The 45,062-nt window shown below is 55.7% G+C and carries 42 protein-coding genes and 1 riboswitch; of the genes, 36 read left to right on the top strand and 6 right to left on the bottom strand.

Features of this window, described 5'->3' with window-relative positions; genetic code table 11:
* Positions 1–159: 159 nt before the first annotated feature.
* The 14 genes from KXG62_RS29315 (at position 160) to tatA (ending at position 17,480) form a co-directional block, all read left to right on the top strand.
* On the top strand, positions 160–1,599 hold the full coding sequence (locus KXG62_RS29315; RefSeq protein ID WP_218095564.1) for a putative amidoligase domain-containing protein: 1,440 nt from the start codon (positions 160–162) through the stop codon (positions 1,597–1,599).
* Between the two features lie 345 nt (positions 1,600–1,944).
* Positions 1,945–4,752 carry a DNA mismatch repair protein MutS gene (gene mutS / locus KXG62_RS29320; RefSeq protein ID WP_218095565.1) on the top strand — a complete coding sequence of 936 codons (2,808 nt, stop codon included), beginning with the start codon at positions 1,945–1,947 and terminating at the stop codon, positions 4,750–4,752.
* Positions 4,753–4,807: 55 nt separating this feature from the next.
* Complete coding sequence (locus tag KXG62_RS29325; RefSeq protein WP_218095566.1) at positions 4,808–6,271, top strand: S41 family peptidase; 1,464 nt, start codon at positions 4,808–4,810, stop codon at positions 6,269–6,271.
* A 20-nt stretch (positions 6,272–6,291) separates the two neighbouring features.
* On the top strand, positions 6,292–8,370 hold the full coding sequence (gene mutL, locus KXG62_RS29330) for a DNA mismatch repair endonuclease MutL (RefSeq protein WP_218095567.1): 2,079 nt from the start codon (positions 6,292–6,294) through the stop codon (positions 8,368–8,370).
* Positions 8,371–9,144 carry a class I SAM-dependent methyltransferase gene (locus KXG62_RS29335; protein ID WP_218095568.1) on the top strand — a complete coding sequence of 258 codons (774 nt, stop codon included), beginning with the start codon at positions 8,371–8,373 and terminating at the stop codon, positions 9,142–9,144.
* Positions 9,138–10,124 carry a tRNA (adenosine(37)-N6)-dimethylallyltransferase MiaA gene (gene miaA / locus KXG62_RS29340; protein WP_218095569.1) on the top strand — a complete coding sequence of 329 codons (987 nt, stop codon included), beginning with the start codon at positions 9,138–9,140 and terminating at the stop codon, positions 10,122–10,124. Before KXG62_RS29335 ends, miaA begins: the two co-directional genes overlap by 7 nt.
* Positions 10,124–10,363, top strand: a complete 240-nt coding sequence (gene hfq / locus KXG62_RS29345; RefSeq protein WP_218095570.1) for an RNA chaperone Hfq — start codon at positions 10,124–10,126, stop codon at positions 10,361–10,363. The genes miaA and hfq overlap by 1 nt, the downstream gene beginning before the upstream one ends.
* Before the next feature lie 112 nt (positions 10,364–10,475).
* Positions 10,476–13,469 (top strand): transglycosylase domain-containing protein, encoded by a 2,994-nt coding sequence (locus tag KXG62_RS29350; RefSeq protein WP_246627700.1) that lies wholly within the window; start codon positions 10,476–10,478, stop codon positions 13,467–13,469.
* An 84-nt stretch (positions 13,470–13,553) separates the two neighbouring features.
* On the top strand, positions 13,554–14,258 hold the full coding sequence (locus KXG62_RS29355) for a peptidylprolyl isomerase (protein WP_218095571.1): 705 nt from the start codon (positions 13,554–13,556) through the stop codon (positions 14,256–14,258).
* 235 nt (positions 14,259–14,493) lie between these two features.
* Positions 14,494–15,459, top strand: coding sequence for an ADP-ribosylglycohydrolase family protein (locus KXG62_RS29360; protein WP_218095572.1), 966 nt, complete (start codon positions 14,494–14,496; stop codon positions 15,457–15,459).
* A complete protein-coding gene (locus tag KXG62_RS29365) occupies positions 15,446–16,120 on the top strand; it encodes an alpha/beta hydrolase (RefSeq protein WP_246627701.1) in 675 nt (224 codons plus the stop codon). The genes KXG62_RS29360 and KXG62_RS29365 overlap by 14 nt, the downstream gene beginning before the upstream one ends.
* A gap of 41 nt (positions 16,121–16,161) precedes the next feature.
* Entirely contained in the window at positions 16,162–16,551 is a 390-nt protein-coding gene (locus KXG62_RS29370; RefSeq protein ID WP_218095574.1) for a VOC family protein, read from the top strand.
* Entirely contained in the window at positions 16,542–17,201 is a 660-nt protein-coding gene (locus KXG62_RS29375; protein ID WP_218095575.1) for a YdcF family protein, read from the top strand. Before KXG62_RS29370 ends, KXG62_RS29375 begins: the two co-directional genes overlap by 10 nt.
* Positions 17,202–17,282: 81 nt before the next feature.
* Complete coding sequence (gene tatA / locus KXG62_RS29380) at positions 17,283–17,480, top strand: twin-arginine translocase TatA/TatE family subunit (RefSeq protein WP_218095576.1); 198 nt, start codon at positions 17,283–17,285, stop codon at positions 17,478–17,480.
* 71 nt (positions 17,481–17,551) lie between these two features.
* Here tatA and KXG62_RS29385 read toward each other — a convergent pair whose 3' ends face one another.
* On the bottom strand, positions 17,552–18,421 hold the full coding sequence (locus KXG62_RS29385; protein WP_218095601.1) for an SDR family oxidoreductase: 870 nt from the start codon (positions 18,419–18,421) through the stop codon (positions 17,552–17,554).
* A 132-nt stretch (positions 18,422–18,553) separates the two neighbouring features.
* Entirely contained in the window at positions 18,554–19,327 is a 774-nt protein-coding gene (locus KXG62_RS29390) for a GNAT family N-acetyltransferase (protein ID WP_218095577.1), read from the bottom strand.
* A gap of 160 nt (positions 19,328–19,487) precedes the next feature.
* Between KXG62_RS29390 and KXG62_RS29395 the strand changes: the two genes are divergently transcribed.
* Together KXG62_RS29395 and KXG62_RS29400 are read left to right on the top strand one after the other, a co-directional pair.
* Positions 19,488–20,195 (top strand): HAD family hydrolase, encoded by a 708-nt coding sequence (locus tag KXG62_RS29395; RefSeq protein WP_218095578.1) that lies wholly within the window; start codon positions 19,488–19,490, stop codon positions 20,193–20,195.
* A complete protein-coding gene (locus tag KXG62_RS29400; protein WP_218095579.1) occupies positions 20,192–20,716 on the top strand; it encodes an AAA family ATPase in 525 nt (174 codons plus the stop codon). Before KXG62_RS29395 ends, KXG62_RS29400 begins: the two co-directional genes overlap by 4 nt.
* 61 nt (positions 20,717–20,777) lie before the next feature.
* Here the strand turns inward: KXG62_RS29400 and KXG62_RS29405 are convergent, their stop codons facing one another.
* Complete coding sequence (locus KXG62_RS29405) at positions 20,778–21,659, bottom strand: LysR family transcriptional regulator (RefSeq protein WP_218095580.1); 882 nt, start codon at positions 21,657–21,659, stop codon at positions 20,778–20,780.
* Between the two features lie 196 nt (positions 21,660–21,855).
* Between KXG62_RS29405 and KXG62_RS29410 the strand changes: the two genes are divergently transcribed.
* The 6 genes from KXG62_RS29410 (at position 21,856) to glnA (ending at position 28,747) form a co-directional block, all read left to right on the top strand.
* Positions 21,856–22,551 carry an HAD family hydrolase gene (locus KXG62_RS29410; RefSeq protein ID WP_218095581.1) on the top strand — a complete coding sequence of 232 codons (696 nt, stop codon included), beginning with the start codon at positions 21,856–21,858 and terminating at the stop codon, positions 22,549–22,551.
* A 165-nt stretch (positions 22,552–22,716) separates the two neighbouring features.
* Entirely contained in the window at positions 22,717–23,697 is a 981-nt protein-coding gene (locus KXG62_RS29415) for an AAA family ATPase (protein WP_246627702.1), read from the top strand.
* A gap of 411 nt (positions 23,698–24,108) precedes the next feature.
* Positions 24,109–25,443, top strand: coding sequence for a GTPase HflX (gene hflX / locus KXG62_RS29420; RefSeq protein ID WP_218095582.1), 1,335 nt, complete (start codon positions 24,109–24,111; stop codon positions 25,441–25,443).
* Complete coding sequence (locus tag KXG62_RS29425; RefSeq protein ID WP_218095583.1) at positions 25,436–26,698, top strand: methionine gamma-lyase family protein; 1,263 nt, start codon at positions 25,436–25,438, stop codon at positions 26,696–26,698. The genes hflX and KXG62_RS29425 overlap by 8 nt, the downstream gene beginning before the upstream one ends.
* 205 nt (positions 26,699–26,903) lie before the next feature.
* On the top strand, positions 26,904–27,317 hold the full coding sequence (locus KXG62_RS29430; RefSeq protein WP_218095584.1) for a MerR family transcriptional regulator: 414 nt from the start codon (positions 26,904–26,906) through the stop codon (positions 27,315–27,317).
* Positions 27,318–27,409: 92 nt separating this feature from the next.
* Positions 27,410–28,747 carry a type I glutamate--ammonia ligase gene (glnA, locus tag KXG62_RS29435; protein WP_218095585.1) on the top strand — a complete coding sequence of 446 codons (1,338 nt, stop codon included), beginning with the start codon at positions 27,410–27,412 and terminating at the stop codon, positions 28,745–28,747.
* Positions 28,748–28,928: 181 nt separating this feature from the next.
* Here the strand turns inward: glnA and lexA are convergent, their stop codons facing one another.
* A complete protein-coding gene (gene lexA, locus KXG62_RS29440) occupies positions 28,929–29,549 on the bottom strand; it encodes a transcriptional repressor LexA (RefSeq protein WP_218095586.1) in 621 nt (206 codons plus the stop codon).
* Between the two features lie 147 nt (positions 29,550–29,696).
* Here lexA and KXG62_RS34255 point away from each other — a divergent pair, with 147 nt between their 5' ends.
* The 4 genes from KXG62_RS34255 to KXG62_RS29460 all read left to right on the top strand — a co-directional run bounded on the left by KXG62_RS34255 (position 29,697) and on the right by KXG62_RS29460 (position 31,869).
* Complete coding sequence (locus KXG62_RS34255; protein ID WP_246627703.1) at positions 29,697–30,077, top strand: LysM peptidoglycan-binding domain-containing protein; 381 nt, start codon at positions 29,697–29,699, stop codon at positions 30,075–30,077.
* Between the two features lie 145 nt (positions 30,078–30,222).
* Positions 30,223–30,417 carry a DUF896 domain-containing protein gene (locus KXG62_RS29450; RefSeq protein WP_218095587.1) on the top strand — a complete coding sequence of 65 codons (195 nt, stop codon included), beginning with the start codon at positions 30,223–30,225 and terminating at the stop codon, positions 30,415–30,417.
* A gap of 101 nt (positions 30,418–30,518) precedes the next feature.
* Complete coding sequence (locus tag KXG62_RS29455) at positions 30,519–31,028, top strand: hypothetical protein (RefSeq protein ID WP_218095588.1); 510 nt, start codon at positions 30,519–30,521, stop codon at positions 31,026–31,028.
* Between the two features lie 49 nt (positions 31,029–31,077).
* Positions 31,078–31,869: an HAD family hydrolase gene (locus KXG62_RS29460; protein WP_218095589.1), complete on the top strand. Its 792-nt coding sequence runs from the start codon at positions 31,078–31,080 to the stop codon at positions 31,867–31,869.
* Positions 31,870–31,980: 111 nt separating this feature from the next.
* On the opposite strand, the gene KXG62_RS29465 is transcribed toward KXG62_RS29460, so the two are convergent.
* Complete coding sequence (locus KXG62_RS29465; RefSeq protein WP_218095590.1) at positions 31,981–32,523, bottom strand: 1,2-dihydroxy-3-keto-5-methylthiopentene dioxygenase; 543 nt, start codon at positions 32,521–32,523, stop codon at positions 31,981–31,983.
* A gap of 386 nt (positions 32,524–32,909) precedes the next feature.
* Between KXG62_RS29465 and metH the strand changes: the two genes are divergently transcribed.
* Positions 32,910–36,353, top strand: a complete 3,444-nt coding sequence (metH, locus tag KXG62_RS29470) for a methionine synthase (protein WP_218095591.1) — start codon at positions 32,910–32,912, stop codon at positions 36,351–36,353.
* Positions 36,354–36,436: 83 nt separating this feature from the next.
* On the top strand, positions 36,437–37,381 hold the full coding sequence (rnz, locus tag KXG62_RS29475; protein ID WP_218095592.1) for a ribonuclease Z: 945 nt from the start codon (positions 36,437–36,439) through the stop codon (positions 37,379–37,381).
* A gap of 82 nt (positions 37,382–37,463) precedes the next feature.
* Here rnz and tlp read toward each other — a convergent pair whose 3' ends face one another.
* Complete coding sequence (gene tlp, locus KXG62_RS29480; RefSeq protein WP_218095593.1) at positions 37,464–37,685, bottom strand: small acid-soluble spore protein Tlp; 222 nt, start codon at positions 37,683–37,685, stop codon at positions 37,464–37,466.
* Positions 37,686–37,702: 17 nt separating this feature from the next.
* Between tlp and KXG62_RS29485 the strand changes: the two genes are divergently transcribed.
* The 8 genes from KXG62_RS29485 to KXG62_RS29520 all read left to right on the top strand — a co-directional run bounded on the left by KXG62_RS29485 (position 37,703) and on the right by KXG62_RS29520 (position 44,888).
* Entirely contained in the window at positions 37,703–38,038 is a 336-nt protein-coding gene (locus KXG62_RS29485) for a hypothetical protein (RefSeq protein ID WP_218095594.1), read from the top strand.
* Between the two features lie 46 nt (positions 38,039–38,084).
* Entirely contained in the window at positions 38,085–38,453 is a 369-nt protein-coding gene (locus KXG62_RS29490; protein ID WP_218095595.1) for a CidA/LrgA family protein, read from the top strand.
* Between the two features lie 25 nt (positions 38,454–38,478).
* On the top strand, positions 38,479–39,132 hold the full coding sequence (locus KXG62_RS29495) for an LrgB family protein (RefSeq protein ID WP_425517390.1): 654 nt from the start codon (positions 38,479–38,481) through the stop codon (positions 39,130–39,132).
* Between the two features lie 169 nt (positions 39,133–39,301).
* A riboswitch (cyclic di-GMP riboswitch) is annotated at positions 39,302–39,384 on the top strand.
* 60 nt (positions 39,385–39,444) lie between these two features.
* Positions 39,445–41,109, top strand: coding sequence for a GspE/PulE family protein (locus tag KXG62_RS29500; protein WP_218095597.1), 1,665 nt, complete (start codon positions 39,445–39,447; stop codon positions 41,107–41,109).
* 146 nt (positions 41,110–41,255) lie between these two features.
* Complete coding sequence (locus KXG62_RS29505; RefSeq protein ID WP_425517389.1) at positions 41,256–42,299, top strand: type IV pilus twitching motility protein PilT; 1,044 nt, start codon at positions 41,256–41,258, stop codon at positions 42,297–42,299.
* 29 nt (positions 42,300–42,328) lie between these two features.
* Entirely contained in the window at positions 42,329–43,543 is a 1,215-nt protein-coding gene (locus KXG62_RS29510) for a type II secretion system F family protein (protein WP_218095598.1), read from the top strand.
* A 61-nt stretch (positions 43,544–43,604) separates the two neighbouring features.
* Positions 43,605–44,051: a prepilin-type N-terminal cleavage/methylation domain-containing protein gene (locus KXG62_RS34260; RefSeq protein ID WP_246627704.1), complete on the top strand. Its 447-nt coding sequence runs from the start codon at positions 43,605–43,607 to the stop codon at positions 44,049–44,051.
* A gap of 72 nt (positions 44,052–44,123) precedes the next feature.
* Entirely contained in the window at positions 44,124–44,888 is a 765-nt protein-coding gene (locus KXG62_RS29520; protein ID WP_218095599.1) for a prepilin peptidase, read from the top strand.
* Positions 44,889–45,062 lie beyond the last annotated feature (174 nt).

Here is a 45,062-nt window from a genome sequence, read left to right on the forward strand (position 1 = left end):
ACTTAAAACGCTCTTGTAATCTGCATGCACATGAATGACGAACATCGGAAAGCCGTATGAGGGAAAACCTCACGTACGGTTTGATGAGGAGGGGCAGATTTCTCTGCCCTTTACTCTAGAAAAAGTTGTCCCGGACAAAATGGGCGAAAGGGGTTCACTATGCGCGCATTCCTGCTTCATTCGGGCGAGCCGGCGATGGAGCCGCTGCTTGCGAAACTGCTGTTTCCGCACGGTACCCGGGTTCCGGAGGACATAGAGAAGAGCGGGACCGTGATTCACTGGGGAGCGTACCATCCCGACCGCGGTCATGCCGAAGTACTGCAGCCGATCCGAAGCATCCTGCTTGCGCGAAACAAGAAGCGGGCGATGGAGCTGCTTGCGCTGCACGGCATCGAATGCGGCTGGGACGAGAGCGGCGTAAGCCGATTCGCGGCGGACCGCTGGCCGCATGAATTTATCGTGCCCGTATTTCACTTGCAGGCGCTGACGCTGTACTCCCGCAGCAGCGGGGTATACATTGGTCACCAGACGAAGTCCGGCGTTCGCGCGCCGGAAGGGCTGTCGCAGGATTTTACCGAAGTCGGGACCGTCCAGCCGAGCTTCTACGCGTCCCGCGCCATGAAGGAAGCGGTGAAAGCCGTGTACGCCCTCGGACTCGATTACGGCGTCGTTCGGCTCGGCGCCCGTTCGGGCGGGACGGTCGTCGTGCTCGCGGTGGAAGCTGTGCCGAAGCTGACGCCGCGGCTGGCGGAGCTGTTCGCGGACGCAATGAACCGGTTCGACCTTGAGCTGTCGGGAGAAGCGGAGTCGGGCCAAGCGGACGTCATGCTCGGCGCGGACCCTGAGTTTCTGCTGCTGAACAGCCGGGGAAAAGTGACGTTTGCTTCGAATTACGTCGAGAAGGATGGCGCTTTCGGCTGCGATGCGATCGTGCTCCCGAGCCGGCGCAAAATATTTCCGCTGGCCGAGCTGCGCCCGAAGCCGAGCACCGATATTCGCGAGCTCGTCGTCAATCTCCACCGCACGATGCAGCTTGCAGCGAAACGGATTGGCGACCCGGACGTCCGCTGGGTGGCTGGCGGCATGCCCGTTCGGGGGTTCCCGCTCGGCGGCCATATCCATTTCAGCGGCATCGGGCTGAGCAGCCGTCTGCTGCGCGTGCTCGACAATTACATCGCGCTGCCGCTAACGCTGCTGGAAGACGGAACGACCGGCATGCGCAAGCCGAAATACGGGTTTCTCGGCGACTTCCGTCGCCAGCGGCACGGCGGGTTCGAGTACCGTGTCCTGCCGAGCTGGATGGTGTCGCCCGACATTGCCAAAGGCGTGCTGGCGCTGGCCAAAGTGACGGCGGAGCATTACCGCTCGCTGAATCTTCGGCCGCTTGCCGATGCGGAAGTGATCAAAGCGTACTACGGAAGCGACAAGACGCGTATACGGCCGCTGCTCCAGGCGCTGTGGAAAGATGTCGAAAGATTGCCCGGCTATGCGACATACGAATCGTATTTGCTTCCGCTGCGCAGGCGAATGCTGCAAATGCGGAATTGGAAAGAATTGGACGATATTCGGCCGAAATGGAAAATTGCTCCCTTTCGATAGAAAATGGGTGTTCTCCAATAAATCGTGATATAATGAGAGGGCAGTGATGCCTTTTGTCGAATCGAGACGGGCATAGCCTCTGCGGGATGCGGATTACGCAGCTTTATCCATGCTGCCGCAACCGGCGGAGGGGCCCGGATACGCCGCAGCGCGGCGGCCGAGGCACCGTTATGGGGCTTGACCGGCATGTACATAGCCATCATGAACGATGTTCTACTATATTTTTTTGTCTGCAAATCTATGAATCGCAAGAATGGCAGATTCATAGATGGAAGGTCCGGTTCGACGTGAAGATGGAAGTCGCATGGAATGCCGAACAGCAGTACAAGCGTTGGGGGATGCAGCATGGCCAAATATACGCCGATGATTGAGCAGTACCTTGCCATCAAGGCGGAGGTACAGGACGCTTTTTTATTTTTTCGTCTTGGCGATTTTTATGAAATGTTTTTTGACGACGCGATTGTGGCGTCGCGGGAGCTGGAGATTACACTGACCGGCCGGGAGGGCGGAATGGAGGAGCGCATCCCGATGTGCGGCGTGCCCCACCATTCCGCGGAAAACTACGTCGCCCGTTTGGTAGAAAAAGGATACAAGGTTGCGATCTGCGAACAGGTGGAAGACCCGTCCGAAGCGAAAGGCGTCGTCCGGCGGGAAGTGGTGCGCATCGTCACCCCGGGGACGGTGATGGACCAGCGCTCGCTCAGCGAAGCGAACAATTACATCGCGGCGGTCGCATTATCCGGCGAAGCATACGGCATTGCCGTGTGCGATATATCGACGGGAGAGCTGTACGTTACGCGTCTCGACGGGTCGTTCGAGCTGCTGCTCGACGAACTGAACGTATACGGGCCGTCGGAAATTCTCGGCAGCCCGGCGCTGCTGGAGCAGATCCGCAGCGGATCGGCGGCGTGGCTGCGGTCCGCGGTTATGACGCCGAGAGATGGCCGCAGCGCGGCGGGAGGCTTGCCGGCCGAAGGGCATTTCTTGGACTCGCAGCTGGCCGGCTTGCCGGAAGGCGGACGCGAGACATTGTCGCTCCTGATGGGGTATTTGAAAGAGACGCAGAAGCGTTCGCTGTCGCACATCAAGCAGATTCGGGTGTACGAGCCGACGCAGTATATGGTGATGGACCCGTTCACCCGGCGCAACCTGGAGCTTGTAGAGACGGTCCGCGACCGTTCGAAGAAAGGCTCCTTGCTCTGGCTGCTGGACAAGACCGTGACCGCCATGGGCGGGCGGCTGCTGCGGCGGTGGATCGAGAAGCCGCTGATGAACGCATCGCACATCGCAGAACGGCTCGAAGCGGTGGACCGTCTGTATCATCAGCTAATCGTCCGCGAAGAGCTGCGCACATCGCTGAAGGAAGTGTACGACCTGGAGCGGCTTACGGCGCGCATTGCCTACGGCAGCGCGGGCGCGCGCGACCTGGTCGCGCTGATGCGCTCGCTGCAGCAGGTGCCTATGCTGCAGCAGCTTTGCGAGTCCAGCGGCTCCGCCACGCTGGCGAAGCTTGCGGCACGGATCGACCCGTGCCAGGACTTGATGGCGTCGATCGCGGACGCCATCGTGGACGAGCCTCCCGTCTCGATTCGGGATGGGGGGATGATTCGGGCGGGCTACAACGCCCGCCTCGATCAGCTTCGCGAAGCGAGCGCGAACGGCAAGCAGTGGCTGGCCGAGCTGGAGAAGCAGGAGCGCGAGCGGACGGGCATCAAGTCGCTGAAGATCGGCTATAACAAGGTGTTCGGCTACTTTATCGAGGTGACGAAGTCGAACCTGGGCACGCTGGAAGAAGGAAGATACGAGCGCAAGCAGACGCTCGCCAACGCAGAGCGGTTCGTCACACCGGAGCTGAAGGAGAAAGAGGCGCTCATCCTCGAGGCCGAAGAGGGTATGGTCGATCTCGAGCACGAGCTGTTCATTGAGCTGAGGGACCGACTGGGCGCGCATGTCTCCAGGCTGCAAACGCTGGCGGAGCTCATCGCGACGGCGGACGTTTACCAGTCGCTGGCCCATGTCAGCGCGGCGAACCGGTTCACGAAGCCGGAAGTCGGCGAATTTTATGAGCTGCAGGTCGAGGAAGGCCGCCATCCGGTCGTGGAAGCGGTCCTCGAAGACAGCGTCTTTATCGCCAACGAGACCGAGCTGTCGCGGGAAGCCGGAAGCATGCTGCTCATTACCGGCCCGAATATGGCGGGGAAAAGCACATACATGCGTCAGGTCGCGATCATTTGCCTGATGGCGCAAATCGGCTGTTTCGTGCCGGCCAAGCGGGCAAAGGTCCCGTTGATCGACCGCATCTTCACCCGCATCGGCGCGGCGGACGATCTGATCGGCGGTCAGAGCACGTTTATGGTCGAGATGATGGATATCCAGATCATGACCGCCAAGGCAACTTCGCGAAGCCTCGTCATCATCGACGAGCTGGGTCGCGGCACATCGACCGGCGAAGGGATGGCGATCGCGCAGGCGGTCATCGAGTACCTTCATGATAAGATCGGCTGCAAGACCCTTGTGTCGACGCATTTTCATGAGCTCGCGCATCTGGAGGATAGCTTGCGGGATTTGCGCAACTATTGCATGGCAGTGAAGGAAAGCGGACAGCAGGTCACTTTCCTGCGGCGGTTAATTCCCGGTGCGGCCAGCACGAGCTACGGCATTTACTGCGCGCAAATCGCCGGGCTGCCCACCGGGATCATCGATCGCTCGTACGAGCTGCTGCATGTTTTTGAAGCGCGGGCAGAGTGGCAGCAGGGCCGGGAGGAGACGGCGGCAGCATCGGCGCAAGTCGGAGCTCCGGCCGCTCCTGGATCAAGCCAAACGCAGCCTGCGCAAGAAGAACGGCACACCGCGGACACGATGTTTGTGCCGGCGCCGGAACAGGCAAGCGAGCCGTCTGTCACAAGAGAACCGGATTCGCCGGAAGCTTCGGCTCCGTCAGCCGGACAAGCGGTTCCCGACAGGCAGCAAGCGGTCGAGCAGCTCAGCTTATTTGCGCTGGATGTTGACGCCAAGGCGGAAAAGTCCGCGAAGAAAGACCCTCTGGCCGATAAGATTGTGGGCATGCTCCGCAGTGCCGATTTGATGAACATGACGCCGATGACGGCGATGAACTTTTTGTACGAATTGAAGAAGCAGCTGCCGCAACAGTAAGGCGAAGCGAAACCAATATTGGAATGATATGACCTTATAGAGAAGAGGAACTTGCATGAGTCCAAAAAAATTGCGTTCGACCCGGTTTTGGAAAACGACGGCGGCCGGTCTGCTTTCGATGACGCTGCTCATTCCGGCTGCTTCGCCGGTATGGGCGGCGGAAGCCTCCAGCACGGTAACGGCGGATCAGTTGAAGGAAGTATATGATCTGCTGGAGAAAAATCACGTGAGCGCGCCTTCGAGCAGCAAATTGGCCGAGACAGGCATCAAGGCGATGGTCGGCTCGCTCCAAGACCCGTACACGCAATACTTTTCGCCGGAAGAGCTGAGGAGCTTCGAGAACTCGGTGGAAAATCAGTACGTCGGCATCGGTGTGCGCGTCGGCGAAGAGCCGGACGCGGTGTATGTGGCGGAAGTGTTCGACGGCTCTCCGGCGAAGGAAGCGGGGATTCAAGTCGGCGACAAGTTCATTGAAGTCGAAGGCGTATCGGTGGCGGGGAAAAAAGTGAATGACGTCACCGAAAAAATATTGGGCGAGGAAGGCACCGTCGTTACGATTCGCGTGCTGCGCGGAGAAGAAACGAAAGAGCTGAAGGTAAAGCGCCAAAAAATACAGCTGCCGACCGTCGTACGCAAGCTGTTTGATCCGGGGATCGGCTACATTCAAATCGCCAGCTTTTCCAGCGATTCCGATGAGAAGCTGGCGCAAGAGCTGAACGTACTCAAGGGACAAGGCATCAAGAGCCTGGTCGTCGATCTGCGGGACAATCCCGGAGGGCTGCTCGATTCGGCGTTGAACATGGTCAAGCTGTTCGTCAAGGAAGGCGTACTGATTCATACGAGCGACCGCAACAATGTGGACGATCCTGTGTCGTTCAAGGACGGAACGACGCAGCCGTTCCCGGTCTATTTCCTCGTGAACGAGTACAGCGCGAGCGCTTCGGAAGTATTGACGGGCGCGCTGCAGGATTACGGCGTCGTCAAGGCGATCGGCACGAAAACGTACGGCAAAGGCAGCGTGCAAACGTTGTTTCCGCTCAAGTCCGGCGGTGCGCTCAAGGTTACGATCGAAGAATATTTGACGCCGAAGCTGCGGAAAGTGAACAAAGTGGGACTGGAGCCGGACCGCAAGGTGGAAGGCGACCTGGCCCAGCTCGTGACGGCGCTCCGCATGGCGGGCAGCGAGTCGTTCGAGCTGACGTATGACCGCAAAGCGCTTGCGCTCAACGGGGTATCGATCGTCGAACCGTTCGATGTGATCCGGCAAGACGGTAAAGTGTTCGTCCCGGCGCGCTCGATCGCCGCACTCGCCGGCGCGGAAGTGACCTGGAACGACGCGACGTCTTCGCTTGAAATCGCTTCGGAGCAAGGGAAAGCGGCATACGGCGCTGATGCGTCCGACTATTTGAACCAAAACGGCACCGGTTTTGTCACGCTGGACAGCATTGCGTCTGCATTCGCGAACGTCAAGTGGGAGGACAACGGCAGCAAGCTTACGGTGTCCGTAAACAAGCCTTAAACGAGTAAGGAGCCCGGCATATGGGTAAAATAAACATTTTAGACGAACATATCGCCAACCAGATCGCGGCGGGCGAAGTGGTGGAAAGACCTTCCTCCGTCGTGAAGGAGCTGGTGGAGAACGCGGTGGACGCCGGCAGCACGCGCGTCTACGTGACGATCGAGGAAGGCGGACTCGCGCTGATCCGTGTCGCTGATAACGGGTCCGGCATGGACCCGGACGATTGCGAGACCGCATTTTTCCGCCATGCGACAAGCAAAATTGCCAGCGCCCATGACTTGTTCGCCATCCGGACACTTGGCTTCCGCGGGGAGGCGCTGCCCAGCATCGCGGCGGTTGCCAAGGTGGAATGCCAGACCTCGCCGGATACGAGCGGGCTCGGAACGAGGCTTGTCATTGAAGGCGGCAGCGTGAAGGCGAAGACCGAAGCGGCCGTTCCGCGGGGAACGGATATTATGGTGCGCGAGCTGTTCTACAATACGCCTGCCCGTCTCAAATACATGAAGACGATCCAGACGGAGCTCGGTCACGTGACGGATTATATGTATAGGCTCGCGCTGTCGCATCCGAACATCGCGTTCACGCTCAAGCATAACGGGAACACGCTCATTCAGACGCTCGGAAGCGGCGATCTGCTGCAGGTTATAGCCGGCGTTTACGGTACGGCTGCGGCCAGAAGCATGCTGCCGATTGGCGGCGAATCGCTCGATTATCGGCTGTCCGGCTATATCGGCAAGCCCGAGCTGACCCGGGCCAACCGCAACGGCATCTCCAGCGTCATTAACGGCAGATATATCCGCAACTTTGCGGTTGTGAACGCGCTGCTGCAAGGATATCATACCTTGCTGCCGATTAACCGGTTCCCGCTTGCGGTGCTGCATTTGGAGATGGATCCGACGCTGCTGGACGTGAACGTGCACCCGGCGAAGCTGGAGGTTCGCTTCAGCAAGGAGCCGGAGCTGATGCAGTTGATCGAACGTGAGGTGCGTTCGGTGCTCGGCGCGCAGCGGCTGATTCCGTCGGCGGGCCAGCCGGAGCGCCGGCCGCGCGAAGCGGTCGTGCAGGAGCAGCTTGAGCTGTACCGGCCGCAGGCAGCGAACCCGCAACCGGCTGCGCCGTCCGGGGGGAGAGCCGCGGAGGGACGCGAAGCGCTGTACGGCGAAGCGCGTGACGCTTACACCAGCGGCGGTGCTTCCGCTGCTGCGCGCAGCGAGTCGCAGCCGGCTCCGCAGTGGGCTGGTGCCGACGCGCTGCGTGGGCAGCCCGCTTCACAGCCGGCTAATGCCGACGCGCGGCGCGGGCTGTCCGCTTCGCCGGGGCAAGCGCCCCCCGAGGCGTGGCGCGAACCGTCGTCGCGGCGTGAGTCCGTCTCGCGGTCGCCGCAAGGGCCGGGCGTGCAATCGTCTGCGCCACCTCGGCAGGACGATCGCAGCCCGCGTGAGACGGCCGCCGCCTCGGAGGCGCTGCTGCGGACGCTCGCGCCGCTGCCCGCGGATACGCCGCCGGCGCTGCCGGCGTTTCCGAAGCTGCAACCGATCGGGCAGATGCACGGCACCTACATCGTGGCGCAGAACGAGGAAGGATTGTTCCTGATCGACCAGCATGCCGCGCATGAGCGGATCAATTACGAATATTATTTCGACCAGTTCGGCAAGCCCGAGCAAGCGAGCCAGGAGCTGCTCGTACCTTTGACACTGGAATATACGTCGATTGAGGCGGTCAAGCTGAACGAGAAGCTGCCTCAGCTGGAGCGGGCCGGCGTGTTCCTGGAGCCGTTCGGAGGCTCCTCCTTCCTGGTGCGTGCTTATCCGCACTGGCTGCCCAAGGGAGAAGAGCAGATGCTTGTGGAAGAAATGATCGAATGGCTGCTGTCGGAGAAAAAGCAGGTCGACATCGCCAAGCTTCGTGAAAAAGCGGCGATCATGTGCTCCTGCAAAGCTTCGATCAAAGCAAATCAAAAAATCGGTACGCTCGAAATCGAAACGCTGCTCGACCGTCTGGCCGCCTGCCGCAATCCTTACACTTGCCCGCACGGCCGTCCGATCGTCGTCAGCTTCTCGACCTATGAGCTTGAAAAAATGTTTAAGCGGGTGATGTGAGTGTTCGTCACTACCTCCTACGACCCGGGAGAAGAACAAACCAGGGAAGCGAGTAACCTTGCGCAATCGCTGGGCGGCCGATACGTTCCGCGCAAGCGCATGACGCTCGCGCAGCTGCGGGCGCGTTATGGAGAAGAAGACATCCTTCTGATTACCAAGGAACGGATCGAATATCATCATGAACAGCGGCAGCCGTTGTTTTTCCATCCGAGCACGGCGGCAGTCCGTGTGAAGCGGCTGCTGAACGGGGAGCCGGATACGCTGCTTGAACTGGCCGGCGTAAACCCGGGAGACGCCATTGTCGACTGTACGGCAGGACTTGGCTCCGATTCGATCGTTTTTTCCTTTGCGGTCGGTTCGGAAGGTCGCGTCACGGCGCTCGAAAGCTCGCCGATCCCGGCTTTTTTGCTGGGGCAGGGGCTTCAGGCCTACGACTCGGAGGTGCCCGGTTTGAATGAGGCGATGCGGCGCATTCAGGTCGTCCGCATGGATCATTCGGACTACCTTCGCAGCTTGCCGGACCGCAGTGTCGATGTCGTCTATTTCGATCCGATGTTCCGCAAGCCGATCACCGAATCGGCGTCGATTCGGGCGATTCGAGGCGTTGCGGACGAGCGGGCGCTGACGGCGGAAGCAGTCGCCGAGGCCAAGAGGGCGGCCCGCAAGGCCGTAGTTCTGAAGGAGCATCGGGATAGCCCGGAATTCGAACGTCTCGGCTTTGACATCGCCCGCCGTCCCTCAACGAAAATTGCTTACGGAGTGATACGATGCTGACAAAGACGGAGAACGGCAGAACCCCGCTGCTCGTGCTGGTCGGACCGACCGCCGTCGGCAAGACGAAGCTGAGCCTGGCGGTAGCTGAGGAATACGGGGCGGAAATCATATCCGGCGACTCGATGCAGGTGTACCGAAAGATGGATATCGGCACGGCCAAGGCGACGCCGGAGGAGCGCGCGCAGGTTCCGCATCATATGATCGATATTCAAGATCCGGATGAACCATTTTCCGTAGCCGAATTCCAGGATCGCTGCACCGTTCTGATCGAGGATATTGCCTCGCGGGGGAAGCTGCCTTTTATCGTCGGAGGCACGGGGTTGTATGTGGAATCGGTATGCTACCGGTATCAATTCAGCGAGAGCGGATCGGACGAAGCGTTTCGCGAGGAGCAGCGCTTGTATGCCGAGGCTGCAGGAGCCGAGGCGCTGCATGACCGTCTTCGGCAGATCGATCCCGAATCGGCGGATCGTCTTCACCCGAACGACCAGCGGCGCATTATCCGGGCGCTGGAAATTTTTCACGTGACCGGCGAAAAACTGTCGGACCGGTTGAAGGTACAGAAAAAGGAATCGCCTTACGAATTATGTATCGTCGGGTTGACAATGGATAGAGCTTTACTATATAAACGTATTGAAGAACGAATCGATCAGATGATGGATGAAGGTTTGGTTGAAGAGGTACGCGCATTGCTGGCGGACGGCTATACCAAGGATATGGTATCCATGCAGGGGCTTGGCTACAAGGAGATTGCCGGATATTTGGAGGGAGCGTACTCTTTAGAGGAAGCCGTCGAGATGCTGAAGAAAAGCACGCGGCATTTTGCCAAAAGACAGCTTTCCTGGTTTCGGCACATGACGGATATCGAGTGGATCGACGTGAGCGAAATGGCAAATATTTCTACCCAACTGGAAAAGATTCGTGCTATAATAGCAGGAAAGCTGACACTTGTCCGTAATAATACCGAGGGGGCCCATTGATGAACAAATCGATCAATATTCAGGACACTTTTTTAAATCAATTGCGCAAGGACAGCATCCCGGTCACCGTCTATTTGACGAATGGGTTTCAGATTCGTGGTGTGATCCGTGCTTTCGATAATTTTACGATTATCATCGACAGCGAAGGCCGCCAGCAGATGGTCTACAAGCACGCTATCTCGACGTTCACGCCGCAGCGCCCCGTTTCTTTAATGCAGCAGGAGAGCGCGACGGAATAATCGGGACCCGGTACTTCCGCCTCAAGGATGCGATAGGAGCAACTTTTCGCACTTTCGGTTCGTCTAATTGAATACAATTCCAAAGGGCAACCCGACATTGAAGGGTTGTTCTTTGTTTAAAAGAGCCTTGGCGCCGTTTAAAGAGGTGGATAAAGGCAAACAGACAAGAGAGAGGGAGTCGGATATGGCGGGAACAAACCGTAATGCGTCAGGAAACTCGACCAAGCAAACGACAAAGCCGAAATCCGGGAAACGAAAAACGAAAAAAATTACCGCAGGAAAGGTGTTCGCGTGGGCGTTCGTTAGTAGCGCGGTTGCAGCGATTTGCGCGATGGGCGTCTATATATTCATCATTATCAATGGCGGCCGCATTTTGACCCAGAACATCGATAAGCTCGATCTGGACGAAGCGTCGCTGATCTACGATGTGAGCAATAAGGAAGTGGCGGTGCTCGCCGCCGAAAACCGCGAGAGCGTCAACGCGTCGGAAATTCCGAAGAAGCTGCGAGACGCGTTTATTGCAACGGAGGATAAGCGGTTCGAGGAGCATGCGGGGATCGATTTTCTCGGCATCGGCCGTGCCTTGGTGAAGGACGTGGTCGCCCGCAGCATGGTGGAAGGCGGAAGCACCATTACGCAGCAGCTCGCCAAAAACGTGTTCCTGTCGGCGGATAAGACATTTTTCCGCAAAGCGACAGAAATGTCCATTGCCGTTGCGTTGGAAGAAAGATACACGAAGGATGAAATTTTAGAAAAGTATTTGAACCGGATTTTCTTCGGAAGCCGGGCTTACGGGGTGAAGGCCGCTTCCAAAAAATACTTTGGCATTTCTGACTTGAATCAGCTGAAGCTGTGGCAGATGGCGACGCTTGCCGCAATTCCGAAAGCGCCGAGCACATACAATCCCATTGCCAATCCCGAGAAGTCGAAGGATCGACGCGGCGTTGTGCTGAAGCTGATGGCCGACCAAGGCTATATTACCGAAGCCGAGCGTGCGGAAGCGGCGGCAGTCGACTATGTGCCCCTGACAGGCGGATCCAAGGACTCGTACCAAACCTATGTCGACTATGTGCTGCGGGAAGCGCAGAACAAGTTCAACATCGAAGAAGACGACATTATGCGGGGCGGCTATAAAATTTATACTTCCTTGAATCCGGACGCCCAAAAAATTATGGAGCAGACATACGCGAACGACAAGCTGTTCCAAAAAGACGGACCGGAGCAAAAAATGCAAAGCAGCATGGTTATTCTCAACAACACGGACGGCGGCATCGTCGCCATGATCGGCGGCAGAGACTACGCAGCGCGGGGCTTGAACCGGGCTGTGCAGCAGCCGAGGCAGCCGGGCTCGTCCTTCAAGACGCTCGTCGCCTATGCGCCAGCACTGGAAATGGGCAAATACACGCCGTACAGCATGCTGCCGGACGAGCAAAAAAACTACAACGGCTACAACCCGAGAAACTACGACGGCGTGTACCGCGGCCAGGTCAGCATGTTCGAAGCCGTGAAAAAGTCGATCAACGCGCCGGCCGTCGCATTGCTTAACGAGATCGGCGTCAGCAAAGGGATCGATTTTGTCAAAAAGCTCGGTATTGAGCTCGACAAAAACGACAACAATCTTGCGATTGCGCTCGGGGGATTAACCAAAGGGGTCACGACGCTGCAGATGGCGCAGGCGTACAGCGCCTTCCCGAATAACGGGGTGATGAACGAGGCCCATGCCATCAATAAAATCGAAAATGCCGACGGGAGCCTCCGGACTGCCTATAAAGGCGAGAAGAAGTCGGTCATGAGCGCGAAAACCGCGTGGTACATGACGCAGCTGCTTCAGGGCGTCGTTGAATCGGGGGGAACGGGGACGGCTGCTAAGTTCGAGCGTCCGGTCGCAGGGAAAACGGGCTCGACGCAGCTTGATCTGAAAGGGCTCGAGAAGTATAACCGGGACCTGTGGTTCGTCGGGTATACGCCGGAATGGACGGCGGCCGTCTGGATGGGCTTCGATAAAACCGACTCGAAGCATTATGTTTCCATGAGCAGCGGCGGCGCAGCGGTCATTTTCAAGGAAGTGATGCAAAAGGCGCTTGCGAAGACGCCGATGACTTCCTTCGTCAAGCCGGACGGCGTGCCGGATCTCGCGGCGCCGCCGAAGACGGTAGCCGACCTGAAAGGTGAATACATCAAGGAGAGCAGAACCGTCAAGCTGAGCTGGTCGGGGATCGGCGATAACGTCACTTACCAGCTGTTCCGCAAAGACAGCAAGACGGCGGAGTTCCCGAGCGAGCCGCTCTTGACGACAGCTTCGACCGAAGTAAACGATATTTCGGCGATCCTGCCGGACACTTATCAATACGTGGTCGTGCCGGTCAATACGGTCAGCAATGTCGCCGGCGCCCGATCGAATACGGTGTCGGTAATCGTCAGCACAGATGCAGGACATTCCGACCCGCTCAAGCCGGGCACGGGTCAGCCGGGACAGGGAGGCACGACGCAGCCGGGAGGCGGAGCAGGCCAGCCGGGACAGGGAGGCACGACGCAGCCGGGAGGCGGAGCAGGCCAGCCGGGACAGGGAGGCACGACGCAGCCGGGCGGAGGAACAGGTCAGCCGGGACAGGGAGGCACGACGCAGCCGGGAGGCGGAACAGGCCAGCCGGGACAAGGCGGCACGACGCAGCCGGGCGGAGGAACAGGTCAGCCGGGACAAGGAGGCACGACGCAGCCGGGCGGAGGAACGGGTCAGCCGGGACAGGGAGGCACGACGCAGCCGGGAGGCGGAACAGGTCAGCCGGGACAGGGAGGCACGACGCAGCCAGGAGGCGGAACAGGCCAGCCGGGACAGGGAGGCACGACGCAGCCAGGAGGCGGAACAGGCCAGCCGGGACAAGGCGGCGCGACACAGCCGGGAAGCGGAACGAGCCAGCCGGGGCAAGGTGGCGCGACACAGCCGGGCGGCGGAACAAGCCAGCCGGGGCAGGTTGGCGTCACGCCCGGTACAGGCAGCGGAAGCAACGTCGGGGTTCTCCCCGGCGATGCTTCCAGCCATGCGGGCGAACGCGTCTTCTCCGACGGTGCAAGCGGCTCGGCGCCGCCCGCGCCGGGAGTCCGCTAGATTTCATATTTTTGGCAAGGCATAGTATAATATGAGCGAGGCTAATACACTATAAACGACATAAATGGAGTTGAGGACGAACGAATGAAAGCGACATTTCTTTGGAAGACGGCGACATGGGTCGGCACGGCGGCGCTTTTCGCTGCCATCATGACTGGCTGCGGTACGAAACCGGCTCCCGCCGGACAAGGGAGCACGCCAAATGGCAGCCAGCCCTCCGGACAAGCCGGAGCGCAAGCGGGGCAGCCAGCCAAAAAATCGTGGACCTCGCCGCCGGCGATGAAAATCGATCAGAAGAAATCGTATACCGCCAAGGTAACGACCTCGAAAGGAACGTTTACCATCGAGCTTTTTGCCAAAGAAGCGCCGAAAACCGTAAACAACTTCGTATTTCTCTCAAAAGAAGGCTTCTATAACGATATTACGTTCCACCGGATTATTCAGTCGTTCATGATTCAGACCGGCGATCCGCAAGGGAACGGAACCGGGGGACCGGGCTATAAATTCGAGGACGAGCTGAAGACGCCGTACAAGTACGAGCCTGGCATTGTGGCCATGGCGAATGCGGGTCCGAATACGAACGGCAGCCAGTTTTTCATTTGCACGGGTCCTGACAGCACGACGGTGTTGAACCAAAACCCGAATTATACCATTTTCGGTAAAGTAACGGAAGGCATGGACGTCGTTCAGAATATTGCCGCTACGCCTGTAAAGAAAGGCAGCGAGCCGACGCCGAGCGTGCCGACAGAAAAAGTAACCATCCAGACGATCGAAATTACCGAAAAATAAGGAATACGGCATCTTAGCTTCCCCTTCTCTTGCAGATTCTTAGAGCGATGCAGCCAAGAAAGGTACTGATTGCCGAAGGCCGATTCCTCCATAAACATCAGAACAGCGTGGGCGGCCACGCTGGTTTTTCAATGTCTTATCTGCGATTTCGCATCATATGATGGCATAAACTTGTTGAGGCGAAGGGAACGTAATGAATCTTTGCCTCGTCTATTGATGAGAGGAGCGATTGTAGATGACACAAGCTGTCGGGCGATCTGCCGATCGGCATGCGGGCTGTCTGCTTGGGCTTGCGGCCGGCGATGCACTGGGGACGACGCTGGAATTCAGTACGCCGGGTTCGTTTCAGCCGATTGATGACATGTCGGGCGGAGGGCCTTTCGGGTTGAAGCCGGGCGAGTGGACCGATGATACGTCCATGGCGCTTTGCTTGGCGGAAAGCTTGCTGGAGACCGGACGCTTCCATCCGCGCGATCAAATGGAACGGTATGTGCGGTGGTTTCGCGAGGGCTACCTTAGCAGTACGGGGGATTGCTTCGATATCGGCAATACGGTTCGCGAAGCGCTGCTCCGTTTCGAGCGGACGGGAGAGCCGTTCAGCGGCTCCATAAGCCGGTCGGCCTCGGGGAACGGCTCGCTCATGCGGCTTGCTCCGGTGCCGATGGTTTACGCGGCCAATCCGGCCGAGGCCGTCATGCGCTCCGGCGATAGCTCGCTCACAACGCATGGTTCGGTGCTGGCTGTCGATGCATGCCGTTACTACGGCGGCCTCATTATTGGGGCGTTAAACGGCGTATCCAAAGAGCAGCTGCTGAGCTCATACTACACGCCGGCGCCGGGCTTCTGGGATCGAAGACCGCTCGTACCGGAGATCGGCGACGTCGCCTCCGGTTCTTTCAAACGGCGGCAGCCCCCGGAAATTCGGGGTACCGGATATGTGGTGCAGTCGCTGGAGGCGGCGCTGTGGGCTTTCGCGCAGAGCGATGACTTTGCCGAAGGCGCGCTGCTCGCAGTCAATCTGGGCGAAGATGCCGACACGACAGGGGCAATATACGGACAACTGGCGGGGGCATATTACGGCGTTCAGTCCATCCCCTCACGCTGGCTGGATAAGCTTGCGGATCGCGAGCGCATCGAACGGTATGCAGCCAAGCTATTCGAACAGGCGCAGGAGGATGCTCATCATCATGGAATCGCATAATCAAGGCTGTTTGCTGCTTCACGGCTTTACAGGCGGACCTTACGAAGTGATACCGTTAGCCCGGCACCTGGAACAATCGCTTGGCTTGCAATGCCGCATACCCGTTCTGCCGGGGCATGATCAAGATTTGGCCATGCTGGGAGGCGTCACGTTCCACGACTGGCTGGACAGCGCTTCGCGGGAGGCGCAACGGCTGATGAACGATTGTGAGTCTGTCGATCTGATCGGCTTTTCGATGGGCGGACTCCTCGCCGCCTGCCTCGCCAACCGTTTTCCGGTCCGGAGGCTCGTCCTATTGAACGCGGCTGCGATCTATATCAGCCCGCTTCGTCTGGTGGCTTATACGGCATCGCGGCTCCTGATTCGGGACTGGGCGAATTTGAGACGGGCGAAGAACGTTCCGCCGCAAGCGACGGTTGAGTTTCTGAAGCTCGCCCGGCTTGCCAAGAGCCGTGAACTGCCGCGCATTCATGTGCCGACGCTGATCGTGCAAGGCGCACAGGACCCTATCGTCCATCCGCGGAGCGGCCGGTACATCTACAAACGGTTAAAGGGCGAACGGGAGCTTCGCATGTTTCCTCAATCCCGGCATATGATATGTCTGGACCGGGAAGCCCCGGAGCTGTTCGCCGTAGTGGAGCGTTTTTTGACGAGCCCGTAAAGAGGAGTCGCTGCTAAGACGAAGTATGGGAGAGTTGGGGAATGAAGGTGACAGGATTTAATCATATCACGATTCGCGTGTCGGACTTGCCGGCGTCGCTGTCGTTTTATCAGCATACGCTTGGGATGAAGCTGGTTCACCTCGGACGGACCGATGCGTATTTGGAGTGGGGGAGTGCATGGATCTGCTTGCTGGAGCGGTCGCTTGACGAGCCGTCCGCCTCGCCGCGCGGCGTCGATCACGTTGCATTTTCCATTGCCAAGGAGGATTTTGTTGCCGCTGCGGACAAGCTAAGCCAGGCAGGCGTTCCGATCGTCAGAGGTCCGGTGGAGCGCGGCGGCGGGATGAGTATCAACTTTCTCGATCCGGACGGGACGCAGCTGGAGCTGTATACCGGATCGCTGGACGGGCGGATGAGCGTATGGCACTGACGAGGAACAGCCGGCGGAAAGGACGGGGCCGTCGCTTTATAGCTTTGGTAAGAACGGCTTGGAGAATCGCCGCGACGCTGCTCATCGCTGCATTGGCTTGGGTCGCCGTCATTCAATGGAAGATGGCGACGCTGGATCAGCCGCAGCTGCCTCCACAAGATGTCGGCATCGTGCTGGGTGCAGCCTTATGGCAGACGACGCCAAGTCCGGCGCTTAAGGAGCGGCTGAACCGCGCTGTGGAGCTGTATCGGGCCGGCACGATTCGGCATATCATCGTAACCGGTGGCTACGACCGCCAAGATTCGGTATTGACCGAAGCGGAAGGCATGCGCAACTATTTAACGGAGTGGGGCGTCCCGGAGAAGGTGATTTTTTTGGAAAACGAGGCGACCAGCACGTACGAGAACATGTTGTTCAGTCAAGCGATCATGCAGCGGGAGCAGTGGGTATCCGCCGTCATTATTACCCATCGCTATCATGTGGTCCGCGCACTCGATATGGCACGATTTCTCGGGTATCAAGCACCTGCGGTGGCACCGATGGACTCCGATGTGCTGATGATGTCGTGGCATAAGAGCAGGGAAACGCTGGCGCTTGCGAAGTGGCAGTGGGATAAGCTTGGTCTGGTGCTGCGGAAAGAACCGGCTTGACAGTTTGCTGTTCCCAACCGGCGTACGAGCTGATATAATGAGTGGTAACACTACCGCTCGTTTAAAAAGGAGTTGGACACATTGCCTTTCGGTAATATCGGCATCGGCGGACTCATTCTGATCGTTCTCGTAGTGCTGTTGTTGTTCGGCCCGTCAAAGCTGCCCGAATTGGGGCGCGCTTTCGGACGCACGCTCAGCGAATTTAAAGAATCGACAAAAGGTCTCCGCTCCGAAGAAAAAGACGAGGCTTCCAAAACACAGGACGAGAAAAAAGCGTGATCGGATTGCTTATTACGACAAAAATCCCTTCTTCCGGCTCATTCATGAGAGGAGAGAAGGGATTTTTTAAGTTATCCATTCACAATCGTGCCGCCATTGACGTGCAATATTTGCCCGGCCATGTACGATGAATCGTCGCATGCGAGAAATACATAGCTTGGCGCCAATTCCTCCGGTTGGCCCGCCCGTTTCATCGGCGTCGTCGAGCCGAAGTTCGCCACCTGCTGCTCATCGAACGTGGACGGGATGAGCGGTGTCCAGATCGGACCCGGCGCTACGCCGTTGACGCGAATACCGCGACCGATCAGCTGCTGTGAGAGAGAACGGGTAAACGTGACGATCGCGCCCTTGGTGGCGGAATAATCGATAAGCTGCTCATTGCCTTCATAAGCGGTAATCGATGCCGTATTAATAATCGCGCTGCCCTGCATCAGGTGCGGGAGCGCAGCCTGAGTCATATAAAAATAAGAAAAAATATTGGTACGGAATGTCTTCTCTAACTGAGCTGAGGTAATATCCTCAATCTGTTTCTGAGGATGTTGTTCGGCCGCATTATTGACGAGGATGTCCAGCTTCCCGAGCTGCTTGACCGTCTCATCCACCGCTTGCTTGCAAAACGACTCCGTCCCGATATCGCCCGCCAGCACAATGCACTTGCGGCCTTCTTCCTCGACCTGACGCTTCGTTTCTTGCGCATCGTCGTGCTCATTCAAATAGACGATCGCCACATCCGCGCCTTCCTTGGCGTACGTTACAGCTACAGCTCGTCCAATCCCGCTGTCGCCGCCTGTAATGATTGCCACTTTGTCCTTCAATTTGCCGGCGGCCTTGTACTTTCGGTCCTCGAATACGGGGCGCGGATTCATTTGCGATTCGATTCCGGGCTGCTGCTGCTGATGCTGGGGCGGAAACGTCTGCTTTTCCATCGTCGTTGTCGTCATCATTTTCACGCTCCTTCGTGTAGTCCGTGTTCGGCCATGCTATGGAAAAATAAGCGGCGCACGGTACTTTTTACCCTGTTTAGGATGCGCTCAAACGATGCGGCGTATGGTGGAACATTTTGACATGAATGTTTACGCCTCGAATTTCGTCCGGTAATGATAGCTGAACAAGTCGTCATAACCGGCGGAACGGTACAGCCTGACCGCGGGCTCATTGTCTGCGATCACTTGAAGATACAACTTGTCTGCACCTTGTCCGGCGCTCCATGCGGCCAGCTCGTGAACAAGTCGTTTGCCGATCCCATGGCCGCGCCGATCCGGATGGACGACCACATTGGTGAAGCCGGCCCAGCCGTGTTCCGTGACGCTCGTTCCTACGGCTACCGTTTCGTTTTCCTGCATGATTTTAACGTATGCGGCCGGAAGCGCGATGCGGCTGAACAAACGGCGGTAAAATGGCAGCAGCTCCGGTTTATGGCCTTCCAGCGCGATAAACGTCCGCATCCATTCGTTGTCGGGAGCAGAGAGAATGTCAGCACGGAACGCTTCATTCCCATCCCGGTACGTCCGCTGAACGGCTTCGGTCGTGTCGGCCGTCATGATGAGGCATGGCGCTTCGATCACATAGCCCTGAGATTCGAGCCATGCATCCAATCCATCTGGCGATGCATCGCTAATATGATACCGGACAGGCAGCTCGCGGGACTTATAAAATTGCTCGACCTGTTCGCGGCGAATATCATCGGGATTCCAGTCGTCGCCGTTCCCGGTCCAGACGCTGTTAGCCCGTTTCGTTACGCCTTCCGAGGCGCGCAGCAGCCAAGTGCCGCACGGCTCCGTTTCCTGAGCGGGCCATGTTCCGATGCCTAGACGATCGATGAATGAATACAATGCCTTGCCTTGCAAGAGATCCACCTTCTTTGTATGGTTAAATATGTATAAATATACATCATGATTTTTAAATATACAACATCGTATGATCTGCGATTTATGAAAATAATGCCTACCCAATTGATTGACTTCGTAGTACGATACTAGGATAGATTTGCGGAAGGGGCCATATGACATGATCAAAGCGATTATTTTTGATTTTGACGGACTCATCCTGGACACGGAGACGCCGGAATTCGAGTCGTTTCAGGAAATGTACCGTGCGCACGGATGCGAGCTGACGCTCGACGTGTGGGGGACTTGCATCGGCACGGGGCCGGAAGCTTTCAACCCGTACGACCATCTCGAGTCGCTGCTCGGAGCCGCTTACGACCGGGAATCCGCCAGAACACTGCGCAGGGAGCGGCATGAACGGAAGATGCAGGACGCGGAGCTGCGTCCGGGCGTAAGGCAATATTTGGCGCAGGGCCAAGAGATGGGGCTGCGGATCGGCTTGGCGTCGAGCTCCACGAACGAGTGGGTGACCAAGTATTTGAGCCGGTACGGGCTGCTCGGCGAATTCGAATGCTTGTGCACGCGCGATATGGTGGCCCGGGTGAAGCCGGACCCGGAGCTGTACTTGCGGGCGTTGGCGGCGCTAGGTGTGCAGCCGCACGAGGCGATCGCTTTCGAGGATTCGCCGAACGGCACATTGGCGGCGAAACGGGCGGGGATGTTCTGCGTGACGATCCCGAATCCCGTGACAGCGCAGCTGTCATTCGGCGAATACGATATGCGGCTTGATTCGATGGAGCAGCTTTCGTTCCCGGACGTCGTTCGCCGGTTCAACCAAGCTTCCGCTGAGGCGGTATCGAAGCCTTCCAAGGAATCGGAGCCGCTGTGAACAAGATCATGCTGATCGGCTCTCCTGGCTCCGGAAAGTCCACCTTTGGCAAGAAGCTGGCTCAAGCGACGGGACTGCCGTTATTCCACCTGGACGCGCTCTACTGGAAGCCGAATTGGGTGGAGACGCCGAAGGAGGAATGGGATTCACTGCTGCAAAGGCTCGTTTCTGAGCCGCAGTGGATTATTGACGGCAATTATGGACGCACGCTGGACATCCGGATGCAGGCGGCCGACACGATCATTTGGCTGCAGAAGCCCAACTGGCTCTGCGTTTGGCGGGCAGTCAAGCGACAGGCAGGCCATTTCGGCAAAGTTCGTTCGGATATGGGTGAAGGCTGCGTCGAACGGTTTCGATGGGCGTTTTTCCGATTTTTGTTGTTTATTTGGCGTTTCCCGAAACAAAGAGCGCGCAATCTGGAAGAGCGGATTCGCAAACACACAGCGCTCGCTCCCGGCAAGAAGGTCATCATCTTGCGTTCGGATGCGGAGGCTGCAGCGTTCTTGAACAGCTTGCCGTAAGGAAGATGAGCGCGATTAAGCCGCTGCGGGATCAGACGCAGCGGCTTGCCGAATGTCCGGCTTACGGCAGCTGGATTCGCTTGGTAAAAACAGACGCCGCTGCAGACAATTCGCGCTTGGCAGGGGAGACGAGCGCGATGGATCGCATGGTGAGCGGGCGGGTTAACGGGATTTCCAGAAGGTTGCCCGCCGCCAGCTCTGCCTCGGCCAAGTTTTTGTGAAGAATGGCGATGCCGAATCCGACCCGTACCATCTCCTTGATCAATTCAATGCTGCCCACCTCCATCTCTGGCACGATCTCGCCTCCGCACGCCTGCGCTTCTTTATCGACAAATTTCCGCGTACTGCTCCCCGGGGAAAGCAAGATCATCGGGAGCTTGAACAGCTCGGCCGGCTCATGCGGCTGCGCAAACCGCAGCTTATCTCTGCCGCTGCCGATAAAGATCGGCTCGGCCTGCCACTCATGATGAATTTGCAGCGCCCCAGCGGGCAGCGGCAGGTGGACCAGCCCGATGTCGATGCTGCCTTCCTCCAGACGGCCTGCGATTTCCAGCGTCTTGCCATGGACGAAACGGAACCGAACGCCCGGATAATCATCGTGAAACGATTCGATGGCAGGCAGCAAATAATGCTTGATCAACATCTCGCTGCCGCCAATGCGAATTTCCCCCGTATCCAGACTGTGGTAGCGGGCCATAAGCCGCTCTCCTTCGGTCAGCAGCGTCAGCGCCGGCTGCACGTAATCAAGCAGCGCGCGGCCTTCCGGGGTCAGCTCCACGCCTTTCGGCTTGCGGACGAAGAGCGCCGTGCCGAGCTGTTCCTCCAACTGCTTGATCGCATAAGAGACGCTGGGCTGCGTAATATACAGCAGCTCCGCCGCTTTGCTGATGTTTCCCGTGCGTGCGATGGCGTGAAACACCTTGTACAACTCCAATGAGATCATGATTCGTCATGGTTCCTCTCTATCGATGGTATCGATAATATCGATTATATCTATAAGATCCTCACCATTATAATGGTTTTGACGCGTTCGAGGAAGCGTCAGTCGCTGACGTCATGCATATTCATGCATGCGTGCATGCATTGGCTTGGACGTGCGCATGGCGTTTGCGAAAATGATGGCGGTAGGAGGAACCGATATGAGCAATCGTAAGATGAATGCGGTATTGTTCGATTTGGACGAAACGTTGATGGACCGGAGAAAGGCGCTGGACGTTTTTATCAACCGTTTGATTCGGGATTATGGCGAAGCGTTTGGGCTGAAGGATCGTAAGCGCATATTCGATATTGTGCGGGAAGCGGACCGGGGCGGGTATCGGGCCAAGCGTGAAGTGTATCATGATTTGATTCGTCTGCTTCGGTGGAGCGGAGCACCTTCGGAGGAACAGTTTGCCGGTTATTGGCGTAGTGTATATCCAGGTTGCGCCCAGCCGGCAATAGGCATGCGGGAGGTGCTTGCGTTTTTCCGGCATCAAGGCATTCGGCTTGGTCTGATCACGAACGGCCAGTCCGAGGTACAGCAAGCCAAGATCGATATTCTCGGCATTCGTGAGCGGTTCGACTCGATTATCGTATCGGAAGAAGCCGGGTGCAAGAAGCCGGATGCGGCGATTTTTAAGCTGGCTCTGGAGACGCTCGGCGTGAATCCGTCCGAAGCTTGGTATGTTGGCGATCATCCGCGCAATGACGTGTATGGCGCCCGCCAAGCCGGGTTGTTTGCCGTCTGGAAGCAGGGCGTGCATGTGTGGGACAATGCACTGTCCGTTCGGCCGGATGCGGTTATAACGGAGCTTACGGAGCTTGCTCCGCTGTATCTGACGCTGAACAAGTCGTGACCAGGTGACTGCGATACATGATTACTCCGCTCCATCGCATGCATGGCTTTCGCAAAGCGTAATCGATTGACTGACGCGTATCCACGATCACAAGCGGATAAACAACATGTTTCCCCCGGATAACACATAAATATATATGGATCACAAGGGGAGGGTGACGAATAGGTGAGTGAAGATACGCGTCAGATTACGACCCGGAATCGCCAGATTAATGTAACTTTTAAATCATCTCCCGAACCGACCCGCGTCGAGAATTCCCAATCGCAGCCTAAAGAAATGTCTCAATATATGGAAGCATTTTCTGACATTTTCAAAGAACTGGATGATATGATCGGGCTGGAAGAAGTCAAAGAGCTTGTGTTTCAAATTTATGCAATGCTGCAAATTAAGCAGTTCCGGATTCAGGAAGGACTGCATGCGGGCTCAAACGTGTATCATATGATTTTCAAGGGGAACCCGGGAACTGGAAAAACGACGGTGGCCCGGATCGTCGGCAAGCTGTTCAAATCGATGGGCGTGCTCTCCAAGGGGCATCTGATTGAGGTGGAACGAGCCGATCTTGTCGGAGAATATATCGGACATACCGCATTAAAGACAAGAGAGCTCGTCAAAAAAGCGCTCGGCGGCATCCTATTCATCGACGAGGCATACAGCTTGGCTCGCGGCGGGGAAAAAGATTTCGGCAAGGAATGCATCGACTGCCTGGTCAAGGCGATGGAAGACCACAAAAACGATTTTGTGCTGATTCTGGCCGGCTACCCGGCGGAAATCGAAACCTTTTTGCAGACGAATCCGGGGCTGCCTTCGAGATTCCCGATCCAGGTCGACTTTCCCGACTACTCGATCGATCAACTGATCCAGATCGCGCACAAGATGGCCAATGAACGCGAATACGCCATTTTGCCCGATGCGATTCAGAAGGTAAGAATCCATCTGCAATACGAAAAGCATCTGAGCCTGAACTTCAGCAATGCGAGATATGTCAGAAATATTATCGAGAAAGCGATCCGCTATCAAGCGGTGCGGTTAATTCGAAAGCCGCTCAAGCCCGGCAAACGAGATCTGATGAACTTGACGAGCGACGACTTTATGCTCGGGGAGGAGCCGGCGGACTTGAAATCAAACCAACTTTCAAGCTTTTATTGAACCGTAACAATGCGGCGTCAGGAGCTTCGGGCGACGATGGTTAAGCCGGCTGATAATCCGGTAGCGGGGGGGATGGCCTGCTTCGCTGTTCAAAGACGGTACAGATGCAAGCAAGATACGCTCGGCCTTGGTTCGGATGATTTCGGACGAAGGCCTATTCTTTTTAATAATGAAATTGGAACGCTGACGCTCATGCATGACTGCACTTCTTCTTCGCATGGATCGTCTGCCCCGGCCCGGGATCAAAACAGAACTGGCGGGGAAAATGATTAAAGTGGTTGTATTCCTTGAATATGAAGTCACAGTTGTATTAAAATTTGGTAATGCCCGCGGCGATTGAACGTCTCAGCCGTTATGCTGCAGGGCGCGAAAGAAATTCGAACGAATCACGTCAAAGGAGACGATGAAATAATGAAATTAACGACGCATGAAGTTAGACCGGATACCCGGGATCGCGCGGTATTGGTCAGTCTGGTGACGCCCGAGCTGAAAAGACAGGACGCGTTCGACGCGGACTATTCGCTGGCCGAGCTGATCAGCCTGGCGGAGACGGCGCAGGTTGACGTGATGGGGACGTTGACCCAGAATAAGGAATACGCGGATTCCAAATGGTTTATCGGGAAAGGCAAGGCGGAAGAACTCAAAACGCTGATCGGCGAGACGGACGCCAATACCGCTATCTTCGATCAGGAACTGTCCGGGGCGCAGGTGAGAAATCTCGAGCAGTTTTTGGATGTAAAAATCATCGACCGCACACAGCTCATTCTCGACATCTTCGCCCAGCGCGCCAAAACGCGCGAAGGGATTATTCAGGTCGAGCTCGCACAGCTCAGCTACTTGCTGCCGCGGCTGTCGGGCCACGGCAAAAACTTGTCTCGGCTTGGCGGCGGGATCGGCACCAGAGGTCCGGGGGAATCGAAGCTCGAAACGGACCGAAGACATATTCGCAACCGCATCAGCGAGTTGAAACGGCAACTGCAGGAGGTTGTACGGCATCGCAACCTGCATCGCGAGCGGCGCAAGGAAACAGGCGTTTATCAGGTTGCGCTTGTCGGATATACGAATGCGGGCAAATCGACGATGCTGAAGCAGCTGACCCATACGGACGTTTTTGTGGAAAACCAGCTGTTCGCCACGCTGGATCCGACATCCCGGGCACTGAAGCTACCGGGCGGAGCGGACATCGTGCTGACCGATACGGTCGGATTTATTCAAAATTTGCCGCATGATCTCGTAGCGGCGTTCCGCGCCACGCTGGAGGAGGCCAATGAAGCCGATCTCATCCTCCATGTTGTGGACAGCTCTTCGGAGATGATGCCGACCCAGATGAAGGTCGTCGATCAGGTGCTGGAGGAGCTTGGCGCACACGGGAAGGAACGCATTACGCTGTTCAACAAGATCGACCTGTGCCCTCCGGGTCAGGAGGAGATGCTGACGACGGAGGGTGAGTTTCTTCGCCTCTCCGCATACAACGAAGCGGATTTGGATCGAGTCAGAGAACTGCTCGAGCGCAAGCTGATGAGCGACAGCCGCGTCTATCGCATTCCGGCCGATAAAGGCGATGTGATCTCGCTCGTTTACCGGGTCGGCGAAGTGCTGGAGAACGAGGTGGACGGCAGCGACATGCTCTTCAAAGTTCGACTGAACAACAAGGAATTTGGTAAAATCGGATACATGCTTGCCGCGTACGACGCGGCGCGGCTTGCGCAAGGAGAACCCGGGGGAGAGACGACCAATCATGTTTAAGGAACAGGTGCTTGGCTTGATGGATCAAGCCGAGCTTCAAATTGAAGGAAGGCTGAAAGCGATCGACCGGATCGTCGACCGCAATCAGTGGAAGGTCATTCGCGCCTTCCAGAAGCATAAAGTCAGCGATTACCATTTTGCCGGCTCAACCGGCTATGGTTACAACGACAGGGGGCGAGAGGTGCTGGATTTGGTGTATGCCGACGTCTTCGGCGCGGAGGCGGCGCTGGTGCGGCCGCATTTCGTGTCGGGCACGCATACGATCGGCACCGCCTTGTTCGGCGTATTGCGGCCTGGTGACGAGCTTCTGATGATCACGGGGAGACCTTACGATACACTGCACAAGGTGATCGGCAAGCCGGGCGACGGACTCGGCTCGCTGCAGGACTTTGGAATCCGGTACGAGGAGGTCGCGCTCCGGGAGGACGGTTCGCCGGATTACGAGAACATTGCCCGCCGCATTGGCGCCGGCACGCGGGTCATCGGCATTCAGCGGTCACGCGGTTATTCGTGGCGCCCTTCCTTCACCGTGGAACAGATCGCGGAGATGGTCCGTTTCGTCAAGGAGATCAAGCCCGATGTGGTCGTGTTCGTCGATAACTGCTACGGGGAGTTTACGGAGCTGACCGAGCCTACGGAAGTCGGCGTCGATCTGATGGCCGGCTCGCTGATCAAAAATCCGGGCGGAGGCCTTGCAGCAACCGGCGGATATATCGCTGGCAAAGCCAAGTATGTAGAGCTGGCGTCATACCGGCTAACCGCGCCCGGGATCGGCGGGGAAGTCGGCGCAATGCTCGGAACGACCCGTTCGATCTACCAAGGGTTGTTTTTGGCCCCGCATCTGGTCGGACAAGCGGTGAAGGGCTCAGTCTTCGCGGCCTCGGTCTTCGAGCGGCTCGGCTTCGTTACGCATCCGCGCTGGAACGATCCGCGGACAGATTTGATTCAGGCGATCCGATTTACCGGACCAGAGCATTTGATCGCCTTCGTTCAAGGAATTCAGCAGGCGGCGGCGGTGGACGCGCATGTGGTCCCCGAGCCGTGGGACATGCCTGGCTACGAGCATCCGGTCATTATGGCGGCCGGTACGTTCATCCAGGGGGGAAGCCTGGAGCTGTCGGCCGATGCGCCGATCCGGGAGCCGTATATCGCCTATATGCAGGGAGGCTTGACGTACTCCCATTGCAAAATGGGCGTGCTTACCGCATTGCAGAACATGATCGACCGGGGGCTGCTGCATCTGGAAGAAAATTAATGCCTTCGTTTTCAGAGTTGGGCGGCAAGTGATGCTGGTTGGCGAATGATCGCCCTCGCCCCCAGAATGATCCATGCGGAAGGAATACGGAGAAAAGCGCTTTCTGTAAAAAATGCTGACATATGGCATAAACCTAACACGACTTGACACGTTTTATGTTCGAGGTTACAATAGGATCAGGTTCATGTGTTTAGGAGTGATGGTCATGACTGATGATATCCGCAGAAATATGGCGCTTTTCCCGATCGGGATCGTGATGAAGCTGACGGATTTGACCGCCAGACAAATTCGATACTATGAGCAGCACGAGCTCATTATTCCCGCCCGGACCGGAGGCAATCAACGTTTGTATTCCTTTAATGATGTGGAGCGTCTGCTCGAGATCAAGGATTTGATCGAGAAAGGCGTCAACATTGCCGGAATCAAGCAGGTGCTGCTCCCGTTATCCAAAGATTCCGAAGAAGCGACGGTTATTAACGAGCATTCGGAAGTAAAGCGCAGAGAAATGACGGATACGCAGCTGCATAAGATGCTCAAGCAGCAGCTTCTCGGCGGCGGTAAACGTCCGAATCATGTGTCGCTGATTCAAGGCGAGCTTTCCCGCTTTTTTAGAAAGTAAAGCTTTCCGGAGCCGTCTAGCGTCATTTTACCGCAAGGCAATCGGACACGCTTTGTAACCATTGGACACCCGTTTAAGGAGGAGATTTCACAATGACCGTAAATAAATACACCAAAGAAGATATTCTACGCATCGCCAAAGAACAGAATGTCCGATTCATCCGCTTGCAATTCACCGACCTGCTCGGCACGATCAAAAATGTGGAAATTCCGGTCAGCCAGCTGGAAAAGGCGCTCGACAACAAAATGATGTTCGACGGCTCTTCGATCGAGGGGTATGTTCGCATCGAGGAATCCGATATGTACTTATATCCCGATTTGGATACTTGGGTCGTGTTTCCGTGGGTTACGGAAGACCGGGTAGCCCGTTTGATTTGCGACATTTATTTGCCTGACGGCAGACCGTTCCCGGGCGACCCGCGCGGTATTCTGAAGTCGGCGCTCCAGGAAGCGGAAGAAATGGGCTTTACGGCGATGAACGTGGGGCCGGAGCCGGAGTTTTTCCTGTTCAAGACCGATGAGAAAGGCAATCCGACGATGGAGTTGAACGATCAGGGCGGATACTTCGACCTGGCTCCTACGGATCTCGGCGAGAACTGCCGTCGCGAAATCGTTTTGACGCTGGAAGAAATGGGCTTTGAAATCGAGGCATCCCACCACGAAGTGGCACCGGGACAGCACGAGATCGACTTCAAGTACGAGAGCGCGATCAAAGCGGCCGACCAGATTCAAACATTCAAGCTCGTCGTCAAGACGATCGCTAGACAGCACGGCCTGCACGCCTCGTTCATGCCGAAGCCGCTCTTCGGCGTCAACGGCTCCGGTATGCATTGCCACCAGTCGCTGTTCAAAGGCAAGGAAAACGCGTTCTACGATGAGAGCGACAAGCTTGGTCTCAGCTCGACCGCACGTTACTATATGGCGGGCATTTTGAAGCATGCGCGGGCGTTCGCAGCCATTACGAACCCGACGGTCAACTCGTACAAGCGCCTCGTGCCGGGCTACGAAGCGCCTTGCTACGTCGCGTGGTCGGCCAGCAACCGCAGTCCGATGATCCGGATCCCTGCATCCCGCGGGATGAGCACGCGCGTGGAAGTGCGGAATCCCGACCCTGCGGCTAACCCGTATCTTGCGCTTGCCGTGATGCTGAAGGCAGGGCTCGACGGTATCAAGAACAAGACCCAGCTTCCACCTCCGACGGACCGCAACATTTACGTCATGACCGAAGAAGAGCGGGAAGAGCAAGGCATTCCGAGCTTGCCGGTCGATTTGAAGCAAGCGCTCGACGAGCTGCTCCGCGACGACGTCATCTGCGATGCGCTCGGCGAACATGCGCTGGCTCATTTCTACGAGCTGAAAGAAATCGAATGGGATATCTACCGCACGCAGGTACATGCTTGGGAGCGGGAACAATACTTGACGCTGTACTAAGAACAAAAGAACACGCTTTTCATACGAAACGTCCGTTTCGCGGCACGCGCTGCCGCTCGAAACGGACGTTTTTTTTAGTGTTTGCACCGTGATCAAGCGCGGAAATCGATCGATATCTCGTTGTAAACTGAAAAAAATCCCTTTTGACTCGCTCGCACAGCGAATGCAAAAGGGATGGAAATTAGTGAACATTGCGGAATACGCCGATGACCTTGCCCAGAATCGTCACATGCTTGAGCCGGATCGGATCCATCGTCGGATTCTCCGGCTGCAGGCGAACGTGGTCGCGCTCCTTGTAGAACGTCTTTACCGTTGCTTCGTCCTCTTCGGTCATGGCCACGACAATTTCCCCGTTGTTGGCGGTTTGCTGCTGCCGGACGATGACGTAATCCCCGTTGCGAATGCCTGCTTCGATCATACTTTCCCCAATAACGCTAAGCATAAACACGTTATGATCACCGACGAAATGGGAAGGCAGAGGGAAATAGTCTTCGATGTTCTCTGTCGCCGTAATTGGCATACCGGCGGTAACGCGTCCGATGAGCGGCACTCTCGCCACCGATACGGCGAACGGACCTTCGCCGTCGCCGCCGTCGAGAATCTCGATCGCCCGCGGCTTGGTCGGGTCCCGGCGAATGAGCCCCTTCTTCTCCAGACGCTCCAGATGCCCATGAACGGTCGAGCTGGAAGCCAGTCCGACGGCTTCACCGATTTCTCTTACGGATGGAGGGTATCCTTTGTCTTTAACCTCATTCTTGATGAAATCCAGAATCGCCTGCTGACGATTGGAAATCTTGCTCATTTAGAATCACTCCATTTTTGGTAATCATTACTTAGAAGTATAGCACAGAACCGGAGTTCGTACAAACATAAGTTCGAAAAATCTGTTGACACAAACACTTGTTCGTGTTAATTTGAGAACAGAACAAATGTTTGGGGGATGAAATTCATGGTCCAGAATGTACAAGTTCTCAATCGTTATAATCACAGTGAACGTCAAGCTCCGCAGCGTGCGGATTTACATAGGACGAACAGGGGGCGAACGATTCGCCGAATTGTTGTGTTCGGCTTGCTTGTGCTTGCGCTCTTATCCGTGAGCGGGTTCGCATCAGCTTTCCTGGGGAACGAGGATGCATACGCGGCGACGGCATCGGCCAAACGCGCGATCGTATACGTCGAGCAAGGCGATACGCTTTGGAGCATTGCCCAGGAACATGCAGCTAACGGGGAAGATGTGCGCGATTACGTGTATAGAATGAAGAAGCTGAACAAATTGGGCAATGCCAAATTGCAAATCGGTCAGAAGCTTACTCTTCCATCGGGCAAGTAAAGTCAGGTAAGATGACAGCCTGTCCGCGGCCGATCTCTTGACAACTGCTGGCCGTAATGTCAAAGTATTAATGATATAGTCCCGTAATTTGGTTACCGGCGACTTTTCGAATGCTTAATGTTTGACAGAGGTCGGGAGGAACGTCATGAAGGAATCGGAACACGATGAAACCGTGAGAAGAATTAACGAATTAGCCCGGAAAGCGAAAGCCGAGGGTTTGACCGATGAGGAGTTGGAGGAACGGAATGCGCTTCGCAAAAAGTACATTGATTCCTTCAAGTCGTCATTGCGCTCGCACTTGGAAAATATAAAATTCGTTGATGGCGATGAAGAGAAATAAAGCCGAAGCCAGGCCGCATGATTGTACTTCGCGGCGCGGTGGCGCAATAATCGATTCATCCCGCGGTTTTTACTGCAAATGAATGCATAAGGGGTAAAACTATGTCGCGCAAGTGGGAACGAATGGTTCGAAAGAATACGAAGACGACAAACAAAAGCAGGCAGAAGAGCGGGCAGCCCAGAATTTCGGAGATACAGTCCGATGGCTCGGTTACGCTGAAAGGAAGAAGCTGGTTTTTGCCGATGTTGTTAATGGCTACGGGAGTGTTTTGCTTAATTTCCTTCCGCGGGATCGCAGGACAAGATAACTTATACTGGATCACGGGAATAAGCTACATTTTCTTGGCGGTGCTGATTTATTATGTGCGGCGGCCTTTCATCAAGATTGGAAAAAATGCGCTGACCTCTCGTCGCTTTGGTGGAGACCGGACCATTGAAGCTTCTCAAATCAATGAAATCACCGTCAGCAAAGATGCGGTCACCGTCCAAATCAAACCCAAGGGTAACCGTTGGGTATTTACCCGTTTATACAACCGGTTTCAGATGGACGAGCTGAGCGGAAAGATCAAGGAATTCGCCGCCAAAAATAATGTTGCGCTGAAAGAAGAATAGAACTAACGTTAGAACAGAATGGGATCATTTCGGGGGAGAAGAGATCAGGATGACGATTAAAGCGGTACTGTTCGATTTGGATGATACGTTATTGTGGGACGAGCGAAGCGTTAAGGAAGCGTTTCGGGCGACATGCGAGGAAGCGGCGAAGCACTATACGCTCGAGCCGGAATCATTGGAAGAGTCGGTTCGGCGGGAAGCAAGAGCGCTGTATGAGACTTACGAAACGTTTCCGTTTACGAAGATGATCGGGATTAATCCGTTTGAAGGGCTATGGGCAAATTTCACGGAAGGCAAGCAGGAGCAGTTCCGCAAGCTTCAGGCGCTTGCTCCCGGTTATCGGAAGCAGTCGTGGACACGCGGTCTGCAAGCGCTCGGGATCGACGATGAGCAGCTTGGAAGCCGTCTGGCCGAGATGTTCCCTGCCGAGCGCCGCAACCGTCCGATCGTATACGAAGAAACATTCGAGGTGCTGGGCCAGTTGAAAGAGAAGTACAAGCTGCTGCTGCTGACGAACGGTTCGCCTGACCTGCAGAAGGAAAAGCTGGCCGGCGTGCCGCAGCTTGCACCGTATTTCGAGCACATCGTCATCTCTGGCGAGTTCGGGGAGGGCAAGCCAGCAGCCTCCATCTTCGAACATGCCATGAAACTGCTTGAGATCGGGCCGGAAGAGGGCGTCATGATCGGAGATAAGCTGACTACCGACATCCTTGGATCCAACACTGTCGGCATGCGCAATATGTGGATTAACCGCCACGACTTGCCGCGGACGAATATTGAGCCGGCTTTCGAGATCACAAGCTTAAGAGAAATTCAGAGTGTCATCGATCGAATGGCGTAATAAGGAAAGCCCGCAGGCGACTGAATGTCTGCGGGCTTCTCTTCTATCCGATGGGATCGTGCGGTCGGATGCACCATGCGATTCTGGTCGCACGTAAATCGCTGCGGTTGCTTATGCCTTCTGGAACGAGGCGTCTGCGAACGGATGCGCAATCCAGCCTTCGGTCTCGATAAACAAACGAACGGCAACAATTTGACGGTTTTCCATCAAGGTGAAGAAATGCGGCTTGTGTTCCGGAACAGAGATCACATCGCCAGCTTCAAGCTCTACGTCGAAATAACCGACATCTTCCGAGCCTTTAATAATGAAGATGCCTTTGCCGGCCGTAATGGCGCGCACTTCATCTTCGGTATGTGTATGAACTTGCTCGAATTTTTTCAGCAGTTCATCCAAATTTGGAGTAGCGTCGGACAAGGCGATAATGTCCCATGTTTTGTAGCCCCGGCGCTGTGCCAGGTCGCGAATTTCTTCGTCATATGTAGACAAAATTTGCGACTTCTCCTCATCGCTCAACTGAAACTTATTTTGAATTGAAGCCGGAAGTTTCGAAGCATTCCAATGCTCGTACAGCACTTCCTGTTTATCCAAAAATGCTTTCACGTTCGCTTCGCCTGAAATTCGCTCATTGGTATTGCGAATCCGAATTTCTGCCATGTTACATCCCTCTTTCATCACGGATAAGGTATGGAATTTACTCCTATTTTGTATTATAGCGGATGGCCTGCTTCCTGTCGATGGAGCAATTTTGATAAATCCGATAAGAAAACACAGGAAAAAACATGATAATTTTATTTGGTTGCTTTTCATCATGTTTCCTTTCTGGTACACTAAGGCTTGACCTAATCGTGAATTTTCGCGCTTTTTTGCCATATCCGAATGAATGCGAAGAAGAGCTGGAGGTCTCTCGTGACAAACAGGTTACGCTTCAGGGAACGGCATCGTTTGGAGAGGCATGGCTCCCATCATGAAATAGAGAACGACATGGCGAGCCGCACGGCAGCGCGAATTGTCGGAAGTTATGCGACGGAAGGGGAACACCGATGACAAAGCCATCATTAAAAGAACAGCTAGAGAAAAAAATTATGATTTTGGACGGTGCTATGGGCACCATGATCCAGCAGGAGAACTTGACCGAGCAAGATTTCGGCGGGGAGGAGCTGGATGGCTGTAACGAATATCTGGTCATCACTCGGCCGGACGTGATTCAAAAAATACACGAAGCTTATTTCGCAGCAGGCGCCGATATTGTGGAAACGAATACGTTCGGTGCCACCAGCGTCGTATTGGCGGAGTATGATTTGCAGGACCGGGCCCGCGAGTTGAACCTGGTCGCCGCCAAGCTGGCGATTGAAGCTGCCAATAAATACAGTACGCCGGAATGGCCGCGGTATGTCGCCGGAGCTATGGGACCGACGACGAAGACGCTTTCCGTCACGGGCGGCGTCACGTTCGATGAGCTCGTAGAGAGCTACTACGAGCAAGCGCTTGCGCTTATCGAGGCGGGCGTGGATGCGCTGCTGCTTGAGACGTCTCAGGATACGCTGAACGTCAAAGCAGGGAGTATCGGCGTACGCCAAGCGTTCGAGACGACAGGGAAGAAGCTGCCGCTCATGATTTCCGGAACGATCGAGCCGATGGGGACAACGCTCGCCGGACAAAACATCGAGTCGTTCTATGTTTCCCTGGAGCATTTGGATCCGGTATCGATCGGATTGAACTGCGCTACTGGACCGGAATTTATGCGAGACCATATTCGGACGCTGTCCGAGATCGCCGGAACTGCCGTCAGCTGTTACCCGAACGCAGGGCTTCCGGATGAGAACGGCCAATATCACGAATCGCCGGAATCGCTGGCGAAGAAGCTGGCCGGCTTTGCCGAGCAAGGATGGATCAACATGGCCGGCGGCTGCTGCGGCACGACGCCTGCGCATATTCGCGCGATGGCCGAGACGCTGAGCGCGTACAAGCCGCGTCCGCAAACGGGATCGCATCCTACGGCCGTATCGGGGATCGAAACGATCTACATCGAAGATGCGAACCGCCCGTATATGGTAGGGGAGAGAACGAACGTACTCGGCTCCCGCAAGTTCAAAAGGCTCATTGCCGAAGGCAAATACGAGGAAGCGTCCGAGGTTGCCAGAGCGCAGGTCAAAGGCGGCGCCTCGGTCGTCGACGTTTGCTTGCAGGATCCGGATCGCGACGAAATGAGCGATATGCAGCAGTTTTTGGAGCTGGTCGTGAAAAAAGTAAAGGTACCGCTCATGCTGGACTCCACGGATTACAATGTCATCGAGCTGGGACTGAAATATTCGCAAGGAAAAGCGATCATCAACTCGATCAACCTGGAGGACGGGGAAGAGAAGTTCGAGAAGGTGGTTCCGCTCATTCATAAATACGGAGCTTCGTCAGTCGTTGGCACGATTGACGAGCGCGGTCAGGCGATTACGGCCAAAGACAAGCTTGAAGTGGCCCAGCGTTCTTACGATTTACTGGTGCACAAGTACGGAATGAGGCCGAGCGACATTATTTTTGACCCGCTCGTGTTCCCTGTCGGAACCGGGGACCAGCAGTATATCGGCTCCGCTAACGAAACGATCGAAGGTATTCGTCTGATTAAGGAAGCGATGCCGGAATGCGGTACGATTCTTGGGCTCAGCAACGTTTCCTTCGGCTTGCCGCCGGCCGGCCGAGAGGTGCTTAACGCGGTTTACTTGTATCACTGTACAAAGGCTGGGCTCGACTACGCGATCGTCAATACGGAAACGCTGGAACGCTACGCCTCGATCCCAGAAGAAGAGCGCCGCTTGGCCGAGCGTCTCATTTACGAGACGAACGATGAGACGCTGGCTGAATTCGTAGCTCATTTCCGCGAGAAAAAGGTCGAGAAGAAAGAGAAAATTTCGAATTTGTCCCTGGAGGAGCGGCTCGCATCTTACGTCGTAGAGGGGACGAAGGAAGGCTTGTACGCCGATCTGGACGAAGCCCTGCAAAAGTACCCGCCGCTCGACATCATCAACGGGCCGCTCATGAAAGGGATGGAGGAAGTCGGCCGCTTGTTCAACAACAACGAGCTGATCGTCGCCGAAGTGCTGCAGAGTGCCGAAGTGATGAAAGCTTCCGTCGCTCACCTGGAGCCGCACATGGAGAAAGCGGACAGCGCGGTTAAAGGGAAAATTATGCTGGCGACCGTGAAGGGCGACGTTCACGATATCGGGAAAAACCTGGTCGAGATCATCCTGTCCAACAACGGATATAAAATCGTGAATCTGGGCATTAAAGTTCCGCCGGAGCAGCTTATTGACGCGTACCGCAGAGAAAAGCCCGACGCAATCGGCTTGTCCGGTCTGCTCGTGAAGTCGGCGCAGCAAATGATCATTACCGCACAGGATTTGAAAACGGCTGGCATCGACGTGCCGATTCTTGTCGGCGGCGCCGCGCTGACGCGGAAGTTTACGAAGACGCGGATTGCTCCGGAGTATGACGGTGCGGTGCTGTATGCCAAAGATGCGATGGACGGACTGGACATCGCGAATAAGCTGAGCGATCCGAAGCAGCGTGAGCTGCTCATCAAGGAGCTGCGCGAAAGCATCGAGTCCGATGTCATGGAGTCGGGCCGGAAGGAAGCGCCGATGCCGGAGCTGACCCGTGTGAGGTCGTCCCAGATCGACCGCATGGTTCCGGTGCAGGTACCGCCGGACACGGAGCGGCATGTGCTTCGCGATTATCCGATTTCGCACCTCGTCCCGTATATCAATATGCAAATGCTGCTCGGCCATCATCTCGGCCTCAAAGGCAAGGTCGGTCAACTGCTGGAGGAGAAAGATCCGAAAGCGATGCAGCTCAAGGATACGGTTGACGGCATATTAGCCGAAGCGCAGCGCGAGGGCATCATCAAAGCGCAAGGCATGTACCGGTTCTTCCCGGCGCAGTCCAAAGACAATGATGTGATTGTCTACGATCCGCAGGATCACGGCAAGGTGCTGCAAACCTTCACGTTCCCGCGCCAAGCGACCGAACCATACTTGTGCCTTGCCGATTACTTGAAACCGGTGGACAGCGGCGAGATGGATTACATCGGCTTCCTGGTCGTCACGGCGGGGCAAGGCATCAGCGATCGTGCAGCCGAATGGCGCGACAAGGGAGATTACCTCCGTTCGCATGCGCTGCAGTCAGCGGCGCTGGAGACGGCCGAGGCGTTTGCGGAACGCGTTCACCATATGATGCGCGACGTATGGGGCTTCCCGGACCCGGCGGAAATGACGATGCAGGAACGGTTCGGCGCGAAATACCGCGGACAGCGCTTCTCGTTCGGTTATCCGGCTTGCCCGAATTTGGACGATCAGCAGCAGCTGTTCGCACTGTTGAATCCGGAAGACATCGGCGTAACGCTCACGGAAGGCAGCATGATGGAGCCGGAAGCATCCGTATCGGCCATCGTCTTTGCGCATCCGCAGGCACGTTATTTTAATGTCGATAAAATGTAGGGTATGCTATATAGGGTGGAGCCGTGATGCGCTCCATCCTTTTCCTTGCATAGGGAACTAAGCTGAAACGGAGTCGATGAAGTTTGGAGCTTTATTTTTTGGGAACGGGAGCGGGCATGCCCTCGAAGGAACGGAACGTCACCTCGATCATGCTGAATCTGCTCGCGGAGCGGAACGTCTATTGGATGTTTGATTGCGGGGAAGGGACACAGCACCAGGTACTGAGAGCGCCTGTCAAGATCGGGAAGCTGGAGAAGCTGTTTATTACACATTTGCACGGAGATCACATTTACGGGCTGCCGGGTCTGCTCACAAGCCGGTCGTATCAGGGTGGCGACACGCCGTTTGCGATTTACGGTCCGAAGGGCATCAAAGCGTTTATCGATACGGCGCTGCAGATCAGCGACGCGCATCTGACCTACGAACTGACGGTTCATGAATTTTCGGAGCCGGCCGTACATACGCTGTTCGAGGACGATCAATTCCAAGTCATCATCGCGCCACTGGTGCATCGCGTTAACAGTTACGGTTACCGCATCGTCGAGAAGCCCGTCGCCGGCAAGCTGGATGCGATGAAGCTCAAGCAGCTCGGCATCGAATCGGGGCCGATCTACGGAAAGATTAAGCGGGGGGAAGCCGTGACGCTTGCGGACGGAACCGTGTTGTCTCCCGAGCAGTTTATCGGCCCTTCGTATGACGGTCGGGTCGTCACGATTCTTGGCGATACCCAGCCTTGCGACAACGTGCTGCTGCTTGCGGACAAGGCGGAAGTGCTGGTGCATGAAGCGACGTTTGCGGAGCAGCGCAAAGAGCTGGCCGCGAAATACGATCATTCCACGGCTATGGATGCAGCCCGCGCCGCCAAGAAAGCGGGAGCGAAGTCGCTCCTTCTCACTCATATTTCTTCACGGTATCCAGGAGAACAAGCCGAGCAGTTGGTGGCCGAAGCCAGGCAAGTTCACGCGGATACGCACTTGGCGCATGATCATTACCGGTTCGAGATTCCGGGACGCCGGAGAACATCCTAGCGCTGTGACTTCGCACGAAAAAGCCTCCTTCCCGTCGTTCGGGAAGGGGGCTCATTTTTCCGAGAGGCATCGATTTTACCGATTACTGCTGATGTTCGGACTCGTCTTGAATTTCCGAACGGGACGACTGCAAGCTTTGCTCGCGGCGTTCGTTTTTAGCTTCGATCTGCTGCTTTTCCTGCGGACTGATCTCGTCTGCATGCTCAGCCAAATATTGTTCGGCTTCTTCCATGTTTCCTATTGTGTGGTTCATGTTCTTTTGCAAATGTTCTACGTTATCCGCCCGGTTATCCGGTTTAGCCATGAGAGGATTCAGCTCCTTTGAAAATGGTCGGTGCCGCGCCGCAGCACCTAATATACGATGCCACGGCAGCGCCAATACTATGCAAGTCAATTTGGCGTTTGGCAGAAACGATCCGGCATATCCCGCTTTCGATGCGTACCGACACTGTCGTACGTGAGAACGAAGAGGAAGGGGCATGGATAGGTGACGGTTCGGCGCTGCGCAGCGGTTCGTCGAACCCCGCGCATCCAAGTTGTGACGCAAGCTTTAAGGAAGATGAGCGGCCAAACCGCACTGCCGAAGTAGAAGGAGCTGCGCGGGAATCGGATGGCAAGGATACGGTAGCTGTCGTGGAGCAGTTATGTATCGCATGATGAAGCGGGAAAGTCTACATGACTCGGAAAGGGCGTGATATGAGCGATGCTCGGTTTTGCGATTTTGCTCGGCTTTTATTTTATCGGCGTTGTGCTGCACAGCGGGCTGCATATTCCGCTTCCGGCCAATGTGATCGGACTTCTTTTGTTTACGATGTGCTTGTTTCTTCGGATCGTCAAACTGGAGTGGGTTGAGGAGGCAAGCCAATTTTTGATCAAGCATATGCTGCTGTTGTTTGCGCCGATCGTGGTCGGGACGATGGTCTTTTTCGGACTGATCGGCCAGGAAGCGCTCCCGATCCTTGTCAGCCTGTTCGCAAGCACATTCGGTGCCTTGCTGATCGCGGGATGGACGGCGAAGCTTGCGCGGGGCGGTCGGCAAACGGAGAGGAGTGAACGCAGTGACGCTCCATGAGCTGGCGAGTGAGCCGCTATTCGGCATGACTTTGACCGTCGTGGCTTACGCCGCGGCATTGGGCTTGCAGCGAAGGTGGAAGGCGCTTCATCCGCTATTCGTTTGCTCCGTCCTCATTATTATCGTGCTGCTGCTCCTGCGCGTTCCTTATGAAGCCTACCGGATCGGCGGCGAATATATTGTTTTTTTACTTGGACCGGCTACGGTGGCGCTAGGCGTGCCGCTGTATAAAAATGCGCGTCGCATCCGGCAAAATGCGTTTTCGATCTTAACGGGAATTTCCGTAGGTTCTGTTTGCGCCATCGCGTTATCTGCGGCGCTCGTATGGGCATTGGGCGGCAGCCGCGAGCTGATGGTCACGATGATGCCCAAGTCGGTCACTTCGCCGATTGCGCTCGAAATTTCCAGAGAGGCCGGCGGAATTCCGGAGCTTACGGCCGTCCTTACCGTGTTGACGGGGCTGATCGGCAGCATGTTTGGGCCACGCTTATTGCGGCTTGCGGGTGTGCGCGACGACATCTCGTTAGGCACGGCGATCGGCACGGCGGCTCATGGCATCGGCACGGCCCGCATCATTCGCGACTCCGAACTGGCCGGCAGTGTCAGCGGCTTCGCCATGGGAGCGGCGGCGATTATCACTTCGTTTTTATTTATTCCGTTATACGCCTGGCTGCAATAAATGGATGGCAATCTGCCCTATTTGGCTTTATTTTGCGAGATTTTGCGCGGACGACGCACATGCTGCGAAACAAGTTCGACCAAATGTCGAAAGTTGCCGGAACAAGGCAAAATGGAATTGACGATTCATAGGCACTTATGCTTAAATATGGTTACATATTTCATAATCCATACGCAGTTGAAGCGATGACCGGATGTTCTTAATTGGGCACTTGAACCTCCGCGAGCAAGTAGTGCAACCGACCTGACGAATGATGTAGTTGGGTCTTTTTTATTTGTCTGAACGTTCTCCGAAACGAGGGATGATGAGGAAATGGCTCCCCGCAAAAAAATAGGCGATTTATTGGTTGACGCCGGATTGCTCACGCCGGAACAGCTGGCGACGGCACTGCAGGAACAGCGGGAAACGAACATGAGACTCGGGGAATTTTTGATCAAACGCAATTATCTCACCGAGCAGCAGCTCATCGAAGTGCTGGAATTCCAGCTCGGCATCCCGCATATTCAGTTGTACCGCCAAAAGATCGATCCGAAAGTGATCAACATGATTCCGCAGCGGCTGGCGGTGCAGCATCAAGTATTGCCTGTTCGTCTCGAATCCAATAAGCTGATTCTTGCCATGGCCGACCCGCTCGATTACTTCGCGATTGACGAGCTGCGGATGAGCACCGGCTTGCGCATTGAGCCTCATATCGCGGCCAGGGACGAGCTGCAGCGCGCAATCAAACGCTATTATGGGTTGCAGGAATCGGTAGATCAGATTAGCCAAATATTGCAAAACCGGGAGCAGGAAGATGCGAAGCTTCCGGCCGAGGAAGACGATTCGCCGGTCGTCAAAACGGTCAATCAACTTATCATTCAAGCGGTGCAGATCGGCGCCAGCGACATTCACATTGACCCGCAGGAAGACAGCTTGCGGATTCGTTACCGGGTGGACGGCATGATGCGCACGGAACGGACGCTACCGCCGCATATGCAAAGCGTGATCGTGGCGCGGATCAAAATTATGGCGAATATGAACGTCGCGGAGCGTCGGCTTCCACAGGACGGCCGAGTGGAGATGGACATCGACTTCCGCAAGGTGGACATTCGCATCTCCACGCTGCCAACGATTCATGGCGAGAAAATCGTCATGCGGGTACTCGATCTCGACAACACGCTGGAGGAGCTGGAAAAGCTCGGCTTGTCCGAGCATAATCTGCCGCTGTTTCTCAAAGGTATTCGGAACCCGCACGGCGTTGTGCTAATTACCGGACCTACGGGAAGCGGGAAGACGACGACGCTCTACTCGGCGCTTTCGCGGCTTAATGAGGAGAACGTCAACATCGTTACCGTGGAGGATCCGGTCGAGTACAAGCTGCAGGGGATCAACCAGGTCCAGGTGAACATGACGACCGGACTGACCTTTGCCCGCGGACTGCGGGCGATATTGCGGCAAGATCCGAACGTCGTCATGGTCGGAGAAATCCGCGATGTGGAGACGGCGGAAATCGCGGTTCGGTCCGCCATGACCGGGCATCTGGTGCTAAGCACGCTGCATACAAACAGCGCGGTCAATGCGATTACCCGGCTGATCGATATGGGAGTGGAGCCGTTTCTTGTTTCGTCCTCGCTCAGCTGCATCGTTGCCCAGCGGCTCGTACGGAGAGTATGTCCTTACTGCATGACCGATCATCAGCCCAGCGATGATGAGCGAAGACTGCTGGGAGAGTACGGATTCCGTGAGCTCGCGATGAAGAAGGGGGCTGGCTGCGGTGAATGCGGGCGAACCGGGTTCAAAGGCCGACTAGCCATTCATGAAATCGTAGATGTCGATGACGCGCTTCGCTCGATGATATTGCAAAAGCGGTCCGATAGCGATTATCGGGCGCATGCGGTCAAGCAGGGATTTATCCCGTTACTCGTGGACGGGCTCGGCAAGGCAGCCGCCGGACACACCACGCTGTCCGAAATATTCCGTGTCACCAGTTTGACTTAACATGGAATCTACATAACCGGGGACGGAAAATATGATGGTTTTGTTAAAATAGTTCAAAAGAACTATGTAATCATATACGTTTGGCAAGTTGTATAGTATAATATTGGCAATCAAACAGGCCTATATACCTACGATTAAGAGGGGCGATGATGATGAATGTGACGGACTATATGAGGCTGGCCGTTGAGCGGAAAGCTTCCGATATTCATATCACAGCTCACTCCGCGCCGATGTTTCGCATCAACGGTCAATTAAGACCGGCCAACGGCGGCATCTTGAGTCCGGACATGACGGCGAATATGGCGAAGGAGCTTATGACGGCGGAGCAGTGGCAGTCGTTCGCGGCGAACGGCGAGCTCGATTTTGCATACGGACTGGAGAACACGTCCCGGTTTCGAATCAATGCGTTTCGTCAAAAGGGGAACGTATGTTTGACGGTCCGGCTTATTCCGGCAGCCGTGCCGCGAATTGAGGAGCTGTGTCTCCCGGAAACGGCGGAGAAGTTTGCGAAGAGGCATCAGGGGCTGCTGCTCGTCACCGGACCGACCGGCAGCGGGAAATCGACGACGCTTGCCGCCATCGTCGACTACATTAACCGGACGCGACGCAATCATATCATTACGCTGGAAGATCCGATCGAGTTTATTCACGAGCATAAGTCCTGCATCGTCAACCAGCGGGAGATCGGTGCCGATACGGCGTCCTTCTCCAGCGGACTGCGCGCCGCCCTGCGCCAAGACCCCGATGTCATTCTGGTGGGGGAGATGCGCGATCTGGAAACGATCGGCACGGCGATTACCGCTGCGGAAACGGGCCATCTCGTGCTGGGGACGCTGCATACGTCCGATGCGCCGCAAACGATTGACCGCATGATCGACGTATTCCCTTCAGAGTCGCAGCAGCAGATTCGCGTACAGCTTGCATCCGTGCTGCTCGGCGTCATCTCGCAGCGCCTTGTGCCGACCGCGGACGGTCAGAGTCGCGTGGCAGCCGCCGAGGTGCTGGTCAGCACGCCGGCCGTCGCCAACCTGATCCGCTCCGAGAAGGTGCATCAGATTCGTTCCGTGATGCAAACCGGGAAGGCGCAAGGAATGCAGACGATGGAGATGGCGCTCAGGGATCTGGTGGAGCAGCGCGTAATTACGGCGGAAGCGGCCCGGGAATCGCTCTTCGGATTTGGCGAGCTGTAGACGAATAACCTCATGACGGAGTTGAGAGCATGCCCAAATTCATCTACAAGGCGGTCGACGATTACGGACGCTTCACGAAAGGCACCCTGGAGGCTCAGACGTTCGTACACGCGCTGGAAGAATTGAAGGGTCAGGGACTTTGGGTACAGAAGCTTGCCGATCCGAGCACAAGCATTTTACATAAAGAAATAACGTTTGGCGGCCCTCGGGTCAAGACGGCGCATTTTACCGTGTTTTGCCGGCAGCTGTCCACGATGTACAAATCAGGCGTCAGCATGGTAGAAGCATTCAACATTTTGTCCCGGCAAACCGAAAGCAAGCCGTTCCAAAAAGTGCTCCGGCACATTGCCGACGAGCTGCAATCCGGGACGCAGCTGTCCGTTGCCGTCGGACATCATCCCACCGTGTTTAATTCGGTGTTTACAAGCATGGTGAGCGCCGGTGAAGCGAGCGGCACCTTGGATGAAATGCTCGAAAGGCTTGCCGTCTTTTATGAGAAAGAGCACTATACCCGCGAAAAAGTCAAGTCGGCGATGATTTATCCGATCATGATGGGGATCATGACGGTGATGGTCGTCACACTGATGATGACCTTCGTCGTTCCGCGGTACATCGCAAACTTTCAAGCGATGGGCATCCCGCTGCCGCTGCCGACGAGAATCGTGGTTCGAATCAGCGATCTGGTCCGCATGTACTGGTATCTGATTCCGCTGCTGGTGATCGTTCCTCCGGCGGCCATTCATGCCTTGAAGAAGTCGCCCGGCGGGCTGTACGCGTGGGACTACATCCGCTTGAAAATGCCCGTATTCGGCAAGCTGTCGCATAAACAATCGTTGGCCAGGTTCAGCCGCACGTTCAGCTCGCTGTTCGCAGCGTCAGTCCCGATGCTTCAGGCGATGACCATCGTGTCCTCCGTCGTCGGGAACGAAGCGATCGGCCGGGTGATCCGGCAATCGAGGGAAGGGCTGCGCGGCGGAAGCTCGGTCGCCGAGCCGTTCCAGAGCAGCCGGCTGTTTCCGCCCATGGTCGTGCAGATGATGGCGGTCGGGGAAAAGACCGGAACGCTGGACGCCATGCTCGATAAAGTCGCCGACTTTTACGAAGCGGAGGTCGATGCGATGGCGGATCGGTTAAAGGCGCTGCTCGAGCCGCTGATGATCGTCATCTTATCGGTCATTATCGGCGGGATCGTACTGGCGATCATGCTGCCGACCTTTGCGCTCATGGACGGGCTGCAAAATTAACCTTGGTAGTAATGTTCATTACTATAAATCAATTTAGAAGAGTCAGAAAGGGAGAGGTTCTATGTTGGGGAAGAAAATGAAGCTTCTGAAAAATCAAAAAGGTCTTACGCTGGTTGAGCTGTTGGCCGTTATCGTCATATTGGGGGTAATCGCGGCCATTGCCATTCCGTCGATCGGCGGAGTCATTAAGAGTTCGAAGCTGAATGCGGATACCGAATCCGAGAGCTTGCTCCGCGAAACGGCGATTCGTTATTTGACGGACATGGATCCGGATGGGAACGGGAAAAAATCCGATGGTACAACAGGTGTTACCGGACTTACATTTGCTAGTACGGGAGATTCTACGCTGAAGGTTGACTCCCTTGTTTCCGAAGGGTATTTGAGAGCGATCCCGAGAAAGCAATCGGCGGATACACCTACTAACTTTAATGAAGTTACGGTTAAGTACGAAGCAGGAAAAGGATGGGACGCAAAGAGCGTTTCAACAGCAGCAGTAACATCGCCATAATCAATAACCCCACAACAAAGGTAACTCGTAAGAGTTACCTTTGTCTCCATCCTATCCATCGAAGAGGTACTTATGGGTGACTACTGGTTGTACTTTCCATTTGTCGTTGTGCTCGGACTCTTGATCGGAAGCTTTATGAACGTTGTGGCCATTCGCATCTTGAAGCAGGAATCGGTTGTATTTCCGCCGTCGCACTGCGTCCATTGCAATCACAGCTTGAAGCCGCTGGATTTGATCCCCCTCCTCAGCTACTTGTTTCTTCGGGGCAAATGCCGTTATTGCCGTGCAGCCATCTCATGGGTGTATCCCGCCGGAGAAGCAGCTACCGCCGCTTTGTTTGCCTTGTTGTACTGGCAGTTAGGTTTGTCGCCTGAGCTGCTTACAGGCTTTTTGCTGGCTGCGATATTGACGGCGATCGTCATTACCGACCTGAAAAGTATGCTGATTCCCGATACCATCGTATTGGCCGGGATGATCTTTGCTGTCATCCTTCGACTTTGGACGCATCCGCTGCCTCTATGGGATTACGCGATTGCGTTTTTTGCAGGCTCAGGACTGCTCTGGATCATCGCGATTGCCAGCAAGGGCGGAATGGGCGGGGGCGACATCAAGCTGTTCGCCTTCCTCGGACTGGTGCTGGGCATTAAGCTTACGCTGCTGACTCTGTTTGTTGCAAGTCTTATGGGCACGTTATACGGCCTCGTGCTGTTCGCGATGCATCGTCTGCAAAAAAAACATACGGTTCCTTTCGGACCCTTCATTGCGACGGCAGCGATGCTGATGTATTTGTGGGGCGATTCGCTGATCGAATGGTATATGGAAATGATCATGGGATGATACGTGTACCGAAATATTTGGAATCGACATAAATCGTCATATTCCAACAATGCTAGAAGTGTGGTGAAAAATCAGTTTTTGGCATTGTCTTTCTGACGAGCCAGTTAAAGAAAAACATTGAAATGTGTAAAAGCCAAGCAAGTTGAAGGATACGCTGTGCCTGTGAAGTTTACA

It is taken from the genome of Paenibacillus solanacearum, assembly GCF_910593845.1.
In the GTDB taxonomy this organism is placed as follows: Bacteria; Bacillota; Bacilli; order Paenibacillales; family NBRC-103111; genus Paenibacillus_G; species Paenibacillus_G solanacearum.

Bases quoted from the DNA above. Each gene is read 5' to 3' on its own strand.
- KXG62_RS29520 (WP_218095599.1), top strand. From the start codon at position 44,124: ATGGGTGACTACTGGTTGTACTTTCCATTTGTCGTTGTGCTCGGACTC.
- KXG62_RS29365 (WP_246627701.1), top strand. From the start codon at position 15,446: ATGGAATCGCATAATCAAGGCTGTTTGCTGCTTCACGGCTTTACAGGC.
- KXG62_RS29355 (WP_218095571.1), top strand. From the start codon at position 13,554: ATGAAAGCGACATTTCTTTGGAAGACGGCGACATGGGTCGGCACGGCG.
- KXG62_RS29360 (WP_218095572.1), top strand. From the start codon at position 14,494: ATGACACAAGCTGTCGGGCGATCTGCCGATCGGCATGCGGGCTGTCTG.
- lexA (WP_218095586.1), bottom strand. From the start codon at position 29,549: ATGAGCAAGATTTCCAATCGTCAGCAGGCGATTCTGGATTTCATCAAG.
- miaA (WP_218095569.1), top strand. From the start codon at position 9,138: ATGCTGACAAAGACGGAGAACGGCAGAACCCCGCTGCTCGTGCTGGTC.
- hflX (WP_218095582.1), top strand. From the start codon at position 24,109: ATGAAATTAACGACGCATGAAGTTAGACCGGATACCCGGGATCGCGCG.
- KXG62_RS29405 (WP_218095580.1), bottom strand. From the start codon at position 21,659: ATGATCTCATTGGAGTTGTACAAGGTGTTTCACGCCATCGCACGCACG.
- metH (WP_218095591.1), top strand. From the start codon at position 32,910: ATGACAAAGCCATCATTAAAAGAACAGCTAGAGAAAAAAATTATGATT.
- KXG62_RS29410 (WP_218095581.1), top strand. From the start codon at position 21,856: ATGAGCAATCGTAAGATGAATGCGGTATTGTTCGATTTGGACGAAACG.
- KXG62_RS34255 (WP_246627703.1), top strand. From the start codon at position 29,697: ATGGTCCAGAATGTACAAGTTCTCAATCGTTATAATCACAGTGAACGT.
- mutS (WP_218095565.1), top strand. From the start codon at position 1,945: ATGGCCAAATATACGCCGATGATTGAGCAGTACCTTGCCATCAAGGCG.
- KXG62_RS29430 (WP_218095584.1), top strand. From the start codon at position 26,904: ATGACTGATGATATCCGCAGAAATATGGCGCTTTTCCCGATCGGGATC.
- KXG62_RS29500 (WP_218095597.1), top strand. From the start codon at position 39,445: ATGGCTCCCCGCAAAAAAATAGGCGATTTATTGGTTGACGCCGGATTG.
- KXG62_RS29375 (WP_218095575.1), top strand. From the start codon at position 16,542: ATGGCACTGACGAGGAACAGCCGGCGGAAAGGACGGGGCCGTCGCTTT.
- KXG62_RS29395 (WP_218095578.1), top strand. From the start codon at position 19,488: ATGATCAAAGCGATTATTTTTGATTTTGACGGACTCATCCTGGACACG.
- KXG62_RS29510 (WP_218095598.1), top strand. From the start codon at position 42,329: ATGCCCAAATTCATCTACAAGGCGGTCGACGATTACGGACGCTTCACG.
- KXG62_RS34260 (WP_246627704.1), top strand. From the start codon at position 43,605: ATGTTGGGGAAGAAAATGAAGCTTCTGAAAAATCAAAAAGGTCTTACG.
- KXG62_RS29465 (WP_218095590.1), bottom strand. From the start codon at position 32,523: ATGGCAGAAATTCGGATTCGCAATACCAATGAGCGAATTTCAGGCGAA.
- KXG62_RS29505 (WP_425517389.1), top strand. From the start codon at position 41,256: ATGATGATGAATGTGACGGACTATATGAGGCTGGCCGTTGAGCGGAAA.
- KXG62_RS29450 (WP_218095587.1), top strand. From the start codon at position 30,223: ATGAAGGAATCGGAACACGATGAAACCGTGAGAAGAATTAACGAATTA.
- hfq (WP_218095570.1), top strand. From the start codon at position 10,124: ATGAACAAATCGATCAATATTCAGGACACTTTTTTAAATCAATTGCGC.
- KXG62_RS29460 (WP_218095589.1), top strand. From the start codon at position 31,078: ATGACGATTAAAGCGGTACTGTTCGATTTGGATGATACGTTATTGTGG.
- KXG62_RS29495 (WP_425517390.1), top strand. From the start codon at position 38,479: ATGACTTTGACCGTCGTGGCTTACGCCGCGGCATTGGGCTTGCAGCGA.
- KXG62_RS29425 (WP_218095583.1), top strand. From the start codon at position 25,436: ATGTTTAAGGAACAGGTGCTTGGCTTGATGGATCAAGCCGAGCTTCAA.
- glnA (WP_218095585.1), top strand. From the start codon at position 27,410: ATGACCGTAAATAAATACACCAAAGAAGATATTCTACGCATCGCCAAA.
- tlp (WP_218095593.1), bottom strand. From the start codon at position 37,685: ATGGCTAAACCGGATAACCGGGCGGATAACGTAGAACATTTGCAAAAG.
- KXG62_RS29370 (WP_218095574.1), top strand. From the start codon at position 16,162: ATGAAGGTGACAGGATTTAATCATATCACGATTCGCGTGTCGGACTTG.
- KXG62_RS29315 (WP_218095564.1), top strand. From the start codon at position 160: ATGCGCGCATTCCTGCTTCATTCGGGCGAGCCGGCGATGGAGCCGCTG.
- KXG62_RS29455 (WP_218095588.1), top strand. From the start codon at position 30,519: ATGTCGCGCAAGTGGGAACGAATGGTTCGAAAGAATACGAAGACGACA.
- KXG62_RS29385 (WP_218095601.1), bottom strand. From the start codon at position 18,421: ATGACGACAACGACGATGGAAAAGCAGACGTTTCCGCCCCAGCATCAG.
- mutL (WP_218095567.1), top strand. From the start codon at position 6,292: ATGGGTAAAATAAACATTTTAGACGAACATATCGCCAACCAGATCGCG.
- KXG62_RS29490 (WP_218095595.1), top strand. From the start codon at position 38,085: ATGCTCGGTTTTGCGATTTTGCTCGGCTTTTATTTTATCGGCGTTGTG.
- KXG62_RS29325 (WP_218095566.1), top strand. From the start codon at position 4,808: ATGAGTCCAAAAAAATTGCGTTCGACCCGGTTTTGGAAAACGACGGCG.